The 55944-nt window shown below is 70.1% G+C and carries 53 protein-coding genes and 2 pseudogenes (2 of these 55 cut by a window edge); 23 read left to right on the top strand and 32 right to left on the bottom strand.

From position 1 onward, the window contains the following. Both I4J89_RS01290 and I4J89_RS01285 read right to left on the bottom strand, forming a co-directional pair. Positions 1-280, bottom strand: partial view of an FMN-binding protein gene (locus I4J89_RS01290; RefSeq protein WP_196411918.1) — the 5' portion only. Its footprint begins 230 nt before the window's first position; only the first 280 of its 510 coding nucleotides appear in the window; its start codon is at positions 278-280; the stop codon falls past the left edge of the window. Between the two features lie 43 nt (positions 281-323). After that, entirely contained in the window at positions 324-1916 is a 1593-nt protein-coding gene (locus I4J89_RS01285; RefSeq protein ID WP_196411917.1) for a ferredoxin reductase family protein, read from the bottom strand. Positions 1917-2081: 165 nt separating this feature from the next. Between I4J89_RS01285 and cbiE the strand changes: the two genes are divergently transcribed. The 6 genes from cbiE (at position 2082) to I4J89_RS01255 (ending at position 6969) form a co-directional block, all read left to right on the top strand. After that, a complete protein-coding gene (gene cbiE, locus I4J89_RS50745) occupies positions 2082-3290 on the top strand; it encodes a precorrin-6y C5,15-methyltransferase (decarboxylating) subunit CbiE (RefSeq protein ID WP_196411916.1) in 1209 nt (402 codons plus the stop codon). Then, positions 3287-4030 (top strand): precorrin-4 C(11)-methyltransferase, encoded by a 744-nt coding sequence (gene cobM / locus I4J89_RS01275; protein ID WP_196411915.1) that lies wholly within the window; start codon positions 3287-3289, stop codon positions 4028-4030. The genes cbiE and cobM overlap by 4 nt, the downstream gene beginning before the upstream one ends. 22 nt (positions 4031-4052) lie before the next feature. Then, the gene (locus I4J89_RS01270) at positions 4053-4799 is read left to right on the top strand and encodes a cobalt-precorrin-6A reductase (RefSeq protein WP_196411914.1); all 747 of its coding nucleotides are present in this window, start codon (positions 4053-4055) and stop codon (positions 4797-4799) included. 159 nt (positions 4800-4958) lie between these two features. Next, complete coding sequence (locus I4J89_RS01265) at positions 4959-5600, top strand: hypothetical protein (protein ID WP_196411913.1); 642 nt, start codon at positions 4959-4961, stop codon at positions 5598-5600. Next, entirely contained in the window at positions 5597-6160 is a 564-nt protein-coding gene (locus I4J89_RS01260; RefSeq protein ID WP_196411912.1) for a hypothetical protein, read from the top strand. Before I4J89_RS01265 ends, I4J89_RS01260 begins: the two co-directional genes overlap by 4 nt. Before the next feature lie 77 nt (positions 6161-6237). After that, a complete protein-coding gene (locus tag I4J89_RS01255) occupies positions 6238-6969 on the top strand; it encodes an SDR family oxidoreductase (RefSeq protein WP_196411911.1) in 732 nt (243 codons plus the stop codon). On the opposite strand, the gene I4J89_RS01250 is transcribed toward I4J89_RS01255, so the two are convergent. Next, positions 6966-7916, bottom strand: a complete 951-nt coding sequence (locus I4J89_RS01250; RefSeq protein WP_196411910.1) for a GlxA family transcriptional regulator — start codon at positions 7914-7916, stop codon at positions 6966-6968. The two genes, I4J89_RS01255 and I4J89_RS01250, sit on opposite strands and share 4 nt — an antisense overlap. Before the next feature lie 92 nt (positions 7917-8008). Here I4J89_RS01250 and I4J89_RS50740 point away from each other — a divergent pair, with 92 nt between their 5' ends. Then, positions 8009-8131, top strand: coding sequence for a hypothetical protein (locus tag I4J89_RS50740; protein ID WP_255521516.1), 123 nt, complete (start codon positions 8009-8011; stop codon positions 8129-8131). Between the two features lie 54 nt (positions 8132-8185). Here the strand turns inward: I4J89_RS50740 and I4J89_RS01245 are convergent, their stop codons facing one another. Then, on the bottom strand, positions 8186-9952 hold the full coding sequence (locus I4J89_RS01245) for an alpha/beta hydrolase (protein WP_196411909.1): 1767 nt from the start codon (positions 9950-9952) through the stop codon (positions 8186-8188). 98 nt (positions 9953-10050) lie between these two features. After that, the gene (locus I4J89_RS01240) at positions 10051-10704 is read right to left on the bottom strand and encodes a SemiSWEET transporter (RefSeq protein WP_196411908.1); all 654 of its coding nucleotides are present in this window, start codon (positions 10702-10704) and stop codon (positions 10051-10053) included. A gap of 148 nt (positions 10705-10852) precedes the next feature. On the opposite strand from I4J89_RS01240, the gene I4J89_RS01235 reads away from it, so the two are divergent. Next, positions 10853-12064 (top strand): hypothetical protein, encoded by a 1212-nt coding sequence (locus I4J89_RS01235; RefSeq protein ID WP_196411907.1) that lies wholly within the window; start codon positions 10853-10855, stop codon positions 12062-12064. 9 nt (positions 12065-12073) lie between these two features. Here I4J89_RS01235 and I4J89_RS01230 read toward each other — a convergent pair whose 3' ends face one another. From I4J89_RS01230 to I4J89_RS01185, 12 genes and pseudogenes are all read right to left on the bottom strand, one after another. Then, a complete protein-coding gene (locus tag I4J89_RS01230) occupies positions 12074-12523 on the bottom strand; it encodes a YdeI/OmpD-associated family protein (RefSeq protein WP_196411906.1) in 450 nt (149 codons plus the stop codon). Positions 12524-12533: 10 nt separating this feature from the next. Beyond that, the gene (locus I4J89_RS51905; RefSeq protein WP_373688087.1) at positions 12534-13085 is read right to left on the bottom strand and encodes a GNAT family N-acetyltransferase; all 552 of its coding nucleotides are present in this window, start codon (positions 13083-13085) and stop codon (positions 12534-12536) included. Between the two features lie 24 nt (positions 13086-13109). Next, a pseudogene (locus I4J89_RS01225) lies at positions 13110-14882 on the bottom strand (penicillin acylase family protein); the annotation flags it as partial. Beyond that, positions 14879-17077 carry a GNAT family N-acetyltransferase gene (locus tag I4J89_RS01220; RefSeq protein ID WP_196411904.1) on the bottom strand — a complete coding sequence of 733 codons (2199 nt, stop codon included), beginning with the start codon at positions 17075-17077 and terminating at the stop codon, positions 14879-14881. The pseudogene I4J89_RS01225 and the gene I4J89_RS01220, both read right to left, overlap by 4 nt. Beyond that, positions 17074-18357 carry a lysine N(6)-hydroxylase/L-ornithine N(5)-oxygenase family protein gene (locus tag I4J89_RS01215; protein WP_196411903.1) on the bottom strand — a complete coding sequence of 428 codons (1284 nt, stop codon included), beginning with the start codon at positions 18355-18357 and terminating at the stop codon, positions 17074-17076. Before I4J89_RS01215 ends, I4J89_RS01220 begins: the two co-directional genes overlap by 4 nt. Next, positions 18357-19841: a pyridoxal phosphate-dependent decarboxylase family protein gene (locus I4J89_RS01210; RefSeq protein ID WP_196411902.1), complete on the bottom strand. Its 1485-nt coding sequence runs from the start codon at positions 19839-19841 to the stop codon at positions 18357-18359. Before I4J89_RS01210 ends, I4J89_RS01215 begins: the two co-directional genes overlap by 1 nt. Before the next feature lie 227 nt (positions 19842-20068). Next, a complete protein-coding gene (locus I4J89_RS51355; RefSeq protein ID WP_309238161.1) occupies positions 20069-20179 on the bottom strand; it encodes a beta-1,3-glucanase family protein in 111 nt (36 codons plus the stop codon). A 74-nt stretch (positions 20180-20253) separates the two neighbouring features. Beyond that, positions 20254-21678, bottom strand: a pseudogene (locus I4J89_RS01205) (beta-1,3-glucanase family protein); the annotation flags it as partial. A 182-nt stretch (positions 21679-21860) separates the two neighbouring features. Continuing rightward, positions 21861-23375, bottom strand: a complete 1515-nt coding sequence (gene arfA / locus I4J89_RS01200; protein ID WP_196411901.1) for an arabinosylfuranosidase ArfA — start codon at positions 23373-23375, stop codon at positions 21861-21863. A gap of 16 nt (positions 23376-23391) precedes the next feature. Continuing rightward, entirely contained in the window at positions 23392-24285 is an 894-nt protein-coding gene (locus tag I4J89_RS01195; RefSeq protein WP_196411900.1) for a carbohydrate ABC transporter permease, read from the bottom strand. Continuing rightward, positions 24282-25214, bottom strand: a complete 933-nt coding sequence (locus I4J89_RS01190; protein ID WP_196411899.1) for a carbohydrate ABC transporter permease — start codon at positions 25212-25214, stop codon at positions 24282-24284. The genes I4J89_RS01195 and I4J89_RS01190 overlap by 4 nt, the downstream gene beginning before the upstream one ends. Continuing rightward, the gene (locus I4J89_RS01185; RefSeq protein WP_196411898.1) at positions 25214-26512 is read right to left on the bottom strand and encodes an ABC transporter substrate-binding protein; all 1299 of its coding nucleotides are present in this window, start codon (positions 26510-26512) and stop codon (positions 25214-25216) included. The genes I4J89_RS01190 and I4J89_RS01185 overlap by 1 nt, the downstream gene beginning before the upstream one ends. A 323-nt stretch (positions 26513-26835) precedes the next feature. Here I4J89_RS01185 and I4J89_RS01180 point away from each other — a divergent pair, with 323 nt between their 5' ends. The 3 genes from I4J89_RS01180 (at position 26836) to I4J89_RS49155 (ending at position 28744) form a co-directional block, all read left to right on the top strand. Next, the gene (locus I4J89_RS01180) at positions 26836-27876 is read left to right on the top strand and encodes a LacI family DNA-binding transcriptional regulator (RefSeq protein WP_196411897.1); all 1041 of its coding nucleotides are present in this window, start codon (positions 26836-26838) and stop codon (positions 27874-27876) included. 170 nt (positions 27877-28046) lie between these two features. Then, on the top strand, positions 28047-28361 hold the full coding sequence (locus tag I4J89_RS49160; RefSeq protein WP_230858157.1) for a macro domain-containing protein: 315 nt from the start codon (positions 28047-28049) through the stop codon (positions 28359-28361). Then, on the top strand, positions 28358-28744 hold the full coding sequence (locus tag I4J89_RS49155; RefSeq protein WP_230858156.1) for a hypothetical protein: 387 nt from the start codon (positions 28358-28360) through the stop codon (positions 28742-28744). Before I4J89_RS49160 ends, I4J89_RS49155 begins: the two co-directional genes overlap by 4 nt. Positions 28745-28773: 29 nt before the next feature. On the opposite strand, the gene I4J89_RS52210 is transcribed toward I4J89_RS49155, so the two are convergent. The 5 genes from I4J89_RS52210 to I4J89_RS01155 are packed head-to-tail and all read right to left on the bottom strand — an operon-like array spanning position 28774 to position 34809. Beyond that, entirely contained in the window at positions 28774-28866 is a 93-nt protein-coding gene (locus tag I4J89_RS52210) for an MFS transporter small subunit (protein WP_444876217.1), read from the bottom strand. Next, entirely contained in the window at positions 28863-30254 is a 1392-nt protein-coding gene (locus I4J89_RS01170) for an OFA family MFS transporter (RefSeq protein ID WP_444876218.1), read from the bottom strand. The genes I4J89_RS52210 and I4J89_RS01170 overlap by 4 nt, the downstream gene beginning before the upstream one ends. 41 nt (positions 30255-30295) lie before the next feature. Continuing rightward, entirely contained in the window at positions 30296-31243 is a 948-nt protein-coding gene (ligD, locus tag I4J89_RS01165) for a non-homologous end-joining DNA ligase (RefSeq protein ID WP_196411895.1), read from the bottom strand. A gap of 10 nt (positions 31244-31253) precedes the next feature. Next, the gene (locus tag I4J89_RS01160; protein ID WP_196411894.1) at positions 31254-32966 is read right to left on the bottom strand and encodes an acyl-CoA dehydrogenase; all 1713 of its coding nucleotides are present in this window, start codon (positions 32964-32966) and stop codon (positions 31254-31256) included. 52 nt (positions 32967-33018) lie between these two features. Beyond that, the gene (locus I4J89_RS01155) at positions 33019-34809 is read right to left on the bottom strand and encodes a diguanylate cyclase domain-containing protein (RefSeq protein WP_196411893.1); all 1791 of its coding nucleotides are present in this window, start codon (positions 34807-34809) and stop codon (positions 33019-33021) included. 258 nt (positions 34810-35067) lie between these two features. On the opposite strand from I4J89_RS01155, the gene I4J89_RS01150 reads away from it, so the two are divergent. The 3 genes from I4J89_RS01150 (at position 35068) to I4J89_RS01140 (ending at position 38064) form a co-directional block, all read left to right on the top strand. Beyond that, positions 35068-36810 (top strand): alpha/beta hydrolase, encoded by a 1743-nt coding sequence (locus tag I4J89_RS01150; protein ID WP_196411892.1) that lies wholly within the window; start codon positions 35068-35070, stop codon positions 36808-36810. Positions 36811-37175: 365 nt separating this feature from the next. After that, on the top strand, positions 37176-37346 hold the full coding sequence (locus tag I4J89_RS01145) for a hypothetical protein (protein ID WP_196411891.1): 171 nt from the start codon (positions 37176-37178) through the stop codon (positions 37344-37346). A 13-nt stretch (positions 37347-37359) separates the two neighbouring features. Further along, a complete protein-coding gene (locus I4J89_RS01140) occupies positions 37360-38064 on the top strand; it encodes a hypothetical protein (RefSeq protein ID WP_196411890.1) in 705 nt (234 codons plus the stop codon). 105 nt (positions 38065-38169) lie between these two features. On the opposite strand, the gene I4J89_RS01135 is transcribed toward I4J89_RS01140, so the two are convergent. Beyond that, positions 38170-38760: an antibiotic biosynthesis monooxygenase gene (locus tag I4J89_RS01135; protein ID WP_196411889.1), complete on the bottom strand. Its 591-nt coding sequence runs from the start codon at positions 38758-38760 to the stop codon at positions 38170-38172. A gap of 86 nt (positions 38761-38846) precedes the next feature. Here I4J89_RS01135 and I4J89_RS01130 point away from each other — a divergent pair, with 86 nt between their 5' ends. Beyond that, positions 38847-39884: a WD40/YVTN/BNR-like repeat-containing protein gene (locus I4J89_RS01130; RefSeq protein ID WP_196411888.1), complete on the top strand. Its 1038-nt coding sequence runs from the start codon at positions 38847-38849 to the stop codon at positions 39882-39884. Positions 39885-39901: 17 nt separating this feature from the next. Here I4J89_RS01130 and I4J89_RS01125 read toward each other — a convergent pair whose 3' ends face one another. Next, a complete protein-coding gene (locus I4J89_RS01125; RefSeq protein WP_196411887.1) occupies positions 39902-40540 on the bottom strand; it encodes a response regulator in 639 nt (212 codons plus the stop codon). Next, positions 40492-41778 (bottom strand): sensor histidine kinase, encoded by a 1287-nt coding sequence (locus I4J89_RS01120; RefSeq protein ID WP_196411886.1) that lies wholly within the window; start codon positions 41776-41778, stop codon positions 40492-40494. The genes I4J89_RS01125 and I4J89_RS01120 overlap by 49 nt, the downstream gene beginning before the upstream one ends. 131 nt (positions 41779-41909) lie before the next feature. Between I4J89_RS01120 and I4J89_RS01115 the strand changes: the two genes are divergently transcribed. The 7 genes from I4J89_RS01115 (at position 41910) to I4J89_RS01085 (ending at position 49460) form a co-directional block, all read left to right on the top strand. Further along, the gene (locus I4J89_RS01115; protein WP_196411885.1) at positions 41910-42911 is read left to right on the top strand and encodes a fatty acid desaturase family protein; all 1002 of its coding nucleotides are present in this window, start codon (positions 41910-41912) and stop codon (positions 42909-42911) included. 277 nt (positions 42912-43188) lie between these two features. Further along, the gene (locus tag I4J89_RS01110; protein ID WP_196411884.1) at positions 43189-44079 is read left to right on the top strand and encodes a CDP-alcohol phosphatidyltransferase family protein; all 891 of its coding nucleotides are present in this window, start codon (positions 43189-43191) and stop codon (positions 44077-44079) included. 101 nt (positions 44080-44180) lie between these two features. After that, positions 44181-44627, top strand: a complete 447-nt coding sequence (locus I4J89_RS01105) for a peptidase associated/transthyretin-like domain-containing protein (protein WP_196411883.1) — start codon at positions 44181-44183, stop codon at positions 44625-44627. A 25-nt stretch (positions 44628-44652) separates the two neighbouring features. Further along, the gene (locus tag I4J89_RS01100; protein WP_196411882.1) at positions 44653-46272 is read left to right on the top strand and encodes a phospholipid carrier-dependent glycosyltransferase; all 1620 of its coding nucleotides are present in this window, start codon (positions 44653-44655) and stop codon (positions 46270-46272) included. A gap of 38 nt (positions 46273-46310) precedes the next feature. Beyond that, complete coding sequence (locus I4J89_RS01095; RefSeq protein WP_196411881.1) at positions 46311-47942, top strand: GMC oxidoreductase; 1632 nt, start codon at positions 46311-46313, stop codon at positions 47940-47942. Beyond that, positions 47939-48730 (top strand): helix-turn-helix domain-containing protein, encoded by a 792-nt coding sequence (locus I4J89_RS01090; RefSeq protein ID WP_196411880.1) that lies wholly within the window; start codon positions 47939-47941, stop codon positions 48728-48730. Before I4J89_RS01095 ends, I4J89_RS01090 begins: the two co-directional genes overlap by 4 nt. 10 nt (positions 48731-48740) lie before the next feature. After that, positions 48741-49460: an SDR family NAD(P)-dependent oxidoreductase gene (locus I4J89_RS01085; RefSeq protein ID WP_196411879.1), complete on the top strand. Its 720-nt coding sequence runs from the start codon at positions 48741-48743 to the stop codon at positions 49458-49460. Between the two features lies 1 nt (position 49461). Here the strand turns inward: I4J89_RS01085 and I4J89_RS01080 are convergent, their stop codons facing one another. Continuing rightward, positions 49462-50928: a deoxyguanosinetriphosphate triphosphohydrolase family protein gene (locus tag I4J89_RS01080; protein WP_196411878.1), complete on the bottom strand. Its 1467-nt coding sequence runs from the start codon at positions 50926-50928 to the stop codon at positions 49462-49464. Between the two features lie 100 nt (positions 50929-51028). Between I4J89_RS01080 and I4J89_RS01075 the strand changes: the two genes are divergently transcribed. Beyond that, on the top strand, positions 51029-52132 hold the full coding sequence (locus I4J89_RS01075) for an MBL fold metallo-hydrolase (RefSeq protein WP_196411877.1): 1104 nt from the start codon (positions 51029-51031) through the stop codon (positions 52130-52132). Between the two features lie 57 nt (positions 52133-52189). Here I4J89_RS01075 and I4J89_RS01070 read toward each other — a convergent pair whose 3' ends face one another. The 6 genes from I4J89_RS01070 to I4J89_RS01045 form a co-directional block, all read right to left on the bottom strand. Next, positions 52190-52393, bottom strand: coding sequence for a hypothetical protein (locus I4J89_RS01070; protein WP_196411876.1), 204 nt, complete (start codon positions 52391-52393; stop codon positions 52190-52192). Between the two features lie 379 nt (positions 52394-52772). Further along, on the bottom strand, positions 52773-53240 hold the full coding sequence (locus I4J89_RS01065; RefSeq protein WP_196412219.1) for a DIP1984 family protein: 468 nt from the start codon (positions 53238-53240) through the stop codon (positions 52773-52775). A gap of 472 nt (positions 53241-53712) precedes the next feature. Next, entirely contained in the window at positions 53713-54642 is a 930-nt protein-coding gene (locus tag I4J89_RS01060; RefSeq protein WP_196411875.1) for a diacylglycerol/lipid kinase family protein, read from the bottom strand. Positions 54643-54676: 34 nt separating this feature from the next. Beyond that, complete coding sequence (locus tag I4J89_RS01055; RefSeq protein ID WP_230858155.1) at positions 54677-54850, bottom strand: hypothetical protein; 174 nt, start codon at positions 54848-54850, stop codon at positions 54677-54679. A gap of 51 nt (positions 54851-54901) precedes the next feature. Beyond that, positions 54902-55468, bottom strand: a complete 567-nt coding sequence (locus tag I4J89_RS01050) for a GAF domain-containing protein (protein ID WP_196411873.1) — start codon at positions 55466-55468, stop codon at positions 54902-54904. Positions 55469-55515: 47 nt separating this feature from the next. Then, a protein-coding gene (locus I4J89_RS01045; RefSeq protein ID WP_196411872.1) for a hemolysin family protein crosses the window boundary here: on the bottom strand, positions 55516-55944 show its end. Its footprint extends 840 nt past the window's final position; only the last 429 of its 1269 coding nucleotides appear in the window; its start codon lies beyond the right edge, outside the window; it ends in the stop codon at positions 55516-55518.

Raw genomic sequence — 55944 nt, 5'->3', positions numbered from 1 at the left:
TGCCGTACGGGTTCTGCACAGCCTTGCCCTTGAAGGTGCCGGACTTGAGTCCCGCCTCCTCCTTCTCAGCGGGAGCATCCTGCGCCGGAGCCTTGGACTTCTTCCCCGACGGCTTCTTGGTGGCCGAAGGGGCAGGCGCCGCCTCCGGCTCGTCCTGCTCCTGCGCGACCGGAGCAGGAGCAGCCACCGGCGCGTCCGGCGGCTGCACGCTCAGGCGGACCCCGAGGATCAGGGCCGCACCGGTGAGGGTGCCGACGGCTGCTGCGGTACTACGTCGCATGACGGAGACTCCCAGGTCGTAGAGGGGCTGTGCGGGCTAGAACTCAGAATTCGAACGGGTCGAGGTGGAGCTGGCTGTCCGGCACGTCGAGCTGGCGCAGGGTGTCCACCGCGGCGTTCACCAGTCCGGGCGGGCCGCACAGGTAGACGTCGCGCCGGTTCACGTCCGGCACCAGGCCGCGCAGCCCGTCGGGCGTGAAGAGCCGCTGCGGGCCGGGGTCGGTACGGGAGCCGACGATGTAGCGCACCCAGGCGTCCCGCTGCTCGGCCAGTTCCTCCAGCTCGGCGCGGAAGACCAGCTCGTCGGGCCGGCTGGCCCGGTAGATCACGATCGTGTCCGGCGGCATGTCCTCGAGCAGGGCCCGGATCGGCGCGATGCCGCTGCCGCCGGCGATGAGCAGGGCCCGCCGCCGGGTACGCCGCTGCGCCGTGAACGTGCCGAACGGTCCCTCAGCCCAGACCGGGGTGCCCGGGCGCATGGTGGACAGCTTGCGGGTGTGCCCGCCGGCGATGGTGACGGTGAGCCGCAGCCACTGCGAGTTCGGGGCGGCCGACAGCGAGAACGGGTGCGACTGCCACCAGCCGTTGGCGGTCAGGAAGCGCCAGCGCATGAACTGGCCGGCCTGCGCGGGCAGCCGGTCGAGCCGCTTGCCGTCGATGTAGATGGAGAACGTGTTGGCGCCCTCGCCGACCACCTCGGCGACGGTGAACCGGTGCCGGGCGTTGAGCCAGAGCGGCTCGACCACGCGGCCCCAGAAGAGCGCCGAGAGCGTCAGGCAGCCGAGGGCGGGCCAGAAGACCGAGGCGAACTTGCCGCTCATGTCGGCGCCGGCCGCCATCTGGTGGCCGTAGCCGAGGAGCAGCACGCCGTAGCTGGTCAGGTGGATCAGGTGCCAGAGCTCGTACGGCAGGCGGTTGCGCATGAACCGGATCGAGACGACCGCGATGAGGACCAGCATGCCGGTGGCCACCGTCGCGCTGATCATCTCCGGGAACGTGGTGATCACGGTCCAGGCCTGGTCGACGACGCCGGTGTCCGCGGTGAGCGCGTAGCCGTACACGATGAAGACGATGTGCGCGACCACCGCGGTGAGCAGCGTGGTGCCCAGCCAGCGGTGCCAGATCAGCAGGTCACGGGAGCCGACCCACTCCTCCAGCCAGGAGACGCGGCTCATCATCAGCAGCTGGATGAAGAGCAGGTAGCCGCCGACCAGGCCGGTGATCCGACCGGCGGCGAGCATCAGGCTGGTGGTGTCGCTGACCGCGCCGGCCTGCGTGTTGAAGAGCCAGAGCGCGATGCTGGTCGCCAGACCGGAGAAGAAGAGCAGCACGGTGAGGAGGCGGTTGCCGCTTGTCGCCTCGGCCGGCGGACGGTCGTCCGGGATCGGCACGCCGGTGCCGGCTTTCCAGCCGGTCGGGTCGGTGAGCGACTCGACCACGATGTCGCCGCGCCGGTAGGGGTCGGGGTCGGCCGGCTCGTACGGCTCCTCGTACTGCGGGTACTGCCCGGAGCCGGACTGCGGCCAGGCCGGCAGGGACGGGTTGTCCCAGCTCGGCCGCGCGTCGGTCCGAAGACTGGAGAAGTATCCGTCGTCGTCGGGCAGCTCGCGCTGATCCTGGAAGGCCGGTATGGCCATGTCCTCACCTGCTCAGCAGTCGTCTCACGGCGTCTGCCACCCCTGCGGCTGACGTGACGGCCCGGTCGGCGGAGAGGCCGTCAAAGACCTGTACGCGCACGACCGCCGGTTGGCTCAACATGATCCGGAAAATCTCGCCATCCGGCCGCGGGATAGGTTCACCGGGTGCGTACCGACGATGTGGTCACGGTGGTCGGCCTCGGTGCCGGCGGGTGGCCGGACCTTTCCGGTACGAGCCGGAGCGCGCTCGCCGCGGCCGAGGTGGTGTTCGGCAGCACCCGGCAGCTCGGCCTGCTCCCGGACGAGGTCGCCGCACGCCGTGTCCCATGGCCGTCCCCGCTGGTACCGGCGCTGCCCGGGCTGCTGGACGCGGAACGCGGCCGGACCGTGTGTGTGCTGGCCAGCGGGGATCCGATGTTCCACGGGATCGGTTCGACGCTGATCCGGCTGCTCGGGGCGGACCGGATCCGGGTCCTGCCGCACCCGTCGTCGGTGTCCCTCGCCGCGGCCCGGATGGGCTGGGACCTGGCCACGACGGACGTGGTGAGTTTGCTCACCGCGCCGGTCCCGGCCGTCGCGCGGTGGCTCAATCCCGGGCGGCGTCTCCTGATCCTCTCCCCGGGTGCGAAAACCCCCGCTGAGGTCGCGGAACTCCTCACCGGGCGCGGATATCCGGACGCCCGGGTGACCGTTCTGGAACAGTTGGGCGGCCCCGGCGAACGGATCGTCGACGGCCGGGCCGGCGAGTGGGCGTTTCCGGACGGCGACCCGCTCAACGTGATCGCGGTGGAGTGCGGTGAGGGGCCGCCGGCCTCGCACCTGGCCGGACTCGACGACGACGCGTATGCCGGCGACGGCCAGCTGACCAAACGAGAGGTACGCGCGGTCACGCTCGCCGCTCTCGCGCCCCTCCCCGGGCAACTGCTCTGGGACGTCGGCGCCGGTTCGGGCAGCATCGGCATCGAGTGGATGCGCGGTCACCCCGCGTGCCGGGCCATCGCGATCGAGTCCTCCGCCGACCGGGTCGCCACGATCTCCGCCAACGCCGCCAAGCTCGGCGTACCCGGTCTGCGCGTCGTACACGGCCGCGCGCCGGAGGCCCTGCACGACCTGCCCCAACCGGACACGATCTTCATCGGAGGCGGCTTGACCCGCGACGGAGTTCTGGACCGCTGCCTGGCCGCGCTGCGCCCGGGTGGCCGGCTGGTGGCCAACGCGGTCACCGTCGAGTCCGAGGCGGTGGTCGCGGCGGCGTACGCCAAGCTCGGCGGCGAGCTGACCCGGATCACCGTGCAGCGCGGGTCGCCGGTGGGCGGTTTCACCGGCTGGCGCTCGTTCATGCCGGTCACGATCTGGTCGGTGGTGCCGCGATGACGGTGCACTTCATCGGTGCCGGGCCGGGGGCAGCCGACCTGATCACGCTGCGCGGGCACCGGCTGATCGCCGCCTCCCCGGTCTGCCTGTACGCGGGCAGCCTGGTCCCGGCCGAGCTGCTGGAGGCCTGCCCGCCCGGTGCCCGGCTGGTGGACACCGCGAAACTCACCCTGGACGAGATCGTCGCCGAGATGGTCGCCGCCCATGCGGCCGGGCAGGACGTGGCCCGCCTGCACTCCGGAGACCCGTCGGTGTTCAGCGCGGTCGCCGAGCAGATGCGCCGGCTGGACGCGGCTCAGGTGCCCTACGACGTGACTCCGGGCGTACCGGCCTTCGCGGCGGCGGCCGCCTCGCTGGGCCGGGAGTTCACCGTGCCCGGGGTGGCACAGACGGTCATCCTGACGCGTACCTCGGAACGCGCCACCGCCATGCCGCCCGGCGAGGACCTGGCGACGCTCGGCGCCAGCCGGGCCACCCTGGTGCTGCATCTGGCGGTTCAGCGAATCGAGGCGGTGGTCGCCGAACTGGTCGGCAACTACGGCGTGGACTGCCCGGTCGCGGTGGTCGCCCGGGCCAGCCGGCCGGACGAGCTGATCGTCCGCGGCACCCTCGCGGACATCGCGGCCCGCGTCCAGGACGCCGGGATCAGACGCACCGCCGTGATCGTGGTCGGGGCCGCGCTGACCGCGGCGCACTTCCCGGACAGCCACCTCTACTCGGCGGACCGCTGCCGCTCGTAAGGGGTCGTAAGGGAGCCAGGTCGTGAAAGAGCTCAGGGTGCTGCTGCTCGGCGGGACCACCGAGGCCCGGCAACTGGCCGGGCTGCTGGTGGCGGACGGGCACACCGTGATCAGCTCGCTCGCCGGGCGGACCAGCGACCCGTTGCGCCCGGCCGGCGAGATGCGGGTCGGCGGGTTCGGCGGGGTGGACGGGCTGGCCGGCTATCTGCGGGACGAGCGGATCGACGTGCTCGTCGACGCGACCCATCCGTTCGCGGCGACGATCACCCGGCACGCGGTGGAGGCAAGCCGTGCTTCGGGCGTACCCCGCATGGTTGTGCGCCGGCCGGGCTGGACCGCCGCGCCGGGCGACGAGTGGCACCGCGTCGCGTCGCTCGCCGAGGCCGCCGCCCAGCTGCCCGCGCGGGGCCGCCGGGTGTTCCTGACCACCGGGCGGCAGGAGATCGCGGCCTTCGCCGCGGTGGACGAGTGCTGGTTCCTGGCCCGCTCGGTGGAACCGCCCACCGGTCCCGCGCCGCGGTGTCTCTCCGTGGTGCTGAACCGGGGCCCGTTCACCGTCGAAGGCGAACGGCAGCTGATGACCGGCCACCGGATCGACGTGCTGGTCACCAAGGACAGCGGCGGCCCGGACGCCAAGCTGGCGGCCGCCCGGTCGCTCCGGATTCCGGTGCTGATGGTCGACCGCCCCCCGGCGCCGCCCGGTACCATCCTGACCTCTCCCGGCGAAGCCTTGGCGGCTCTCCGCCGGCTTTCTCATCGGTACGCGTAACCGCCGGGTCCCCGCTCTCCCCCGCGACCTTCAGCCACGCGAGGCCGCAACGCGGCCGCCGGGCCCATGCAGCCACTCCCGCTACACCCGAGCGCAAGCGCAGAAATGCGACACCGCCGGGAGGAGCGCGACCGGCCGCATCGGTGCGAGGCTCGGGTCATGTCGGTCCGCGCGTTGCATGCCGAGCTGAACGCCGTGCGTGCGCTGGTGGGCGACGGGCTGGCCGAGGTGACCGGCGCGGCGGGTGATCCGGGCCAGTTCTGGATTCGTTCGGCGTGTGCCCGGCTGACCGCTCTCGACGGCGTCCTGGTGGAGGCCGCCGGCGGCCTTGCCACGCCGGTGATCGCGGCCGCGGCGACGGTCGTCTCGTTCGGTGCGGTGGCGCTCTCCGCGGCTCTCGCGCAGGCCGCCGGTCTCAGTGGAATCGCCGTCCTGGTCGTGGTCGGCCTGGTGCTGGTGACACTGCTCGGCGCGGCGTCCCGGATGAGCCGGCGACTGCGCGTCGCGCTCGGCCGGCGACGGCTGGACCGGGCCGGCACGCCGCCGCTCGGCGCGCGGCCACACGACGCCTCCGCCCACGTCGGACTGATCGTCGTGCCGGACGCGCTGCTACGCGCCCGGGTCCGGCTGGTCTCGGCCACGCTGCGCCAGGCCGGTTCCCGGCATTGGACGGTGCCGGAGTTGCGCACCGCCGCCCGTACCGATCCGCTGCGCCGCCTGGCACACGCCGACCTGCTGCTCTGCCAGGCGATCGACTGCCTGGAGCGCTATCTCGACGATCTCGCCAAGGAGTGGCCGTGACCCGGGACGACCCGTTCTCCGGCAGCGGCATCGCACGCCGGCTGTTCCGGATGGATCGGGAGCTGGAGTCGGTGGTTCGTGACGCGCAGTGCCGGGACTGGGTGGCGGACCGCCCGGACCGGGTGGGTTTCGCGCGGCTCGGGCAGGTCCGGCACGAGGTGTTCACCGCCGCCCGGCGCTACCGGGTGGCCGTTCCGCGCGTGGACGTGGCCGAGTTGCTGCTGATGACCGTGGTCGCGGTGGCGGTGCCGGTGGTTCTGGCGCGGTGGAGCGAGCATCCGTTGTTCCTGGCCGCGGCGTTCGTCGCGGGTGGCTGGGCGGCGCTGGCGGGCCGGGCCGGTTGGCGCCGGCTGCGCCGGTTCCGGGCGCGGACCGCACGAGTGGGTCCGGCGGCGATCGACGACCCGTACCTCTACGCCGGGCTGCGCCGTCGGATCGAGGCCTGCGCGGTGGCCGCCCGCGCCGACGGATCGCATCGCCGGCGGGTGGCCGCCACCGACCTGGAGTACGCGCTGGACTGGCTCGCCGCCGCCCAGGACGAGCTCCCGCGCGGGGCGTGACCAGCGCCACTGTCACGTCCCGCGGAGCCGCCTCGTCCCTGCCACGGAAGATCGGCGACAGGACGAAGGAGCACATCATGAAGGTCGTTGTGGCGGGCGGCACCGGGCAGACCGGCCGGCTGCTGATCGAGGCACTGCGCGCCCGGGGTCACGAGGCGGTCCCGGCCGCACGCTCGACCGGGGTGGACGCGTTCACCGGCGACGGGCTGGATGCCGCGCTCGCCGGCGCCGACGTCGTGGTCGACGTGACCAACCCGGTGTCCCGCGAGGAGCGGGCCACCACCGAGTTCTTCCGGGTCACCTCGGAGAACCTGACAGCGGCGGAGGGCAGGGCCGGGGTACGCCATCACGTCGTGCTCTCCATCGTGGGCCTGGAACGGGGCTCGGAGCTGCCGTACTACCGAGCGAAGCTGGCTCAGGAGGCGGCGGTCCGGACCGGTGGCGTGCCGTACACGATCGTCCGGGCCACCCAGTTCTTCGAGTTCATCCCGGACGTGCTGATCCCGGCCAACACCGACGGTGACGTGGTGCGACTGGCCCCGCTCCGGATGCAGCCGATCGCACTCTCCGACCTGGTCGGGATCCTCGTGGAGATCGCCGAGTCGGCGCCGGTGGACGGCACTGTCGAGGTGGCCGGACCGGAGGTGCTCCTGCTGGACGAGGCCGGCCGGCAGCTGGCCGCGCCGGGACAGCGGGTGACCAGCGACGGCCGGCCGTACTTCGGCGCCGACATCCCGGTGGACGCGCTGGTGGCCGACCCGTCCGCCCGGCTCGGAACGACCACTTTCGCGCAGTGGCGGGCGGCCTAGCCCTTCGTCTTGAAGGTGCTCCGGTACGCCTGCGGGGTGGTGCTGAGCCGCTGGGTGAAGTGGTGCCGCAGGGTCTGCGCGCTGCCGAACCCGGCCCGGCTCGCGATGGCGTCGACGCCCAGGTCGGTCTCCTCCAGCAGACGGCGGGCCAGCAGCACACGCTGGCCGGTCAGCCAGTCGTGCGGGGTGGCGCCGGTCTGGGCGCGGAACCGGCGAGCGAACGTACGCGGAGCCATGTGCACCGCCTCGGCCATGCTCTCCACGGTGTGCTCCCGGTCGAGGCTGCCCAGCAGGCGGTTGATCAGCGGTTGCAGCGTCTCGCAGCTGACCGAGGAGGAGATCGGCGTCTCGATGAACTGGGCCTGCCCGCCGTCCCGGTGCGGCGGCACCACCATCCGCCTGGCCAGGGTCGCGGCCACCTCGGAACCCTGCTCCTCCCGGATCAGGTGCAGTCCACAGTCGATCGCCGCCGCGGTGCCGGCGCTGGTCACGACGTTGTCGTCGACCACGTAGAGCACGCCGGGGTCGACCTTGGCGTTCGGGTAGCGCCGGGCCAGCTCGTCGGTGTGCCGCCAGTGCGTGGTGCAGCGCCGGTCGTCGAGCAGGCCCGCCTCGCCGAGGGCGAACGCTCCGGTGCAGACGCTCATCACCCACGCGCCGCGGGCGTGCGCCCGGCGCAGCACGTCGAGCACCTGGGCCGGCGGCTGGCGGATGTCGTTCGGCACGATCACGACCAGGTCGGCGCTCTCCGCCGCGGACAGGTCGTGGCTGGGCGTGATGGCGAACCCCGCGTGGGTGGGCACCGGACGACCGTCCACGCTGCACACGGCGAACTCGTAGCCCGGCAGACCGTCCGCGGTCCGGTCGTATCCGAAGAGCTCGCAGAGGACTCCGAGCTCGAAGACCGCCACCTCGGGCATCGCGATCACAGCGACACTTCGCAACATGCGGACAGCCTAGCCCGAGGTTGGCAGTTTTTTGAAGATGTATGGCATTCCTGCCACTGTCCGATGAGCTCGCGCAGCGCGACGCTAGAGCCATGGAAATCGCAGCGGTTGTCTTCTTCGTCCTACTATTGATCGCTTCCCTGGCGGGCCTGACCACGGACAGCCGGGACAGCGCCGACTGGAAGCCCACCCATGACGGCTTCCGGGTGACTTGATCGAGAAACCGCCGGACCGCCCACGAACACCGGCCCGGCGGTTGATCTCCCGTGCTAACCGACCAGTCCTCCGGTGAGGATGGAGGACGGCCGCGGAGCCACGACCGGCGGCAGCTGCTTACCGGTCGCCGACAGCACCTTCGCGTCGGTGTCGGCGGGCAGCTTCTCCCGGAACGGCTGGCGCGCGTCGCGGCAGACCGTGCCCTTGGCCGGCAGCTTCCCGGTCAGCAGGTAGCGGTCGATCGCGTTCGTCGCGCAGACACCCGTGCCGTACGCGGTGTGCCCCCAGTTGTTGCTGGCCAGCAGCCGCGAGTTCGGCAGCAGCCGGCTCGACGAGACCGACGCCCGGTAGTTGGTCGCGGGGTCCCAGTAGTTGCCGACCAGCAGCACCGGCTTGGCGGTCCGCCGGTTGAACGGACCCCGGTACGAGTCCTCGTCGCGGACGGTCCACGTGCTGCTCGCGCACTGAACGTCGATCCAGCCCCAGGCCCGGCCGAAGTACGGCGCCGCTTTGTCCCGGGCCGCGGTCTTCGCCGGCCAGCTGCTCGCCTTCTTCGGGTGGTTGCCGTCGGTGCAGATGACCGCGCTCTGCGCCTCGAAGCTGTTGTCGTACGGGAAGTCGTACCCGACCGACTTGGCGGCCTTGATCCGCTTGAGCACCGCGGCCTTCGCCGGTGCGGCCGCCGCGCCACCGTTCTGAAGCGCCGAGATGTCCGCGGCGAGCTGCATGACGTTCTCGCCGGCGTAGTCCGAGTACAGCATGCTCAGCGTCGCACCGACGAAGTCCGCGTACGTGACCTTGTAGGTGCCGAACTCGTCCCGGATGACCAGCGGCTTGGCCTTCAACTTCGCCGTGATCGCCGCGTAGTTCCGGGCCGGGTTGCCGGCCGAGAACGGGCAGAACTCCGCACCGGCCTGGTCACAGCGCTTGAAGATCTCCACCAGCGCCTTGTACGCCCCGTCCGAGGAGCGCATCCGGGCGTCCAGGATCTGGCCGGCGCCCTTGCCCGAGCCGACCCACTGGCGCGGGTCGATGTTGCCGTCCGCCACGATCGCCCGGAACCGGTCCGGGAACATGTTCGCGTAGTACTGCCCCAGCGCGGTGCCGTAGCTGAAGCCGAGGTAGGTCAGCTTCTTGTCGCCGACCGCGCGGCGCATCAGCTCCATGTCCCGCGCCACCTCGGCGGTCGACATGGCGCCGGAGATCGGCTTGCCGGTGGTCGAACAACCCTTGCCGAACGCCTGGGCGGACTTGATGTACTTCGCCTTCTCCGCCTTGGTGTACGGGAACGCCACGTTCATGCCGTTGAAGACGCGGGTCTGCTCCTTCACCGACTTGAAGCACTTCACGTTGGCGCTGGCACCGACGCCGCGCGGGTCCACGCCGACGACGTCGAAGCGCTCGAGCACGGACTCGCTCAGGAAGTACGGCGCGGCGAGGGCGAACGAGGTGGCCGATCCGCCCGGGCCACCCGGGTTCACGAACAGGCTGCCGATCTTGCGCTTCTGGTCCTTCGCCTTGATCCGCAGCAGCGCGATCTCGGTCTTCGCGCCGCCGGGGTTGTCGTAGTCGAGCGGCACCTTGACGGTGGCGCACTGGGCGACCTGGTAGCACTTGTACCAGTCCAGCTTCGGCGTCTTCAGCCGGTCGACGCGGCGCTTCTCGGCCGCGCTGGTGGTGGCCGCCTTCGCCGCGGCCGCCGTTGCGGCGGGTGTGATCGTCACCGGTGCCGCCGCGGCAGCCGGGACGGACGCGCTCGCGGCCAGGACGATGCCGGCGGCAGTGCCGGCGACCAGCAAGCGCGATGGTGGAAGTCGCATATAAGCCCCCCTCGTCTTCAGGCCCGCATCGTAGGAGGCCGATGCACGCGCCGGAAACGGCGAATCCCCCATTCGGGAAACCCGAACGGGGGAGACGATCACGCGTTCGCCGGCACCAGGCCGCGGGGCGCGAACTGCCGGGAGACGAGCACGCCGCACACGATGGAGGCGCTCGTCACACCGACGAGCGCGGACGCCCAGACGGCCGGCTGCCCGGTGCCCAGACCGTACAGCAGCCACGACGCGCAGGCCGAAACGGCCAGCCACCAGCGCAGCGGCGAGAGGCCGGAGAGGTCCTGGGTACGGTCCCGCAGCAGAGCCAGCGGCTGCGGCACCGCCGACACGAGCGACACCCCCGCCAGGATCATGCCCAGCATCGCCGCGGCACGGCCGCCGGTGACCTGGGGCAGGGCGGCCAGGGCGGCGGAGCCCGCGACGGCCAGCAGCACCGCGCCGGCCGTGCCCGCGCTCATCAGCAACGCCCGGCCGGAGCGCAGGTGCGGCTGGGTGATCAGCAGGGCCGCCAGGATGGCCAGCCCGGTCAGCGAACTGACGGTGTTGGTCACCACCTGCAGCGGGTCCCCGATCAGCAACCCGTACGTCACCCAGCCGATCGGCATCGCCACGCTCAGCATGCACGCCGTGGCCGACAGGCCGCCGGTGCGTCGCCGCACACACGAGCGGTAGACCTGGGGCCAGGCGATGGACATGGACAGGGCGGCTCCGAGGAGGCCGAAGACGTGGGTCAGCATGTTCCTTTTCCAAGTCGGGGTCAGGTGCCGGATGTCCGTTCGTCGCCGCTCTCCGGCGGCTGACCGGTTGCACCCGCACCGCACCCCGGTGCACCGCGAAGGCACCCGTGGGTGACGACGGCCCGGCGGCGTTTGGCAAAGTGGACGAATGCTGACCGACGTGGATCTGCCCGCGCCCGGACTGCTCTGGACCCGGTGGGCGACGTTGAGCGTCACGCTCACCGGCATCGGTCACGGCGACGTGTGGTCGATCGACGACCGCGGTGCCCATCACCACGACCGCGGCGGTCACTGGGCGCGATTCGCGCTGCTCGACGGGCGCCGGGCCGTGCTCTACGGCCACCACGCCGAGCAGAGCGCCACCACGCAGGCGGATCCCCCGCTGGACCTGCTCACCGGCGCGCCCGACTGGCTGCCCTGGGCGGATCTGGCGCCGCTCGCCGAGGCCGGCCGGCTCGGCTTCGTGATCTGGCACGAGAACGGCCGGTGGTCGCGGGTGCGCTACCACGACGCCGTCGAGGACGGCATGGCGATCCTGCTCACACCGCTGCTCAGCGCGGAGAACACCCGCACCGCCGTGACCGGCGTCATCACCGGCCCCGGCCGGCACGAGCTGTCCGGCCCGGTCCAGCGCGAAGAGGTGCGCGCCGCGAGCGAACGGCTGCTGCACGCCGCGGTGCGCGGCGAGGTCGGCGCCGCTCATCTGAAGGACCTGCTCGACCGGCTGACCGAGCCGGTGCTGGACATCGCCGCGGCGCTCGCGGTGGCCGGCCGGGCCGGCATCGCCCCCGGCACCCGGGTGCCGCGCATCGAGCCGGGGCGGCGCCCGCCGATGCGCCGGATCCGCCGGCTCAGCCAGGGCGAACACGACCGTCTGGTGTGGGCGGCCATGCACGACGCCGCCGAGCTGCGCCGGCCCGCGCCGCCGACCACCGCCGAGCTGGACGCGCTGATCGGCTGGCTCCAGGAGCGGGCACCGCACGGCGACGGCCGGTGCACCCTGCTGGCTTACGCGGACGCCACGAGTTTCAGCTCACAGCCGGGCGAGCACCCACCCGCCGACCGGCCCGGCGAGGAGCGGTTCGCCGGGTTCCGGCGACTCACCGAGCTGGTCCGGGCGCTGCGCCGGGCCGAGTCCGACCCGCGTTACGGGCGCTGGCTGTTCCTGCGGGTGGAGACCAGCGCGACCGGGGTCCGGGTGGAGCGCCGGTACGACTCCTGGCCGCCCTGGTGGCACGACGACGGGGTGTCCGGCCCGTGGCGGACGAACCTCCAGGAGGAGATGGACGGGCGCGGGCCGGCCTGGCGCCCGTCGTGGGTATCGCTGCTCGACCCGAAGATCGCCTTCCGGCCGCTGTGAGACCCGGGACTACCGGGCCTTGCCGGCGCGCAGCAGATCGAGTGACTTGGCCAGCCGGCGGCCCCGCGTCTCGGCGGTCTTGGCCGAGGTGAGCTGCTCGGCGTGCCAGCGCTGGTTGCTGAACGACATGCTGTCCCAGAACGCCTTGGCCGCCGGCTCGGCGGCGAGCGCCGCCGCGAGATCGTCCGGCACCTCGATCTCGCGGGGCGCGGTGTCCAGCTCGACCTCGAGGTCGTAGACCTCGCCGCCCTCGATGCCGGCCGCGGCCCGCCGGTCGGCGCTCACGCCGAGCCAGTACTCGCCGCCCATCCGCGCGATCGACGAGCGGAACTCGTAGCCGTTGACCCGCACGACGACCTTGGGTCTCCCGCCGCCGCCGAGCCCGTCGACGATCTCGTCCGCCACCTGGAAACCGGTCGTGTTCCCGCCGGTCCGCTGCAACTCCGCCCGGAACTCCATGCCCGCCACCCTAGGTCAGCGGCGCCTCGAAGCGGGAGCGGTCGAGGAAGGTCAACTGAGCTTGTTTGTGACCGAGATCGATCTGCTCGCCCAGTGTGTAGCCCTCGCGCTGGAGCCGGGTGATCATGCGCTCGTTACGGACGTCCGGCTCGGCGACGATCCGCTGGTTGGCCGGGTCGGCGAAGAGGTGCCGCATCAGGGCCGGGAAGACCGCGCTGGTCAGGTGCGGCAGCTCCCGGTCACCGGCGTCGAGCAGCAGGTGCATGCCGAAGTCGCCGGGGCGTACGTCGTAGCACTCGCCCACCGGGTCCTGCGCGGGTTCGTAGGTCTGGAAGACGCCGATCGGGCTGCCGTCGAGCAACAGCAGGTACGCGTGATGCGTCTCCAGCCCGTCGACGAAGGCGTAGATCTCCCGCACGTCCTCGACGGTGTGCTCACCCATCCCCCAGAACCGGTTGCGGGGCTTCACCACCCACTCGTGCACGATCGGGGCGTGCTCCACCGGGTCCAGCGGGATCATGGTCAGCTCGCCGAGTCCGGCGAGCTTCTCCGCGAAAACGATCATCGATAACTCCAGACGGTCCCAGTCGGTGACCAGCGGGACGAGCGCACCGGACGCCCAGAGCGGCAGCTGGTCCAGGAAGTGCGGTGAGTCCGGCGCGTCGGAGGCGCCGAACGGGACGACCCACCGGCTGCGCTGCCGGTCGGCGAGATCCCAGACGTACCGGGCCACCGGGCCACGCCAGCACAGGTCGCTGACGCCGGTGACGCTCGACGTGTTGAGCACGCAGCCGGCAGATCCGGACAGCGGAACCCGCGGCAGGTCGGCGTCCAGGCCGGGCAGCACGACCGGATGCAGGAGATGCCGTTCACCCCACGGCTCGTCCGGAACCGAGTCCGGCGAGGCCAGCGACGAAGCGTCGAGTCCGAGCCCGGTGAGCACGCCGTCGAGGGCGTGCCCGACGCGTCCGCGCGGATCGGTCCAGGGCGCGAAGATCGGGTCGTAGCCGGAATCGGCGAACAGCGGCCCGAGCGCCGGCAACTCGCACAGTGCGCGCGCCACGGCGGATCGCCAGGCCGCACGCCGGCCGGCCTCGACGGAGTCGGCCGGCATCGACGTGTCCATGTGAATCGATTCCGGCGGGGCGCCGGCGTCGAGCAGGGTACGGATCCGCCGTGCCCGGGCCGGCGGGGCGAAGTCGATGCCGTGCGGCTCGGTGTCGGCCCGGCGGTCGTTGGCGTTGACCGCGGAAGCCACGTCGAACCGCGCCATCGGAGACCAGCCCGGCTGCCAGGTGTAGCGCGGCTCCCAGGCCGGGACCGGCACCCAGCGGTTGCGGTCGTCGCGGACCGGGACCCGCCCGGCGGTCAGTTGCACGACCCGGCCGGTGCTGTCGGCGGCCAGGACGCTGTTCACCGGTTCGACCCAGTGCGACAGGGCGTCCGCGACGTCGTCCACGGTGGACGCCCGCAGCAGTGGCAACAGGGCGTCGAAGCCCAGATCAGAATCGGACCGGGCCGGGGTACGAAGACTCAGGTTCGCGTCGATGATCGGCCCGCGCGGCGTCTCCATGATGTCGACCGGGATCGGGTCGTCGTCGCGTACCAGAATGGTTTCCTGATGGGTGACCACCGGCTCCCAGCCGGCCGGGCCGCGTGCCTCGGCCCCGGACGGCGTCTGCCGCAGCTCTTCGAGGTAGAGGTCCTGGTAGTCGGCCATCGCGTTGGTGACCGCCCAGGCCACCGTGCCGGTGTGCCCGAAATGCTGCACGCCGGGTACGCCGGGGAAGGTCAGCCCGGCGACGTCGAACTCCGGGCAGGCCAGGCGGACCTGCTGGTAGACGCCGGGTAGTTCGAGAAGCCGGTGCGGATCCCCGGCGATCTGGCCGGGAACCGCCCAGGCGTTGCTCCCGGAGCCGCTGGGTCCCTCGACGGCGAACCACTCGACCGCGGCGGGCCCCAGGGTCCGCTCGACGTGCGCGCGCCACATCTTGTTGGGGAACGTCCCGAAAAGGATGTGCTGCACCAGGAACACGCCGAGCGATGACCAGGGCTGCCACTCGACGCCACCCGCGCGGACGCCGTCGGCGTACGACTCGAGGAAGCGCCGCGTCTCCGGCGAAGACGCGGCGAAGCAGCGCCGGGCCGTGTCGTCGAGCCGGCAGCGCCGGGCGAACCGGTCCCAGCCCACCTCGCCGGCACCGGCGAGGGAGGCTAGCCGGCCCTCCGAGCGCAACCGCTCGACGGTGATCTGGCGGCCCCGATCAGAAGCGGTCACCCGCCCCTGAAGGTAGGCCAGGTCGAGGACCGAGCCGGCCCGCAGGTGCGGGATACCGTAATCGTCGCGGTAGACCTTCATGCGGCGATCGGATTCTCCAGCTCGCCCGCGAAGATCAGTGAGCTGGCCTGGTCGGTGAGGTCCACCATCTGCAGGGTGTTGCGCAGTTGGAGCCGGTTCAGGCAGGAGTGCTTGAACGTGGGCCGCAGCAGGTCCAGCCGGCCGGCCAGCGACGGGTGATCCTTGGCGTGCTCGCGGACGCAGTCACCGGCCAGCGCCCAGAACTCGGCGGAGGACAGCACCCGGTCGGTGTCCAGGATCCCGGCGAGGTGCCGCAGGAACCCGTCGAAGACGTCGGTGAAGATCGCCAGTTCCTTGATCTCGTCGGTGACGTCGATCCGGATCCGCTCCACCTCGGGCGGCAGCGGCTGGTCGTTCATCACCGCCACCTCCTCACCGATGTCCTTCATGAAGACCCGGCTCGGCACATGGTCCTCCAGGACCAGGATCAGGTTCTCGCCGTGCGGCATGAACGCCAGGTCGTGCTTGAGCAGGCAGTGCACGATCGGACGCAGGTAGGCACGCAGATAGCTGGCCACCCACTCGGCGGGCGTACGACCGGACTCCCGGATCAGCGCGGAGACCAGGGCGTTCCCGTCCCGGTCGCGGTGCAGCAGGCTGGCCATGGTGGCCAGCCGCTCGGTGTCCGCGATGCGCGGGACCGGACTCTCCCGCCAGAGGGCGGCGAGCATCTTGGTGTACGCGCTAGGCGTACCCGTCCGGTGATAGGCATCCCCGACGTACCCCGCCGACGCCAGCTCCCGCAGCACACCGAAGCCGCACGCCCGCAGCTCCGGATCGTTCTCGACGACCTCGGCGACCCACTCGTTGATCGGCGGCGTGGCCTGCATGTACTTCGGCGACAGCCCGCGCAGGAAGCCCATGTTCTGCACCGCGATCGCGGTCTTGACGTAGTGCCGCTCCGGCCGGTCCACGTTGAAGAACGTCCGGATCGACTGCTGCGCCCGATAGCGATCAGGGCCGGCATCGAGCGGGACGATCGCCCGCCGGGCCACGTCGGGCGCGAACGTGACGGTCACCTTGTGCTCCCACTGCCACGGGTGCACCGGCAGGTAGCGGTAGTCGTCCGGGTTCAGTCCATGTCCTCGCAGCTGCTGCTCGAACCGTTGCAGCAGGTCTTCGCCGAACTCGGCCGCGTAGTGCGCGCGCTCGTCACCGGCGGAGACGAAGATGCTCTCGTCCCGGCGGATCGCCACCCAGCGCAGCCGGACCGGGCGACCGGCCTCCGGCGCGAAGGCCTCGTGGTCCTGGAGACCGAAACCGATCCGCCCGTTGTTGGCCACGAAGCCGGGATGGCCCTCGGTCATGGCGGCCTCGATGGTCTGGAAGTCGGCGTGCACGAGCTCGTCGGCGGTCTCCCGCCGGTGCGTGAACTTCCAGGCGGTGCCGGCCAGCGTCGCGGAGATCTCTTCGAGGTACGTACCGAGCAGCTTCTCCGGGATCCCGAGGGTCTCCCGGAGTTTGGCGATGAAGTCGAGCGCGTCCAGCGGTCCGTCGAGCGAGTCCGGGTCGACGACCCAGTGCTCCAGCTCGTGCCGTGTCGCCGTGAACGTGTTCTCGCCGAATCGGTAGCGGTCACCCTCCCGCACCGGTGAGATCAGCCGCTCGTGGCTGAACTCGGCGATCGCCTTCGCGATCAGCCGGCGGTGCGCGTACCCGATCGCTTCCGGCCGCAGGTGGGGGACGCTCATGGCGTACGCCGCACGCGTGCAGAAACTCAGCCGGGCCACCTTGTCGTGCAGCTGGACGTGACGTTCCTCGACGAAGCCGACCTCGGCGTTCTTCCGCTCGATCGCCTCGTTGCGCACGTCCGGCTCGACCACCACCCGGTCCACGTCCGAGTCGGCGAAGCAGAAGTCCATCACCGCGCGCATCACCGCCGAGGTGACCCCGGAGCGCTTCCGGGTCGGCGGCGAGACCAGCACGTGCATGCCGAGGTCGCCGGGCCGCACGTCGTAGTGCCGCGCCAGCTCGCTGTGCGCCGGGTCGTAGGTCTCGGCGAGGAAGAGCGGGGTGCCGTCGTCGTCCAGCCCGAGCCACGCGTGGTGGTGCGCGTTGTCCGCGATGGCCTGGTACTCCTCGCGCACCCGCTCCACCGAGGCGCGTTGCATTCCCCAGAAATGCGAGCGCGGGTGCGTCACCCACGCATGCAGCAGGTCCAGGTCGCGATCGAGATTCAGGGGTACGAGCTTCACGAGTTCACCAGCTGTCGGGGGATGTCAGCGGTCGGGGCACCGAACTGCTGGAAGGCGATCGACTCCTCGATCCGGTAGACCTCACGGCCGGTCAGGGCCTTGATGATCACGGAGTTGCGGTACGCGCCCATGCCCAGGTCGGGGTCGGTGACGCTGTGCGTGTGCTCGGCGGCGTTCTGCACGAAGACGTCGCCGGCCTTGCCGACGGCGTAGTCGACCGTGACGTCGAAGCGGCCGCGGGCGTCCCAGTTGATCCGGTCCCGGACCGGGTCCAGGAAGGACGGCACCCGCGGGGCGTACCCGGTGGCCAGGACCAGGCCCTGGGTGCCGGCGGTGAACGAGCGGCCCTGCTCGGCGTGGTTCAGCGCCAGCGTGTAGCGCTGTTCCACCTCGTCCCAGATGACACCCTCCAGCGCGGTGCCGGTGAGCAGCGTGGTCGGGATCGGCCCGTGCAGGCTCTTGGTGTAGAGCGTGTCGTAGATGGCGTCGACCAGGTCGCCGCTGATCCCCTTGTAGAGGTTGCGCTGCTCGCGGCCCAGCCGGTCGCGCACCTCCATCGGCAGAGCCTGGTGGTACCGGATGTACTCCGGCGAGGTCATCTCCAGGGTCAGCTTGGTGTACTCCATCGGGAAGTACCGCGGCGACCGGGTGATCCAGCTCAGGTGGTAGCCGTGTGTCTCGATCTCGGTGAGCAGGTCGAGGTAGATCTCGGCCGCGCTCTGCCCGCTGCCGATGATCGTGATCGACTCCAGCGACTGGAGACGCTCCTTGTTCGGCAGGTAGTCGGCGCTGTGCACGTACGGGCCCTGGTCGGCGACGGCCGGTACGCGCGGCGCGGTCCCGATGCCGAGCACCAGCTTGCGCGCCCGGTAGGTCTCGCCGTTGGTGCGCACGAGGTACGCCTCGCCGTCGTGCGTGACGGTTTCGACCCGGGTGTTCCAGCGGATCGACGGCAGTTGACCGGCGACCCACTTGCAGTACTCGTTGTACTCGGCGCGCAGCGGGTAGAAGCTCTCCCGGATGTAGAACGGGTAGAGCCGGCCCACCTGCTTGAGGTAGTTGAGGAACGAGAACCGGCTGGTCGGGTCGGCCATGGTGACCAGGTCGGCCATGAACGGGACCTGGATCGTCACCCCGTCGAGCATCAGACCGGGGTGCCAGTCGAACTCGGCCCGCTGCTCCAGGAAGACGCCGTCCAGGTCGGGCAGGTCGGCGGTGAGCGCGGCGAGGCCGAGGTTGAACGGTCCGACGCCGATCGCGACGAAGTCGTGCGTACGCATCAGGCCATCACCGCCGTGACCTCGTGCTCGCCCAGCAGGTCGCGGCCGATCTCCCGGATCAGGTCCAGTACGTCCTTCAGGTTGCCCATCGTGGTGTTGGGGTTGAGCAGGGTGAACTTCAGCCAGTAGTGGCCGCCGATCGTGGTGCCCGCGACGATCGCCTGACCGCCGTAGAAGAGCCGCTGCCGCAGCCGTGGCATCAGCGCGTCGCACTCGGCCACGCTCAGGCCCTCCGGCCGGAAGCGGAAGAGCACCGTGCTCAGCGTCGGCGGCGCCACCGCCTCGAAGTCGGCCTCGTCGAGGATGAACCGGTACGCCTCCTGCGCCCGGTCCACCACGGTGTCGAACATGTCGCCGATCCGCTCGGAGCCCATCGTGCGCAGGGTCATCCAGAGCTTCAGGGCGTCGAACCGGCGGGTGGTCTGCAGGCTCTTGTCGACCTGGTTCGGCACGGTCGCCGTACGCGGGTTCAGGTAGTCGGCGTGCACCGCGATCCGGCGCATCGTCTCGCCCCGGCGCACGACGATCGCGCTGGAGCTGACCGGTTGGAAGAAGCTCTTGTGGAAGTCGACGGTGACCGAGTCGGCCCGCTCGATGCCGTCGATCAGGTGCCGCCGGCGTTGCGAGACCAGCAGGCCGCAGCCGTACGCGGCGTCGACGTGCAGCCAGATGCCCTGGCTCTCGCAGACCGTGGCGATGCCGGCGACCGGGTCGATCCGGCCCAGGTCGGTGGTTCCGGCGGTGGCGACCACGGCCATCGGGATGCCGCCGTCGCGGCGTACGTCGTCGATCGCGGCGGCGAGCGCGGTCGAGTCCATCCGGCCGGTGCCGTCGGTGGCGACGCCGACCACGGCGTCCGCCGCCATGCCGAGGATGCCGGCCGACTTGCTGACGCTGAAGTGGCTCTCGGTGGTGGCGAAGATCCGCAGGAGCGGGATCGCTTCTTCCCGCTCTCGTCCTTCGAGGCCGGCGAGGGTCTCCTCGCGGGCCAGCAGCAGGCCCTGGAGGTTGGACTGGGTGCCGCCGCTGGTGAAGACGCCGTCCGCGTCGGGGCCGAACCCGATCCGGCCCGCGGTCCAGTCGATCAGCCGGCGCTCGATGAGCGTGCCGGCGGCGCTCTGGTCCCAGGTGTCGACCGAGGAGTTCACCGCGGAGATCAGGACCTCGGCGCTCAGCGCCGGGATGGCCACCGGGCAGTTCAGGTGCGCCACGTACGTCGGCTCGTGGAACCAGACCGCGTTGTCCAGGTAGAGCCGGGCCGCCTCGTGCAGCGCTGCACCGGTGTCACCGAGCGGGCGGTCCAGATCGACGGCGTCGACCTGCGCCTGAAGGTCGGCGACGGAAGCGCCGGAGTACGGCTGACGCACTGCCTTCACCCGGTCCGCGAGCAGCGCGGACGCGTGCCACACGGCGGACGTGTAACCGTCCAGCGTGGACCCGGAGAACAGGTGCGGGGACGCGAACCCCTCCAACGTGGCCTCCAACAATTAAGGTAACCCTTACCTAACTAAGGGGAGGCTAACGGTGTGCCCGCGAGATCGAAACCGCGGGTCCGGCACATCGGACGTGTCGGCTTCATCCCGGAACGACGCACACGGGCCGCCACCAGCGGATCAGTGCCGACGAGATTGTTCCGGGAGTGCGGCGTGATTCATCCCATAATGCGGACGAGGCCCACCGCCGGTATGGCGATGGGCCTCATCGATGTCCGTCAGAACGGGCTGAGCACGATCCCGGCCGCGCGCGGGTCACCGTCGTGCACCAGCGACTCCTGGTTCTGCACGTCGTCGAAGGCGAACGCGTAAGCCTTGCCGTCGACCATGTTCGCGTGGATCTCCGGGCGTACACGTTGGTCCGTTCTCCCTGGTAGAAGTCGCTCGCGAGCCCGCTCGGCTGGGTGTCGAGGCGGCCCAGCGTGGTGCGCTGGAGTGCGGCGCACAGAGTCCGCGCGATCGGGCCGACGACCTGATCGTTCGGTGCGGCGAGCGCGCCGTCGCAGCCCCACACGTTGGCCGTCGACGGCTTGGTGAACGACGCCACGGTCCGGCCCGACGGGTCGGTGAAGCCCAGGACGTCGCCACTGGTCCGGCCCGTATATTTCAGACCCGGCTGATCGGTGAACGGGACGACGGTAAGGGTCTTCGTCGCGTACGCGTTCCAGGCGCTGGAGATGTACGGGTCGAGGTAGGTGGGGCTCATCAGGCCGGCGTCGGCGGCCTTGCCCGGAGCCAGCACCCGCAGCACGGTGCCGTCGGCGGCGGTCACGACGCTCTTCGCAAAGTCCGGGTTCGCCTTGACCGCGTCGATCACCTTCTGCCGGCCACCGGCGACCGGCTCCCCGGTCTCGCGGGTCGCCCCGCTGCCGCCGGTGACGCTCACGATGTGCGGCACCGCGAACATGTCCACCTGCGAGCTGTTCAGCCACAGCCCGGACGCGTTGAGGGTGAACTCGCTCCAGTCGAAGAGGATGTCGTGGTTCGGGTCGGCGGACGCCCACGGAGCGGGCTGGACCAGGCCGTCGGTCGTGAGCCGGAAGTCCAGCTTGCGGCCGAAGGAGAAGTAGATCCGGCCGGAGATGTTCCGCGGCACCCGGATCGTGGTGCTGTCGCCGTTCCCGGGTCCGGGGATGGCCACGTCGGGTGCGGGCACCGGGACGGTCCCGCCGCCGGTCCAGGCGGTGAAGGTGCCGGAGGCGTCGACGTAGCCGAGCTTGCCGGTGTTCAGGTTGGTGCCGAGCACGTAGAGGTGGACGGCCTGGTTGCGGCCGGTCTTGTTCTCCACCTTGACGGGCAGCAGGTCGGTCGCCGGCGCCGTGGCCGGTTCTGTAGTCGGCTTTGTAGTCGGCTTTGTAGTCGGCGCCGTGGTCGGCGCCGTGGTCGGCTTCGCAGTCGCGGAAGTCGCGGGAGTCGCGGCCGGCGGCGTGGTGGACGAACCGTTACAGGGTGCGCCGTTCAGCTTGCAGTTGACCGGCTGCGCGCCCGCGCCGACGAAACCGAACGTCGCCTTCGCACCGACCGGAATCGCACCGTTCCAGGAACGGTTCGTGAATGTCCGGTGACTGCCCGAAGCCGTCATGTCGGCTTCCCAGAAACTGCCGACAGCGGCTCCGGCCGGAAGGTCGAATTCGACTTTCCAGGACGCGATGGCGGACGTTCCGGTGTTGCTGATGGTCACCTCGGCCTGCCAGCCGCTGCCCCAGTCGGAGACCGTACGCAGGGTGGCGGTGGGTGCCGCGGCCGAGGCGGGCAGGGCGATCCAGGCGGTGGCGAGAGCGGCGACGGTGGCCGCCGCGGCGAGAACAAGACTCCGTTTGCGGCGCATGGGGGTGCTGCCTCCGTAGGAGAACGGTCAGGGAACCCCGCCATTATTCGCAGCCGAATCCGCCCGCGGCCCCTTTCTTTAATGCCCCTTTAAGGTCGGATTTCGCCGACGTATTTCGCCCGTGCCGGATAACACTTTCTCCGTCAGCCGGACCGCGACCGGTCGCGGCCCGGCGTCGGAAATCAGCTCGCGCGGGTCAGGCGCACCACCGACCAGGAGATCCGGGGCAGCACCACGGTGGCGGCGTCGCCGTCTACCGACACCTCGGTGATCGGGCGCAGGGTGACCCGCTCCGGGTCGTCCATGGTGTTGGCCGCGCGTACGTCGTCGTCGGTGAGCGTCCAGGCCTCCGCGACGGTCAGCCCGGCGCCGAACCCACTCAGGTCCACGGCGAGCTCGACCGGCTGCTCCTGATCCCGGTTCACGGCGAAGAGCACGACGTCGCCGGTGGCCGGGTCGTGGGTGGCGACGGCGTCGACCACGTCCGCCACCCCGTACTTCGCGGTCTCGTAGGTCGGGGTCTCCACCGCGACCTCCAGCACGTCGCCCTTGGCCAGCGCCGCGGTCCGGGAGAACGGGTAGAAGATGGTCTGCCGCCAGGCCGGCCCGCCCGGCTCGGTCATGATCGGCGCGATGACGTTCACCAGCTGGGCCTGGCAGGCCGCGGTCACCCGGTCGCTGTGCCGCAGCAGCGAGATCAGCAGGTTGCCGACCACCACCGCGTCCGCAACGTTGTACTGGTCCTCGATGACCCGCGGGGCGACCTTCCACTCATCCGGCAGCGGCGCGTTCTGGAACCGGGACAGGTACCAGACGTTCCACTCGTCGAACGAAAGGTTGATCTTCTTCTTGCTCTTCAGCCGGGCGCCGACCGCGTCCGCGGTGGCCACGATGCTGTTCACGAAGTGGTCCATGTCCACCGCGCTGGCCAGGAACGAGCCGAGGTCGCCGTCGTGCTCCTCGTAGTACGCGTGGCAGGACACGTAGTCGACCACGTCGTACGCGTGCTCCAGCACCGTCGACTCCCAGGTACCGAAGGTCGGCATCACCGAGCTGGAACTACCGCAGGCGACCAGTTCCAGATCCGGTTCCGCCGAGCGCAGCGCCCGCGCCGTGGAGGCGGCCAGGAGCCCGTATTCCTCCGGGGTCTTGTGCCCGGTCTGCCACGGGCCGTCCAGTTCGTTGCCCAGGCACCAGATCTTGATCCCGTACGGCTTCTCCACACCGTTGGCCCGCCGCCGCTCGGAGAGCTCGGTGCCCTCCGGGTGGTTGACGTACTCGTGGACGTCGAGCGCCTCCTGCACGCCGCGGGTGCCGAGGTTCACCGCGTACATGATCTCGACGTCGGCCTTCTCCGCCCACTTGGCGAACTCGTCGATGCCGACCTGGTTGGTCTCGATGCTGCGCCAGGCCAGGTCACGGCGGCGGGGCCGGTTCTCGACCGGGCCGACACCGTCCTCCCAGCGGTAGCCGGAGACGAAGTTGCCGCCCGGATAACGGACCATCGTGACGCCGAGCTCGCGGGCCAGGGCCAGCACGTCGGTACGGAAGCCGTCCTCATCGGCGAGCGGGTGACCCGGCTCGTAGATCCCGGTGTAGACGCAGCGACCCATGTGCTCGACGAAGGAGCCGAAGGTCCGGCGGCTCACCGGAGCCACTACGCGGGCAGGGTTCAGTGCGACACGTGCACTAAGCATGTTGTTCCTTAGAAAGTCACTTGACGGCGCCGATGGTCAAGCCACCGCGCCAGTACCGCTGCAACATCAGGAAGGCCACGATCAGGGGGACGATTGCCACCAGAGCCCCGGTCACGATCACGTTGAACGTGGCTGCGCCGCCGTTGCCCATGATCGCGGACATGTACCAGGTCCGCAGACCGACGGTGAGCGGGTAGAGCTGGTCGTCGCTCAGCATCACCAGGGGCAGGAAGAAGTTGTTCCAGGACGCGACCATGCTGAACAGCAGGACGGTGATCAGGGCGGGCTTCATGGCGGGCAGTGCCACGCTGCGGAAGACCCGGAACTCGCCGGCTCCGTCCATCCGGGCCGCCTCGAGCATCTCGTCCGGGATCGAGTCGGCCACGTAGACCCGGAGCAGGTAGACGCCGAACGGGTTGAGCAGCGACGGCAGGATCACCGCCCAGATCGTGTCGACCAGGTTCGCCTGCGACATCAGCAGGTAGGTAGGCAGCACCAGCGCCGTCGCCGGCACCATGATCAGGCCGAGGAGCAGCGCGAACAGGGCGTTGCGGCCCGGGAAGCGCAGCTTGGCGAAGGCGTAGCCGGCCAGCGCCGAGATGGCCGTCGCGCCGACGCCGCTCACCACCGCGTAGAACGCCGAGTTACGCAGCCAGGTGAGGTAGACCCCGTTCTCCTGGTTGAACAGCAGCTTCAGGTTCTCGGTCAGATGGAAGCCGGAGAACCAGAGCGCGCCCGCGTCGAAGAGCCCCTCGTTGTTCTTGGTCGCGGCCACCAGCAACCACCAGAAGGGGAGCAGGAAGTAGACCGCCATCAGAGCCATCACCACGTGAGCCGCGGTGCTGCCGGCGGTGATGCGGCGGGCCGGCTTCGCTTCGGCCCGTTCCGGGGCCTGCGTCAGAGTGCTCATCGCAGCGCGCTCCGTTTCCGGGTGGCGAAGAGGAAGAGGTACGACCCGACGAAGACCACCGCGCCGAGCAGGAACGAGATCGCCGCCGAGTAGTTGTACTGCTGGAACGAGAACGCCTGGTTGTAGGCGTACACGTTGGGCGTGTAGTGCTGGGTGATCGCGCCCGGGTTGAGCGGCTGCAGGATCAGCGGCTCGGTGAAGAACTGCAGGGTGCCCATGATCGTGAAGAGCGTGGCCAGGACCAGCGCCGAGGAGATCATCGGTGTCTTGATCCGGAGAGCGATCTGCACCTGCCCGGCGCCGTCGATCTTGGCGGACTCGTAGACCTCCTTGGGGACGCCCTGCAGCGCCGCGTACAGGACGATCATGTTGTAGCCGGCCCACTGCCAGGTGACGATGTTGCCCAGCGACGCCAGCACCGTGTCACCGGAGACGAAATTGATGCCGGTCCAGGAGAGCGGGCCGATGTTCTTGCTGTAGAGGAAGCCCCACATCAGCGTGCCGATCACCACCGGCACGGCGTAGGGCACGAAGGCCGCGAGCCGGAAGAACCGGGAGAACCGCGAGGTCGCCGCGTCGATCAGCAGGGCTGCGAGCAGAGCGAGCCCGATCATCACCGGGGTCTGGATCAGGCCGAAGATCAGGACCCGGACCACGCCCTCACGGACCAGCGGGTCGTCGATCGCCTGCTTGTAGTTGTCCAGGAAGGCGAAGACCTCACCCTCGATCAGGGTGGAGCGATAGAGGCTGATCTTGAACGCGTACGCCAGCGGGGCGAGCAGAAAGGCGACCAGCAGAACCGCGAACGGCAGGACGAAGAGCCAGCCGGTGCCGGCCTGCCGCAGCTTCGTCGCCCGCCGGGTCCGCACCGGCTCCGAGGGGCCCGCGGCCGCCGGAGCGGCCGCGGACTTGATCTGAACCTCGGTCATTACTGAACCTTGAAGCCCTGCTGGGTGGCGTAGGTCTTGACGCTCTCCTGCGCCGCGTCCAGCGCCGCCGACCAGGACGTCTTCTTCTCGATCGCCTGGTTCAGGTTGGTGGTCAGCTGGCTGAAGTTGTAGCTGTTGAACGGGCTCCAGGAGAACGGGCCGATCGCGTTGTAGGCCGGGACGAAGACCTCGTTGACCTTCTGGCCGCCGAAGAAGTCGTACTCCTTGTTCTTGAAGGTGTCCGACTCGAGGACCGGCGTGGCGGTCGGGAAGAGGAACGCCTTGTCGATGCCGATCTTCCAGGCCTCGGTGTTCTTCGCGCCGAAGAGCTCCATCGCGACCTTGGCGGCGACGTCCGGGTACTTGGCCTGGTCGGTCACCGCGAACGAGGAGCCACCCCAGTCACCCTGCTTGTTCTCGCCGGCGACCCACTGCGGCAGCGGCGCGACCTTCCACTTGCCGGCCGACTTGGCGGCGTTGGCCTGGATGTAACCGGGGCCCCAGCCGGCCGCGATGTAGGTGGCGTACTTCTCCGAGTTGAGGCCGTTGTAGAAGTCCGTGGTGTGGAAGGCGGTGGTGTCGGCCAGACCCGCGCCGACCAGACCCTCCCAGTACTCGATGACCTTCTTGGCCTCGGGGCTGTTGACGTTGACACCGATGTTCGACGGGTTCGCGATGTCGTAGGTGTACGGCTGGGCGCCGGCCTGCCAGAACAGACCGGTCATGAAGCCGCCGTCGTTGGCGCCGAAGTCGGTGATGAAGGACTTGCCGGCCGAAGCGGTCTTCAGCTTCTCGGCCTGCGCCTTGTACTCGTCCCAGGTCTTCGGCACGGTCAAGCCGTATTTCTTGAAGATGTCGTCGCGGTACATCATGGCCATCGGGCCGGCGTCGACCGGGATGGCGTAGACCTGGTCACCGGTGCTGACCTGCTTCCACGCCCAGTCGACGTAGTCGCCCTTGACGTCGTTGGCCCCGTACTTGCCGAGGTCGACGAGGTGCTTGGTGAGCTGGAAGGTGGGGATCTCCTGGAGCTCGAGCATCGCCACGTCGGGCGCGCCCTTGCCGGCCTTGAGCGCGGTCTGGAGCTTGGTGTACTGGTCCTGACCGGTGCCCGCGTTCGTCCACTCGATCTTGATGTCGGTGTGGGTCTTGTTGAACAGGTCGACGACACCCTGGAACTCCGGGTACCAGGCCCAGACCTTGATGGTGACCGGGCCGTCGGGCTTCTCGGGCGTCTCAGCGGCATCGCTGCCGCAGGCGACCATCGTCATGGCGGTGAAGGCAGCGACGGCGGTCACGGCTGATCGCCGCAGACTTCGCCTTACACTAAAGTTCCTGACGTTCACTGGGTCCTCACAGGGTTGAGCAATCGAGTATCCGGTTGACGTGTCGGGTAAGAGCCGGCTCCCGGTGCTGGCACACCGAGGGCCGGCCACTGTCTTGGCCACGCTTGTCTTGGCCACGCCGCAAACCCATTCCCACCTGCGCCTATGTCGCTCGGCCGTGGGTGTTGCTACGATTTTGCAGCGCTGCAAAGACAGCATGCACAACCGTCCAATCGACGGCAAGGGGTAACCTGCCGGAAACTTGGCGCTCGCGGGAAGCCGCAAAGGGGGGCACATTGCGTCGGGAAGTCACTCTGCGTGACGTGGCGGAGCTGGCCGGAGTCTCCAGCCGGACCGTCTCCAACGTGGTGAACGGCTACGCGAACGTCACCGAACGGACCCGCGTCCGGGTCGAGCGGGCGGTCAAGGAACTGGGCTACCGCCCCAACGTGCTGGCCCGGAACCTGGCACAGGGACGGTCCGGCCAGATCGCGCTCGTGGTGCCGTACCTGGACACCCCGTACTTCTCCGAGCTGTTGCAGAGCGTGATCCGCGCGGCCAAGGTCAGCGGTTATAACGTTCTGATCGACCAGACCGACGGCGACCCGGAGCACGAGCGCGGCTTCATCGCCCACGGCTCGCGCCGGCTGCTCTTCGACGGCGTCATCTTCAGCCCGCTCGGCCTCGACCAGCAGGCCCTCGCCGACCGCGACCCGGCACTGCCGCTGGTGATACTCGGCGAGCGGACCAGCGACGGCACCTTCGACCACGTCGGCATCGACGACGTGGCCGCCTCCCGGCAGGCCACCGAGCACCTGCTGGACCTCGGCCGGAACCGGGTGGCCGCGATCGGCGACCAGCCGTACGCCACCGGCGAGGCGGCGCAACGGCGCACGCGCGGCTTCCGCGAGGCGCACCAGGCGCGCGGCCTGCCGGTGCGCGAAGACCTGATCATCGGTACGCCGCGGTTCAACCGCCCCGACGGCGCTCACGCGATGGCACATCTGCTGGAGCTGGAGGAGCCCCCGGACGCGGTCTTCTGCTACAGCGACCTGGTCGCGCTCGGTGCCATCCGGGCCATCGTCTCCCGCGGCCTGCGGGTGCCCGAGGACATCGCGGTGATCGGCTACGACGACATCGAGGACGGGCGGTTCTCCAACCCAACGGTCACGACGATCTCCCCCGACAAGGAGATGATCGCCGCGACCGCGGTCGAGCGCCTGCTGCTGCGAATCAGCAGCGCGACGCCACCACCCGGCCTGGAACTGCGCGCCCCGCACAAACTGATAGTGCGAGAAAGCACCGTCGGCCGAAGCGCGCGCCCGCCGTCAGCCTGAGCACTGCATTCCACAAAGGACTTAGGACGTTATAGTGACTTCTTCCGGTAAGTGCACGGGTGGGGGTCACTCCGAATGCCGCAAGCAATGGCCATGCCAGTGCGAAGACGCCGGATCGCCCACTTCACACATATCGACAATCTCGCCGAGAGGGACGAGGAAACCTGCTCATGGCCGATGTCGACGCCCTGGTCAACACGGTCAACACCGTAGGAGTCATGGGTAAGGGCATCGCGCTGCAGTTCAAGCGCGCATACCCGGACAACTTCGGCGTTTACCATGACGCGTGCTCGCGCGGCGAGATTGAGTTGGGCCGCGTCTTCGCGTTCGATCGCGGCATCATCGGCCCGCGGCGCTATATCGTCAATTTCCCCACCAAGAACCATTGGCGCAACGACTCGCGCCTCGAGGACATCCGCTCCGGGCTCGACGATCTGGTGAGAGCAGTCCGGACGTTCGACATCAAATCAGTGGCCACTACTTGACCGGGCTGGGAGACCGCTCATCGAGGGTTACCGAACTCGCCCCGATCACACCGACGTCCGGCACACGCGAAGCCATCGCCAAGCTGATCGAGCGACATTCTGACCATCAGGCACAACTTGAGGCCGTCCTCGACCTGATTGAAGGTTTTGAGACGCCGTACAGTCTGGAGCTTCTCGCGACGGTGCACTGGGCCTCCGTCCAGTCGCCGCCGACCGCCGATCTCACCGAGCTCACCGAGCGGGTCGCTCAGTGGAGCTTGCGTAAAGCCCGGTTGTTCACCGACCGGCACATTCAGCTCGCGGCACAACGATTGTCGGAATATCAGCTGCTCGCCACGGCGGAGTACAGACCGATCTCCGTTCCGCGGGCGACTCGAGCCTGACCGACAGCATGATCGGCGGCGCTCCTGCGCTACTGGAAGAGTTTCGCGGCAGTGATCGCGGTCTGGATGACTCCGTAACCCAGAAGCACCGTCACCAGCGCCCAGGAGAGGAACAGTCTCACGCTGCCACCTCCTCTTCTTTCTCTCTCGTCGCGGGCTCGTGGAAGCGCTCGGGCACCGGCCGCACCAGCAGGTTGGCGATGAAGCCGACGGCCAGCAGGGCGACCATGGTGAACAGCGCCGGCCGGTAGGCGTCTGCGGTCAGCGTGCCGGGCTTGCCCTGCGCGTCCAGAAACCGGTTGATGATCAGCGGGCCGGCCACTCCGGCGGCGGACCAGGCGGTCAGCAGGCGGCCGTGGATGGCGCCCACCTGGTATGTGCCGAACAGGTCACGCAGGTAGGCCGGTATCGTCGCGAACCCGCCGCCGTAGAAGGACAGGATCACGCCGGCCAGCAGCACGAACAGCGCGGTCGCGGCTGGGCCGATCAGGGCCAGCAGGACGTAGAGGACCATGCCGCCGCCGAGGTAGATCATGTAGATCGGTTTGCGGCCGATCAGGTCGGAGGTCGAGGACCAGATGAACCGGCCGGCCATGTTGAACAGCGAGAGCACGCCGACGAAGCCGGCCGCCGCGGAGACCGCGACCGACGACTCGCCGTTCTCCCGGAAGAAGTCCTGGATCATCGGGCTGGCCTGTTCCAGGATGCCGATACCGGCCGTGACGTTGCAGAACAGCACGATCCAGAGCAGCCAGAACGCGCGGGTCCGGATGGCGTTCGCCGCGGACACCTGGGCGGTGGTGACCAGCGGCTTCTGGCGTACCGAGGCCGGGTCCCAACCCTCCGGCTGCCAGCCCTCGCGCGGCACCCGGATGTTGAACACCCCGAACATCATGATCACGAAGTAGCCGATGCCGAGGGTGACGAAGAGCCAGGTCAGCGCGGTGCCGTCGGCGACCGAGGTGGCGACGTTCGGGTCGTAGTCGCTGTCGTAGAGCGACATGAGCTGCCGGGACAGCGGCCCGGCGATCAGCGCGCCGCCGCCGAACCCCATGATCGCCAGGCCGGTGGCCAGTCCCGGCCGGTCCGGGAACCACTTGATCAGGGTGGAGACCGGCGAGATGTAGCCGATGCCGAGCCCGATACCGCCGAGCACGCCGTAGCCGAGGTAGAGCAGCCAGAGCTGGCTCGTGGCGATGCCGAGCGCGCCGACCAGGAAGCCGGATGCCCAGAAGGAGGCCGACACGAACATCGCCTTGCGTGGCCCGCTCGCCTCCACCCAGGTGCCGCCGACCGCGGCGGAGAGGCCGAGCATGACGATCGCGATGCTGAAGACGATCCCGATCGCCGTCTGGCTGGTGTCGAAGTGCTGGACCAGGGAGTTCTTGTAGACGCTTGTGGCGTACGCCTGGCCGATGCACAGGTGCACGGAGAGCGCGGCGGGCGGAATGAGCCAGCGGCTGTACCCGGGCGGCGCGACGGAGTGAGCGCGATCCAAGGCGGAGAGCAGGGCCATTGCGCCGCACTACCCATCCACGGATCTCGATAAACTCACTCCTCCGGCGCGGCCAGTCCGGCCTTCTCGTCGCGGTCGGCCCATTCCAGCAGGGTGTCCAGGGAGAAGGCGCGATCATCGATCGCGGCATGCAGGTCGCCGAGCTCGGCGAAACGAGCCGGCACGGTACGGATAGTGAAGTCCAACGGGTCGACGTCCGGGATCTCGTCCCAGTTCACCGGGGTGGAGACGGTCGCGGTGGGCACTCCGCGTACCGAATAGGCGCTGGCGATGGTGTGGTCGCGCGCGTTCTGGTTGTAGTCGATGAACAGCGACCCCGGGTCCCGGTCCTTGCGCCACCAGGTGGTGGTGACGTCGTCCGGGGCGCGCCGCTCCACCTCACGGGCGAAGGCGAGCGCGGCCCGGCGCACGTCGGAGAAGCCCCATCGTGGCTCGATGCGCACGTAGACGTGCAGACCCTTGCCACCGGAGGTCTTCGGAAAACCGGTGATGCCCAGCTCGTCGAGGACCTCGTGTGCCACGCCGGCGACCTTGCGGACGGTGCCGAACGGGCAGTCCGGCATCGGGTCCAGGTCGATCCGCCACTCGTCCGGTTTCTCGGTGTCGGCCCGCCGCGAGTTCCACGGGTGGAACTCCACGGTGGACATCTGCACCGCCCAGATCACGTCGGCGAGCTTGGTGACGCACAGCTCGTCGGCGTGCCGGTTGTAGCGCGGGAACTTCACCCGGACCGTCTCCAGCCAGGGCGGCGCGCCGTTCGGCACCCGCTTCTGATGCACCTTCTCCCCGGCCAGGCCGTCCGGGAAGCGGTGCAGCATGCAGGGGCGCTCGCGCAGCGCCCGGACGATCCCGTCGCCCACCGCCAGGTAATACTCGACCAGGTCGAGCTTGGTGGCGCCGAGCTCCGGGAAGTAGATCCGGTCCGGGTTGGAGACCCGGACGTCGTAGTCGCCGACCTCGATGACAGTGGCTTTACCGGCCATGGTCGTAAAGCTATCCCAGCCAGGCGTCGTCCATGTCCCGAAGCAGGGTGTCACCGGAGTCCAGAAGGTCCAGCATCGGGCCGATCCGCGGCAGTTCGTGGGTGACGAAATAGCGCGCGGCGAGCCGTTTGCCGTCGTAGAAGTCGCCCTCCTTGTCACCGGCCGCGAGGTGCTGCTCCAGCCAGAGCCAGGCGATCACCAGGTGGCCGGCGGCGTCGAGGTAGGCCGTCGCGTTCACCAGGGCGGACGAGGGGTCGCCCTTCGCCCAGAGCTTCGCGGTGGTTGCGGCCAGCCGGTCGCAGGCGGCCAGCACCGGCTCGCCGAGGTCACCCTTGACCGACGAGGCGGTGGCCCGGATCCGGTCGAGCAGCAGCGCCAGGCCGGCGCCGCCCTTCATGGTGACCTTGCGGCCGAGCAGGTCGAGGGCCTGGATGCCGTCGGTGCCCTCGTGGATCGAGTTGAGCCGGTTGTCCCGGTAGAACTGCTCGACCGGGTACTCGCGGGTGTAGCCGTACCCGCCGTGTACCTGGATGGCGTGGTCGTCGGCGAGCCGGCACCACTGCGACGGCCAGGCCTTGACGATCGGGGTGAGCACGTCCAGGAGCAGGTCGTTCTCCTCGGACCGCTCGTCGAGCAGCTTCGCCGCGTAGAGGATCAGGGCGAGCCCGCCCTCGACGTAGGACTTGGAGGCGAGCAGCATCCGGCGTACGTCGGGGTGTTTCACGATGGCGACCGGCGGAGCCGTGGGGTTCTTGTCGTCGAGCGGGCGGCCCTGCTCGCGTTCCCGGGCATAGGCCAGGGCGTGCAGGTAACCGGTGTAGCCGAGGGCGACCGCGCCGGCACCGACGCCGATCCGGGCCTCGTTCATCATCAGGAACATGTACGCGAGACCGCGCCCCTCCTCCCCCACCAGGTAACCGGTGGCGTCGTCGAAGGCGAGAACCGTGTTCGTCGTACCCCGGTAGCCCATCTTGTGGTTGAGCCCGGCCAGCGTGACGCCGTTGCGCTCCCCGGTTTTCACGTCCTTCTTCGGAACGATGAACAGCGACAGGCCCTTGACCCCGGCCGGCGCTCCGGCGACCCGGGCCAGCACCAGGTGAATGATGTTCTCGCTCAGCTCGTGGTCGCCGCCGGAGATCCACATCTTGCTGCCGGTCACCCGGTAGGTGCCGTCGCCCGCGGGCGTCGCCTTGGTGAGCACGTCGCTCAGCGCGGACCCGGCCTGCGGCTCGGAGAGGCACATGGTTCCGGTGAAACGGCCCTCGAGCATCGGATACACGTACGTCTCGATCTGCTCCTTGGTGCCGTGCGCGAGCAGCAGGTGCGAATTGCCCGAGGTGAGCATCGCGTACGCCGAGGTGGCCGTATTGGCGGCCTGGAACCAGAGGAAGCACGCCCGCGCCACGACCGCCGGCAGCTGCATCCCGCCGTGCTCGGCGCTCAGCGGCGCGGCGATCAGGCCGGACTCGGCGAAGGCCTTCAGCGCCTTCGACACCTCCGGGATGATCGTCACCCGTTCGCCGTCGAAGGTCGGCTCGTTCAGGTCGTTCTTGCGGTTGTGCGGGGCGAAGTCCCGTTCGGCGATCTGCTGGGACACGTCCAGGAAGGCGTCGAACGTCTCCCGGGAGTGGTCGGCGAACCGTTCCCGCGTGGTCAGCGACTCGACATCGAGCCATTCGTAGAGCAGGAACTCGAGATCACGCCGGGAGAGCACCTTGGACACCGCGGTCACCACCGTTCTCAGACGAACTCATTGCACCCAGTGTGCACTAAGTTCAGGCTTCCGCGCGGTGCCGGCCTACCCAACTCGCTTCGTCGCGGGAACCACGGCCGCCGCCGGCGTGCTTGATCGTGTACATGGCGTGGTCGGCGGCGCGCAGCGCGGTGTCCGGATCCTCGGCGACCGGCGCCACGTGCACGCCGATGCTGGCGCCGATCCGGATCTCCTGGCCGGCTATCCGGAACGGCAGCTCGAGGACGTACCGCAGCCGCCCGCTCATGCTTTCCGCGTCGTCCCCGGTCACCCCCGGCATCAGCAGCACGAACTCGTCGCCACCGACCCGGGACAGCACGTCGCCGGAGCGGATACAGGCGCTGAGCCGGTCGGCCACCTGGCGCAGCAGCTCGTCGCCGACCTCGTGGCCGTGCGCGTCGTTCACCGGTTTGAACCCGTCCAGGTCCACGAAGAGCACCGCCACCGAGTCGCTGCACAGCGTCGAGCCGAGCGCGTCCTGCATCCGCCGCCGGTTCGGCAGGCCGGTGAGCGGGTCGTGCTGCGCCTCGTGCTCCAGCCGCTCCTGGAACGCCCGGTTCTCCGAGATGTCCCGGGCGTTGATCACGACGCCCTCCAGCGAGGGGTTGTGCATCTGGTTGGAGGCGGTGAAGTCGAACCAGCGGTAATCACCCTCGGCCGACCGGGCCCGGCACTGGAGCCGCAGCACCCCGTCCGGGTCGGAGAGCAGCGCGGTGAGGCGCTCCCGCATCTTCGGCTCGTCCTCGGGGTGCAGTAGCTCGAAGACGGTGTGCCCCTTCATCGTGCCGGTCGGGAAGCCCAGCACGGCGTGCGCACTCGGGCTGCTGAAGACGATCCGGCCCTTGCCGTCGAGCACCGAGACCAGGTCGGGGGCGTGCTGGAAGAGGGCCTGGAACCGCTCGTCGGCGCGGCGGCGCTGGACCTGGGTCCGGTAGCCGAGCACCGAGATGCCGGCCACTCCGATCAGCAGCATCGCACCGAGCGTCAGGTTGAGGGTCTGGCTGCGGCTGTGCACCGCGCCGTCGAACGAGGACTTGGTCTGTGTCCGCATGTACGACCAGCCGCTGGGCAGCCCGCCGTAGACGATCGCGATCATGCGCGTGTCGCCGGCGGTGTACTCGACGAAGCGCACTCCCGACCCGCCGAGGCTCGGCTTGAGCGCCGGGTCGATGTCCGTACCGATCAGGTTCTTGACGCTGGCCGCGCCGACCGTGCCGGTGCTGTCGACGACGAGGGTCTGGTGCGTGTCGGCGGCGAGCCGCGCGAAGTAGCTCTGCAACGACGTGGTGGCGACCTCGTTCAGGCCGATCAGGAACGCGGCCGGCGCGTCGCCGACCATCACCGGAACAGCCACCGCCGCCAACGTGGCACCGTCCACCGACATCACGCCCGAGAAGCCCATCCGGCCCGCCTTGAGCTGCGTGAACAGCGGCGCCCAGGCGGCGTCGCCGGCCGGTGGGAGACCGGTGTCCCGGCTCGCGGTGAGGACCTTGCCGTTCAGATCGGTGATCATCAGCCCGTACTGGAAGGTGCTGCTCTTCTGGGCGGCCGCGATCAGCGTCGCCCGGTCCGCGTCGGAGTCCGCGGCCAGGTGCAGCGCGTGCTCGCTGAGCACCTCGGCCAGCTCAGCGACGGAGTTCACCTGGAACTGCCCGGTGAGTGTGCCGTTGTTGCTGCCCAGGGCGCTGCTGTCGGCCCGATGGACCGTGTCGGCCGCACGCAGGGCGGACCGGTTGACCAGAAAACCGATGACCCCGGCAGCGGCCAGCAACAGCACGCTGACCACCACGGCGATCCAGTTGCGCAGCCGCATCGCGTTCCTCCTCACCGCTTGTCATCGGCAGCCGGAGGCCAGGCTGAAACAAAACGCCCACTAGGGGGCCGCACGGAGCAGATCCGGGGGGATGACGCCGCCCAAAACCCGGGGAAAAGGGGGCGGCGCTCGGCGCGATAGACCCCGATGATGGAGAAGGCACTTACCGGGTCGGAATCGTCTCGCCAGGTGCGAGACCGCGCGCTCTTTCGGCAAGCGATGTAACCGGACGACCGACGTCGATGAACGGAGCACCGCATGCGCAGACAGGTGGTGGCATCACCGCCGGGATGGCTCGCGCCGCTCCGCGCGCGGGTCCCGGTGCCGCGTCGCTCTCCCGAGCAGGTGACTGCGGCCGAGAGTCCCATCGAGCAGCGGCCCGCCGGGCGCCCGCGGATCATGCGAGCCGGCCTGAGCATCACCGGCGCCGCCTTCGCCGCCGTCTTCTACTGCCTCTCCTTCACCCCGTCGCTGCTGCCCCGAGCCTGGTTCCTCCAGGGCGTGGTGGCCGGCATCACCGCCGCGATGGGATACGCGCTCGGCACCACGATCGGCGCGCTGATCCGGCTGCGCCGCCCGTTCCGGGACCGGACCGTGATGATCGCCTGGCGGGTTCTGATCGCGCTCGTACCCCTGCTGGTCGTGGTCTTCCTCTGGCTCGGCACCCGCTGGCAGCGCGAGCTGCGCGGCCGGCTCGGCATGGAACCCGCCCAGGAGTACGACGTTGCCCGTACCGTCGGCGCCAGCCTGCTCACCTTCGGCCTGCTGCTGCTGATCGCCCGGGCCCTGCGGCTCACCACGCACGGCTTCGCCTGGATGTTCCGGCGGATCGTCCCGGACCGGGCGGCCTACTGCGCGGGCACCGTCGTGGTGGCCATGCTCAGTTACGGCGCCTTCGACGGGCTCCTGGTGGCTCAGCTCTTCACGATGGCCGACCGGTCCGCCGCCGTGATCAACAGCGGGACCGGGAACGGCGTGGTGGTGCCGGCCTCGCCGCTGCGCTCCGGCGGGCCGCAGTCCCTGGTCGCCTGGGACTCACTGGGCCGGCAGGGCCGCGCGTTCGTGGCCGGCGCGCCGACCCGGGAGCAGCTGGACGGGTTCGCCGGCCGGCCGGCCACCGAGCCGATCCGGCTGTACGCCGGGCTCACCTCCGCCCGGACGCTGGAGGACCGGGCCGCCCTGGTGGTGCGCGAGATGGACCGGACCGGGGCGTTCGACCGCGCGGTGGTGGCCGTCATCACGCCGACCGGCACCGGCTGGGTGGACAACAAGGTGACCCGGTCGCTGGAGTACATGTACGCCGGTGACACCGCGCTGGTCTCCATGCAGTACTCGTACCTGCCCAGCTGGGCCGCCTTCAACGGGGACCGGTCGGAAGTGGTCGACGCCGCCTCCGCGCTGATCACCGCGGTGCGCGAGCGGTGGGCCGCGATGCCCGAACAGACCCGGCCCAAGCTGCTGCTCTTCGGCGAGAGCCTGGGGACGTACGGGTTGGAGAAGACCTTCGGCACCGCGGAGAACCTGGTACAGGGCTCGGACGGGGCGCTATTGCTCGGGCCGACCTTCGCCAACCCGGTCCATCGCCAGCTCACCGACGCGCGGGCCGAGGGCAGCCCGGTCTGGGACCCGGTCTACCCGGACCTGCCGGTGGAGTTCGCCGAGAACGCGGCGACCCTGCGGGAGCTCACCGGCGACCCGCCGAAGGTCGTCTACCTGCAGAATGCGAGCGACCCGATCGTCTGGTGGAGCTGGGACCTGCTCTGGAAGAAGCCGCAGTGGCTGATCGGGGAGCGCGGGCCGGACGTGACACCGGACATGCATTGGTATCCGGGCATCACGTTCTGGCAGACCATGTGCGACCTGGTGTTCGCCAACAAGGTGCCGACCGGGCACGGGCACGTCTACAAGTCCGAGACGGTGGACGGCTGGGCCGCGATCGCACCACCACCGGGCTGGACCGTCGCTGACAGCCTGCGCCTGCGCGCCCTGCTCGACTCGTAACGGGCCGGCGGAAATAGCGGAAGGGATAACGGTCCTTCTCACCCTAAGCACCCATCGGCAGCGCCCGAGAAACCGTTAATAAGCGCATTCCCGCAGGTCACCCATGGTTGATTGGGGCAGCCAAAACGGTGAACAGCGGAGAGCGGCGAAGAGACCTCCAGCGATGCGACACTGGCTCGCGGAACACGAACGCGAGACACAATTCGAATCTTTCTCGCGTCTCGTGATCACGATCAATGATCATTGGCGACGCGGGGTCCCGCGCCGCCCTAGCCTATGAGAGAGCCATGTTTAGCACAGCAAAATGCTGCGCCCCTGATCCACAGGCGAAAAGACCCCGATCGGTTCGCGTCATTCTGATCGTCGTGCTCTACGTCGTCGGCTTGGCCTATGTGCCCGCCCTCCTGTGGATCGGGACCGCCCCCGGCGTCATCGCCGCCATCGCGCCACCGGCCCTCGCTCTGACCGCGGAGATGACCAGGCGTCTCGCCCGCCGACCGCGCCCGGCCGGCGGCAGCCGGCCGGCCCAGGCCTGACGGCGGGCCGGGCATGGTCTATCAGTGGAAACCTCTGCGCGGCGACCGGGAAGCACTGGAACTGGCGGAGTACATGCGATTCGTGATCAGGGGCACCGGGACGTCTCTTCAAAAGATCGCCGATGCGGCCTACATCTCTCGTAGCGCCCTGTCGCAGAACTGCGACAGACGGTGGCGGCAATGGCATGCGATCGAGCGCTGGTTCAAGGCCGTCTACGCGGCGGCCGAAGCCCTCGGCATCGAAATGAAGATTTCCCGGGAGAAGGCGATGGAACACGCCCATGAATGCTGGAAAGTCGCGGACGCACGTCACCGGGAGGGACGCCGGCATCGGCGCACCAGAAAGGCCGACAGCGCGGCCAACAGCGCCTCCCCCACCGCGGATCGCCGCATCCCCCGACAGCGGCCACATCGCATCATCGAGCTGGCGAAGAACGGCCCGCCCGCGCGTGGCGCCGCACCACCCGCCGGAGACCCGGCGCCGCCGAACCAGAGGCGCCGACCGGCCGGCAATCCGGTATCCGTGGACCGCCCCGGCCTGGCAACCCCCGCCCCCCTGTCCGACAAGCCGATCTGGGAGATGATCACAGGGCGGATCGCGCCGACCCCGGAACTGCTGCACCGAGCGGTGCACGGCACACCCACCAAGGACCTCGAGGCTCTGATGCGCCTGCTCGCGCGCGTGGTGGAGGCCCAGGACCGGCATGATCAGCGCTGACTCCGGCCCGGCACACCGTTGCGAGAAGCCCCGGTCGCACACCCCGTGGGCGACCGGGGCGATGCGACCCGTCCGACAGCTCATCGCATGACTATAGGCGTTGGGCTAGTTGTCGCGCGACCCCCGGCGGAGCCAGGGTTGGAGAGCCTTGGTGACGCGGGGCAGCACCAGATAGGTCATCACCGGCGTGAGACAGAGCGTGCTGATCAGGGTCTTCAGAACCGTGTTCAGACCCTCCAGATACGGGTTCAGCAGGAACGCGGCGACCAGGCTCACCGGGAAGAAGCCGAGCCAGATGGTCACCGCCTGCTTCCAGCGCGGCGGCGCGGCCGGGGCCGGCGGCGTGTCGGCGGGCTTGTCGAGCTGGCTCTCCCGCGGCGGGTCGAACCAGCCCTCGATGCCGGTACGCCGCTCGACCCGGGCGTGCTCGACGAAGCCCTCGGCGGAGGAGAGCCACCACTGCCGTTGTGACGACTCCTCCCAGTCGCGCAGCGACTCGGCGTCGGCGAAGCGGTAGAGCATGTGCCACTCGGCGGAACCGGGCTCCGGGCGTACCCAGCCGGTGCCGAGGAAACCGGGGAAGTCCTCGGCGAGCGACGCGCCGGCCCGGACCCACGCGGCCATCTCCGCGGCACGGTCGGGATCGACACGACGCGTGATGGCCACGGTCACCGGGAGCTGCGCCAACGTCTGCATGTCTCACATTGTGGTAACCGCTTGTTTCTCATCAAAGCCCGAGTGCCATACCCCACATCACAGCCCTGCCGGTAAGTTGCCTGAGCATGACGTTGCAACGAAAGTTGTCTATCTCAGCACTCGCTCTCGTCATGGTCGCCGGCACCGGCTTCACCCCGGGCCGCGGGCCGTCCTGGCAGCTCAGTGACACCGGGTCGACCGCCCGGTTCCGCGGGCTCGCCCCGGTCAGCGCGCGGGTCGCCTGGGCGGCCGGATCCGCCGGCACCGTGCTGCGCACGGTCGACGGCGGGCGCACCTGGGCGTCGGTCGGCCCGCCGGAGGCGGCGGCGCTCCAGTTCCGCGACATCGAGGCCGCCGACGCCTGGCACGCGGTGGCGCTCACCATCGGCAACGGCACCGACTCCCGGGTGTACGCGACCTCGGACGGCGGCCGCACCTGGACCGAGACGTTCCGCAACGACGACCCGGTGGCCTTCTACGACTGCCTGACCTTCCTCGACCGGCGCCACGGCCTGGCACTGTCCGACCCGGTCGGCGGGAAGTTCCGGATCCTCGCGACGAACGACGGCGGGCGGAGCTGGCAGGTCCGGCCGACCACCGGCATGCCGGACGCGCTGCCCGGTGAGTTCGCCTTCGCCGCCAGCGGGACCTGCCTGGTCTCGGCCGGCCGGCACGCCTGGTTCGCCACCGGCGGCGGCGCCACGGCCCGGGTCTTCGCCTCCCGCGACGGCGGCCGGACCTGGTCGGTGGCCGACTCGCCGATTCCCAGCGGGCCGAGCGCCGGCATCTACTCGCTGGCGTTCCGCGACTCGCGCACCGGGATCGCGGTCGGCGGTGACTACGCGGCTCCGGCGACCGCGCCGGACGGCTCGGCGGTCACCCGCGATGGCGGGCGGCACTGGACCGTCTCGCGGACCGTGCCCGGCGAGTACCGCTCCGGGGCGGCGTGGACCGGGCGGGGGCGTACCGCTCTGACCGTCGGGCCGACCGGCAGCGACGTCTCCTACGACGGCGGGGTGACCTGGCGCCGCTTCGACACCGGCAGCTTCGACGCGGTCGCCTGCACCGGCGGCTCCTGCTGGGCCTCCGGCGAGGCCGGACGGATCGCCCGCCTGCGCTGGTAGGCGATCAGGCGGCTGGCCTACCCGTTGAGGTAGGCCAGCACGGCCAGGACCCGGCGGTTGTCATCGTCGGAAGGCGGCAGGCCGAGCTTGGTGAAGATGCTGTTGATGTGTTTGCTGACCGCCTTCTCGCCGATGAAGAGCTTTCCGGCGATCGCGGCGTTGGAGCGGCCCTCCGCCATCAGGCCGATGACGTCCCGCTCCCGGGCGGTCAGTGCGGCAAGCGGTGGCTGGTTGCGCGCCAGCAGCTGCGAGACCACCTCCGGGTCCATCACCGTGCCGCCACCGGCCACCCGGCGAACCCCGTCGACGAACTGCGCCACATGCGACACCCGGTCCTTGAGCAGGTATCCGACGCCGCCGTTGCGGTCGCTCAGCAGCTCCCGGGCGTAGAGCGGCTCGACGTGCTGGGAGAGCACCAGCACCGGCAGGCCGGGCACCGCGGTCCGGGCCGCGATCGCCGCCTGCAACCCCTCGTCGGTGAAGGTGGGCGGCAGCCGGACGTCCACCACGGCGACGTCGGGGCGGTGCTCCACCAGGGCCGGCAACAGCGACGGTCCGTTGTCGACCGCCGCCACCACCTTGAAGTCGTACGCCTCCAGCAGCCTCGTCAGTCCGTCCCGGAGGAGGGCGAGATCCTCGGCGATGACAACACGCACGGCAGCTCCATGGTCACGACGGTCGGTCCACCCGGCGGGCTGGACAGAGCCATCGTGCCATCGAAGGCGGCGAGACGGCGTTCGATGCCCCACAGCCCGGTCCCGCCGGTCGGGTCGGCCCCGCCCAGGCCGTCGTCGCTGACCCGCATGACCAGGCCGTCGCCGGTGTGCCACAGCTCCACCTGCACGCTGTGGGCGAAACTGTGCCGGGTCGCGTTGGCGAGTACTTCGGCGACCGCGAAGTAGGCGGCCGACTCGACCGGTGTGTCCAGCCGGCCCGGCACCGCGGCCGTCACCACCGTCGGGATCGGCAGGGCCATGGCCAGTGCCCGGACCGCGCCTTCCAGTCCGCGCTCGGCGAGCACCGGCGGGTGGATGCCGCGGACCAGGTGCCGCAGCTCGACGAGGGCGGTGGAGCTGGTCTCCCGGGCCTCGGAGAGCAGCTTGCGGGCGGTGTCCGGGTCGGTGGCGATCATCTCCTCGGCCAGGCCGATGGTCATGCCCAGCGAGACGAGCCGGGCCTGTGCGCCGTCGTGCAGATCCCGCTCGATCCGGCGCAGCTCGGCGGCCTGCGCGTCGACCGTGTCGGCCCGGGTGACGGTGAGCTGGCTGACCCGCAGGCGCAGCTCGGCGTTGCGGGTCGGGCCCAGGAAGAACCGGTTGAACTGCGCGTCCGCCCACCGCAGGTACGGCGCCGCCGCGATACCGACGGCCAGGATCAGCGCACCCTGCGGCAGGGACAGGAAGCCCTCGCCGAGGGTCTCGATCGGCCAGATCATGCCGTAGCCGTAGTAGCCGGTCCCGAGCCAGATCCACAGCGGCAGCAGCAGGATGCCCTCGATCCCGTAGAGCGGTACGGCCAGCGACAGCACGCCCAGCACCAGACCGGCCACCGCGCCGGGCAGCAGCCAGCCCAGGTCACGCCAGGTCGCCGGGTCGGTCATCACCCACTTGTAGCGGCGCAGGCCCCCGATCGGCGCCCGCTCCGGAAGGGGCCGGTACGGCCGGGCCACCGGCACTCCGAAGCCGGCACCGAGCCGCCGGGCCAGGTCCGCCCGCGCCCGGATCAGCATGGTCACCAGCGGCAGCAGGACCAGGCCGATGCCCAGCACCGGGGTCAGCACGAGCGACACCACGAAGAGCACGAACAGAGGGATGTTGAGGACTGCCAGGGGGATGGCGAGCACCCCGCCGGCCACTGCTCGGATGCCGTCGCGGATCCAGTCACGGGACTCCATGACCTCATCCTGGCCGCAGCGCACCACCGTGTCGGTAGTGCCAGCCCTACCACAGGCCCGGGTGCCAGCCGCCCGGGCCACGGGGACCTGGCACTCCTGACCGGAATTGACCATGCCGGTTCAATGTACGCATGACGACGACAGCCGAGAGAAGAACGGCCGGCAGCGACTTCTCGGAACTCAACCGCCGGATCAACGCCGCAGGCCTGCTGCGGCGGCGCCCGGCCTACTACGCCGCACGCCTCAGCCTGGTCGGCCTGGCCCTGGTCGGCGGCTGGACCGCCTTCTTCCTCATCGGCAGTTCCTGGTGGACCCTCGCGGTGGCCGTGTTCCTGGCCGTGGTCTTCGCGCAGGTCGCGCTGGTGGCACACGACCTGGCGCACCGGCAGGTGTTCCGCACCAACAAGCCGAGCGCCCGGGCCGGGCTGATCGCCGGCAACCTGGCGATCGGAATGTCGTACGGATACTGGATGGACAAGCACACCAAGCACCACGCCAACCCGAACCACGACGATCTGGACCCGGACGTCGGCCCCGGTGTGCTGGTCTGGAGCCCGGAGGCGGCCCGCGGCAAGGGCTTCCTGGTGAAGCACCAGGCGTGGTTCTTCTTCCCGCTGCTCACGCTGCTGGGCCTCTCGCTGAAGCGGGACAGCGTCCGGGCGCTGCGCGACGGCACCGTGAAGCGGCGCGGCCTGGAGGGCGCACTGCTGGCGACGCACTTCATCGGGTACGCCGCGGCGCTGCTCCTGGTGCTCACCCCGCTCCAGGCGCTCGCCTTCCTCGTGGTGCACCAGGCGTTGTTCGGGGTGTACCTGGGTCTCACGTTCGCGCCGAACCACAAGGGCATGCCGCACCCGGACGGCACCGAGGACTTCCTGCGCAAGCAGGTGCTCACGTCACGCAACGTCCGCGGTGGCCGGCTGGTGGACGCCGCGCTGGGCGGTCTGAACTACCAGATCGAGCATCACCTGTTCCCGGCCATGCCGACCCCGAACCTGCGCAAGGCCCAGCCGGTGGTGCAGCGGTACTGCGCGGAGCTCGGTGTCGCGTACGAGGTGACAAGCCTGACCGATTCGTACCGGCAGGCGTTGCGCCACCTGCACGACGTGGGCGCGGAGCTGCGGCAGGGCTAGCCGGGCGCCGTGCCGGCGGCCCGGGTCCCCGAACGGGTGGCCCGGGTCGCCCTTACCGGCCGCTGATGAAGTCGCGGGCGCACCGGGAGACTAGAGTCGGAAGACGACGACAGTGAGACGCTCGTGACGAGCGTGGGCGTGCTTCGGGCGAAGCGGCGTCCTTCCGGTGAGCCTCATCACAACTGAGATGAGGCAGCTCCGGACGACATGGCCGGGTCCTGGCGACACCGGCGGGGTACTTGGTGTTTGCTAACAATTAAGGTCTAGAGTGCCGCGCGTGAAGGTGACCTTGCAGGAGATCCGGGAGCGGACCTACAAGCCGGTCGACGCGTGGTGGACCGTGCTTCTGGTCGACCCGCTGGCGGCCCGTCTGGTACGTCAGGTAGCGCCCTACCGGTGGATCACGCCCAACGTTCTAACCCTTGTCGCGACCGTGTTCGGAACCGGTGCGGCAGTCTGTTTCGCCGTCGGCGACCGCTGGTTCCTGGTCGCCGGGGCCCTGCTCTTCCACCTGAGCTTCGTGGTCGACTGCATGGACGGCAAGATCGCCCGGCTGAACGGGACCGGCACGATGTTCGGCCAGTGGCTCGACTTCGTGCTCGACCGGGTCCGGGTCTTCTTCATCGCCCTGGCGCTCTTCGGCGGGCAGTACGTGCAGACCGGCGAGGTCGCGTACCTCTGGCTGATGGCCGTCGCCATCTTCCTGGACCTGTTCCGCTACCTGAACAGCAGCCAGATGCAGAAGGTCCGGCGCAGCATGAGCGACCAGCTGGCGGAGTTGCAGCCGCCGCAGCCGGTGCACCCGGAGGCGCCCGCCGGGATGGCGGAGCCGACCGACGAGATGCCCGAGCAGGTGTCCGCACCGCCGGCCGGCAACCTCTCGCTCAAGCGCCGGGTCGGCGACTTCCTGCGGCAACGCCGGATCCGCACCCACCTGATCAGCGGCATCGAGTACGAGATGTTCGTCTTCATCATCGGCCCGCTGACCGGCCTGATCTTCCCGGTCACCATCGCGGCCGGTGCCGGCCTGCTCGCCTTCGAGGCCTTCCTGATCTACAAGCTGCTGCGGACCTGCCAGGTCTTCCCGGCCAAGCTGAAGACGGCGCAGGCGGAGTACGCGGCCTACCAGAACGACGGCCCGGCCCGGCCGCTGACGACCTCGATCTGAACCACGCGCACGTGGAGCACCCCGGCGGATCCGCCGGGGTGCTCCTGTTTTGAAACCGGGAATCGGCGCGGACCCGGCAGGCCGGTGCCGAACAGACGATCATGACTGCCACGCTCTCCCTTGACCGGCCCGCCGAGCGGGCCCACGGCGTGCCGCTCACCGTTCGCCTGCGCCTGCTGAGCACCGGGTCCGGGCGGCCGATGCCGGGGTACGCGGTGAGCCTGTGGCACTGCGAGCAGCCGGAGGTGGCGTGGCAGACCGCCGACCCGACCGGCTGGGTGTCATTCCCCAGCTCCTTCCCGGACGCCGGGGCGGGCCGCTGGCCGCACGTGCACTTCGAGGTCTTCTCCGCCGCCGGAGACCGGCTGCACACGGCTCAGCTCGCCCTTCCGGGTGACGCCTGCGCGACGGCCTTCGGGCGGCGGCACGTGAGCGGGCACACCCTGGCCACCGACAGCTGCTTCACCGGCGGCTGGGCTCTGGAGATCGCCTCGGTCACCGGGGACGCCGCCCGGGGGCTGGTGGCCACCCGTACCGTCGGAGTCTGATCTACGCACCGGCTAGATTTGCCCGATGCCGCGACGCCGCCTGTTGTACCTGCTTGCCGTCGTGGCCCTGCTGGGACAGATGGCGTTCGCCATGGTGACCACGGCCGTGCAGCAGTCGCCGACCATCGACGAGCCGGTCTACGTGGCCACCGCCGAGGTCTACCGGCAGCAGCACAGCCTGCGCTACAACCCGGAGCACCCGCCGCTCGGCAAGCTGATCATCGCGGCCGGCACCGCGTTCGCCGGTGCGAGCCTGGATCCGGGCTACCCCGGCAACCAGACCCGGCTGGGCCGTCACCTGCTCTACGAGAGCGGCAACAACCCGTTCCGGCTGATGCTGCTGGCCCGGCTGCCGGTCATCCTCCTCACGCTGCTGTTCGGGCTGGTCGTGCTCGCCTTCGCCCGGGACCTGGCCGGACCGGTGGGCGGGCTGATCGCGCTCGCCCTGTACGCCTTCTCCCCCGACGTGATCGCACACGGCTCGCTGGCGACCCTGGACGTACCGGCCGCGGGGATGCTGCTCACCGCCGCCTGGCTCACCTGGCGGGCCCGGAACCGGCCGCTGCGGTATCTGCCTCTTGCCGGGGCGGCACTCGGAGCGGCTCTGGCGACCAGGATGAGCGTGCTTCCGGCCGTACCCCTGCTGGTTCTTCTTGCGGCGTTCTCCGCCTGGCACGCGCAACGTGCCGCACCGGAGCGACCACCCGCGGCGCTCAAGCGTCGCCTGCTGCTCACCGCGGCGGCTGGGATCGGCGTCGGTCTGATCGCCGTGGCTGTCGTCTGGCTCACCTACCTGGCGGTGGATCCGCGGCTGCGCTGGACCACCCCGCCCGGCCTGCCCGATCCGGACGGGCTGAAGGGGCTGGCGGTGGACCTCATGCCGTTCCCGCAGGTCTACCGGGACGGGATGCTGGTCCAGTTCCGGTTCGAGGCGCGGCAGTTCAACGGGTTCCTGCTCGGCGAGGCCTACCGCGGATCGCCGTGGTACTACATGCCGGTCGCGGTGCTGATCAAGACGCCGCTCGGCATGCTGGCGCTGTGGCTGGCCGGGACGATCACCATGCTGGTCGTTCCCCGGCTGCGGGCGGCGGCGCTCTACCTGCTGCCCGTCTCGGCGGTGCTGATGGCCGCCACGATGACCGGCAGCCGCAACTTCGGCACCCGGTACGTGATCTTCCTGCCGCTCTTCCTCGCGGTCGCCGCCGGCACCGTGGCGTTGATCCGTCTCCGCTGGTCGAAGACCGTCACCGGGCTCCTGTTGGTCTCGGTGGCGGCCGGCTCGCTGCTGACGTTCCCCTACTACCTGCCCTACTCGAACGTGGCGTTCGGCGGGACCGCGCACACCCGGGAGAACCTGCACGACGCCAACGTCGACTGGGGGCAGGACCTGGCCCGGCTCGGTCAGCACCTGAGGGCGCGGTACCCGGGCGAGCGGGTCTGGCTGGTCTACAAGGGTGCCGGTGTGCCCGCCTACTACGGGATCACCGCGTCTGACCCGTATGCCGTACCGGAGGAGCAGGTGCGCGGCCTGCTGGTGATCTCCGATTCCCGGGTGGCGCTGGCCGGACCGCGACTGCGGCGGCTGATCGCGAGCAGCACCCGGATCGACCAGGTCGGCCACTCGATCAGCATCTATCGACGCTGACCCTTCCGGTTACCGGCGAGTAATGCTTAGGTGATGCGATGACGCATTACGACATCGTGATCGTGGGCAGCGGCTTCGGTGGCAGCGTCAGCGCTCTGCGGCTGGCGGAGAAGGGCTATCGCGTCGGCGTGCTCGAGGCCGGCCGCCGGTTCACCCCGGAGACCCTGCCGAAGACCTCGTGGGACCTGCGCAACTTCCTCTGGGCACCCAAGCTCGGCCTGCGCGGCATGCAGCGGATCACCCTGCTCAAGGACATCATGGTGCTCTCCGCCGCCGGGGTCGGCGGCGGCTCGCTGGTGTACGCGAACACGCTGTACGTACCGCCCGCCCCGTTCTTCGACGACCCGCACTGGTCCGGGATCACCGACTGGGCGGCGGAGCTCAAGCCGTTCTACGACCAGGCGTCCCGGATGCTCGGCGTCACCCAGCAGCCCACGATGACCTCGTCCGACGTGGTGTTCAAGCAGGTCGCCGAGGACATGGGAGTGGGACACACGTTCCGGCTCACCCCGGTGGGGGTGTTCTTCGGCGAGCCCGGCAAGACCGTGCCGGACCCGTACTTCGGCGGCGCCGGCCCCGATCGGACCGGCTGCCTGGAGTGCGGCAACTGCATGATCGGCTGCCGGGTCGGCGCCAAGAACCGCCTCGACGTCAACTACCTCTACCTCGCCGAACGGGCCGGCGCGGTGGTGCACCCGGACACCGAGGTGACCGCGCTGCGTGTTGCGCCCTCCGGCTGGCGGATCGAGACCCGCAACGGCGTCTTCACCGCTGACCAGGTGATCCTGGCGGCCGGCGCGCTCGGCACCCAGCGGCTCCTGCACGCCATGAAGGACACCGGCGTCCTGCCCGGCATCTCCGACCGGCTCGGCCGGCTGACCCGGACCAACTCCGAGGCGCTGCTCGGCGCGGAGACCAAGGAGGTGCCGGAGCAACCGTTCTCCCAGGGCATCGCGATCACCTCGTCGTTCCATCCCGACCCGGACACCCACATCGAGCCGGTCCGCTACGGCCCGGGCAGCAACGCGATGGGTCTGCTGTCGACGATCCTGGTGGACGGCGGGCGGATACCGCGGCCGCTGCGGTTCCTCTGGGAGGTGATCCGGCACCCCATGGTGTTCGCCCGCTCCCTGTCGGTACGCCGGTGGAGCGAGCGGACCATCATCGCCCTGGTCATGCAGTCGGTCGACAACTCGCTGACGGTACGGCGCACCAGGCGGGGCCGGCTCACCACCTCGCTCGGGCACGGCAACCCCAACCCGAGCTGGATCCCGGTGGGCCACGAAGCGGTACGCCGGATCGCCGACCGGATCGGCGGCTACCCCGGCGGTACGGTCAGCGACATCGTCGACATCCCGCTGACCGCGCACATTCTGGGCGGCGCCACGATCGGCTCATCGCCCTCCGAGGGGGTCGTGGACGCGTACCACCGGGTCTACGGCTACCCGGGGCTGCACGTCGTGGACGGGTCCGCGGTCCCGGCGAACCTGGGCGTCAACCCGTCGCTGACCATCACCGCGATGGCCGAGCGGGCGATCGCGCTCTGGCCGAACAAGGGCGACGAGGACCAGCGGCCGCCGGTCGGTTCCGCCTATCGCCGGCTGGAGCCGATCGCACCGCGCTCGCCCGCGGTACCGGCGCACGCCCCGGCCGCACTCCGCCTGAAATGATCCACTCGCTGCCGGCGGCACCGGCTCCGGGACCGTGCGAGACGCTGGTCCGCCGGCCGCATCCCCGGCTGCGCGGGTACGTGTTCTCCTACAGCGGGTTCCGCACCAGGGAGCCGATCGGGCACCGGATCCTGCCGATCAACATCCCGGCGCTGATCGTCGACATCACCGGTGCCGGGCGGGTGGTGACCGGTGCGAGCAGCACTCCGGTGGTCGAGCGGGCGGTTCGCTGGGGGCACGGCGTCACGGTCGGACTCACTCCGGCGGGGGTTTCGGCGCTGCTCGGCGTACCGATGCGGGAGCTCACGGACCGTTCCGTAGGGCTCGGCGACCTGTTAGGCGGCCGGGACGCGGAGCTGGCCGAGCGCGTCGCAGCGCATCCGGACTGGACCGGCCGCTTCGCCGTCCTCGACGACTGGCTGACCGCCCGGCTGCGCCCGGCGCATGAGGATCCGCTGGTCGCGGCCGCCTGGACGCGGTTGCAGCGGGAGCCCCGGGTGGCGGCCGTGGCGGCCGGGCTGGGCGTGGGCCGGCGCCGGCTGGAGATCGGCTTCCAGCGCCGGATCGGCCTGTCACCGGGCACGGTCGCACGGATCGCGCGCTTCCAGCGCGCGGTCGACATGGTCGCCGCCGGCACGGCGTTGCACCAGGTCGCAACCGATGCGGGGTACGCCGACCAGCCGCACTTCACCCGTGACGTACGCGCGATGTCCGGGCTGACACCGACCGGGTTGCGGCGCACCCTCGCCGACGCATTGCTTCAAGACGCGGCGGCCGTTTCCTCGTAACGTCCGGGGCATGACGCTCACCGGAAAGACCGCCATCGTCACCGGAGGTTCCCGGGGCATCGGCCGGGCAGTGGTCCAGCGGTTCGCCGCCGACGGGGCGCGGGTGGTGTTCACCTACCGCGACAACAAGGCGGCCGCCGAGGACCTCGCCGCCGAGCTCGGCAACGCCGTCGCGGTCCAGTGTGACCAGTCGGACCCCGGCAATCTGCCCGCCCTGTTCGACACCGTCCGGGACGGTTTCGACATCCTGGTCAACAACGCGGCGATCAGCGGCTCGAAACCGATCGCCGAGCTGACCGCCGAGGACTTCGACCGGGTGATGACGATCAACGCGAAGTTCCCGCTGCTGGCCATCCGCGCGGCGATCCCGCTGCTCCGTGACGGTGGCCGGATCATCAACCTGTCCACACTGAACACCGTCGTACCCGGGCCCGGCCTCGCCCTCTACTGCGCGAGCAAGGCCGCCGTCGAGCAGTTCACCGCGGTCGCGGCCCGCGAGCTGGGCGGCCGCGGCATCACGGTCAACACCGTCTCGCCCGGCGCCACCGACACCGACATGCTGCGCGGTGAGAACCCGCCGGAGGCCCTGGCCCGGGCTGCCTCTTTCACCGCCCTCCAACGGCTCGGAGAGCCGGCCGACGTGGCCGCGGTGATCGCCTTCCTGGCCGGCCCGGACGCCGCCTGGGTGACCGGCCAGAACATCCGCGCCTCCGGCGGCCTGCTCGTCTGAGCTACAGCACGAACGCGTCCGTCCAGAGTTGGCGTGAGCGGCCGGAGAGTGCCTCCATGAGACCCACGGCCTGGCTGTCGGTCAGGCCGGCCACGAAGTCGATCACCGCCCGGCCACGGCCCCGGCTGATCCGGTCCGGGGTGTCGGCGGGCAGCTCCTCCTCGGCGAGCTCGACCAGGTCGCGCAGGCGGCGCGGCAGCCGTTGCGCCTCGTCCGGGTCGGTCAGCCAGGCCAGCAGCGCCTCCACCAGCGAGGCCAGAAGCCGGGCCTGCCCGCGCTGGTGCAGCGCCAGATCGGGGCGTTCCAGCACGAACCGGTTCTGCACGAACTTGAGGATCTGCACCTCGTGCCACTGCGCCCGGGCCAGCTGGACGTGGCCGCTGCGCACCGCGGGCTGGTCGATCATCTCGATCGACCAGACCAGGCGCCGGGTCCAGTTCGCCGAGAACGCGGCCACCCGGGCCTCGGCCTCCAGCGAACCGTCGAACGGCCGGGCCAGCAGCCCGTCCACCAGCTCGGCCCGGACCAGTTCGACCGCGTCGGCGAAGGCCTCGTCGTCGGCGATCCAGCCGTCCTTGCGGTGCAGTTGCCGGCGCAGCGACTCGATCGCGCCGCCGGCCCGGTTCACGTCGGTCTCGGACCGCCAGCGCTGCCAGGCCATCAGCTCGGCGGCGACCGCGCCCTGCTGAAGGACGCCGACCCGGTGCACGTCCTCCAGGTCGTGGATGGCGTACGCGATGTCGTCGGCGGTGTCCATCACCGACGCCTCGACGGTCTGCTGCCAGTCGGCGACCCGCCCGGCGAACGGCGCCCGCGCCGCCCGCATGTCCCCGACCTCCGTCGAGTACGCACCGAACTTGAGCGAACCGCCATCCGGGTCGTCCGGGACGGCGGCGGCACCACGCGGCGCCGGATCCATGAACCGCGGGTGCGGGTCCGGGTGGTTACGCCTGGTCCACGGGTACTTCAGGATCGCCGCCCGGGTGGCGCTGGTCAGGTTGAGCCCGATCGTCGCCTGCCCACGGATCTCGGTGCTGGTGACGATCCGGTACGACTGGGCGTTCCCCTCGAACCCGTCGCGCAGCCGGAGCCGGGCACGGGCCAGCCGGTCCAGCACCCGCTCGCCGAGATGCCCGAACGGCGGGTGCCCCAGGTCGTGCGCGAGCGCGGCCGCTTCCACCACGTCCGGGTCGCAACCGCCCAGCTTCTCCGCCAGATCCGGCTGGTCCCGCTGGAGCCGCTCGGCGATCGCCCGGCCGACCTGGGCGACCTTGAGGCTGTGGGTGAGCCGGTTGTGCACCAGCAGACCGGCCCCGCCCGGGCTGATCACCTGGGTGACCCCGGCCAGCCGGGCCAGGAAGGGCGAGCTGACGATCCGGTCCCGGTCCACGCGGAACGGGCTCGACGCTAGGTCACCGGGCGCGACCAGACTGTCGCCGAAGAGCCGCTGGGCACGTGGATCATCCATCCCCGGAGGTTATCGCGGCCGGTGTCATACCCGTCACTTGCTGAGGGGAGGCTGAGGCGGGAGCTGGCAGGGGACGGGTTCTCCCGGTCAGACTGGGCGCATGGCGAAGCGTGCACGTACCCGTACAGTCATGGCTCTGGCCCTGGGCGCCGCGGCGGTCTGGGCCGTCCGCGACCTACCCGCGCAGCTCGGCGCGCGGGCGCGCGGCAGCCGCCGCGCCCGGATCGAGGCCTCGCCGCAGTTCTCCGAGGGCAAGTTCCGCAACACCGTCCCGGCCAGCCAGGTCACCGTGGCCTCGGTGCCACGCCTGGCCGCCGCCGCGGCCACCGGCCGCGATGCCCGGCGCCCGCACCAGCCGGTCCCCGTGGTCAGCCCGGCCGCCGGCGCCGACCCGCAGGGCCTGCACGTCACCTGGTACGGGCACTCCTCCGCGCTGGTCGAGATCGAGGGCCGGCGGATCCTGCTCGACCCGGTCTGGAGCGATCGCTGCTCCCCGTCCCGGCTGACCGGCCCGCGCCGGCTGCACGAGCCGCCGATTCCGCTGCGCGAGCTGCCCTCGCTGGACGCCGTGGTGATCTCCCACGACCACTACGACCACCTGGACATGGTCACCATCCAGAACCTGGTGGACCTGCAGGCCGCGCCGTTCCTGGTGCCGCTCGGGGTGGGTGCGCACCTGGAGCGCTGGGGTGTCCCGGCGACCCGCATCATCGAGCTGGACTGGCACGAGAAGGCCAAGGTGGCCGGCGTGGAGTTCGTCGCCACCCCGGCCCGGCACTTCTCCGGACGCGGGTTCAGCCGGGACGAGACGCTCTGGGCCAGCTGGGTGATCAACGGGCCGACCCGGAAGGCCTTCTACTCGGGTGACACCGGCTACTTCCCGGGCTTCGCCGAGATCGGCGCGGAGTACGGGCCGTTCGACGTCACGCTGGTGCAGGTGGGTGCGTACGGCGACCAGTGGCCGGACATCCACATGTTCCCGGAGGACGGCGTCGCGGTGCACGTGGACGTACACGGTGGGCTGATGATCCCGGTGCACTGGGCGACGTTCAACCTGGCCCTGCACGACTGGGCCGAGCCGGCCGACCGCACCTGGCGGGAGGCGAAGGCACGGGACGTGCGGCTGGCCATCCCGCGTCCCGGTGAGCGGGTGGACGTGGACAACCCGCCCGCGGTCGACGGCTGGTGGCAGCAGATCGCCTAGCGGATCGCAACCGGCGGCCCGCGGTGGATCGCACCACGGGCCGCGCGGCGAGCCGGGTCAGCCGGCCAGTTCGAAGCCGGCGATCAACAGGCCGACGATCACGGCCGTCACGCCGGCGGCTAATCGGACGGTGTGCGACCAGGCCAGCTTCCGGCCGGTACGCATTGAATAGCGCGCCGATCGCGCCTCCCGCCACGCCGCGTTGGGCCGGTAGGCGACGACGATCAGCCCGCCCGTGGCGAGCAGAGCACCTAGATACATGTGAACCCCCTGGAGTCGAACGGTGACAGCCAGTTTGGGTGCGCATCCCGCCACAATCCAGAGGATTCATGGGCGAATAGGGTGCTCCGCGGCATGGACGGCGACGAACCTTACTGTCGCCTTTCAGTCACTCGAATCGTTCGACCGATCGCGGGACGCGGGTGCCCCTGCCCCGCCCTCGCCGTCGTGGATCCACACCCGGTGGTGAGTTGTTCCCTGTGCGCCGTCACCTGTGCGGTGTGCTGGGCATGCGATGTGATCGGGGAATCGAACCCCCGCGCCGCCCGCAGCGCGCCAAAGAAATGAACCGTGTTGACCCGCGGCTCCCGGGTTGGTGCACGCCTCCACGCCGGCTACCCACTCCGCATCCCGCGACCGGTCAGTCCAGAAGGTCCGCCTCCCAGTTGGTCCGCTGAATCAGCGTGTCCACCTCACGAAGCTCCCGCGCCAGCTCATCAGCCTGCGCCCGCAACTCGGCCACCGGCAACGCGGCGATCATCCGCAGCTCGGAGCGCAACTGCCGATACCCGTGCTGGCCCTCCCCCGCCGCAGCGCTCGCGGCCGCCGTGACCAGCCCGTGCCGCAGCCGGAGCACGTCGCGGCGCGCCAGCGCGTCGGTCAGCGTGCCACCGCCGTCCACCGTCACCGTGGCATTGGTCCGGTTGATCCGGCGAATCAGCGACTCCAGCTCGCCAAGCACGTCACCCGCCTCATCGAGCAGGTCACCCGCCTCCTCAGCCGGCGTCTCACCCTCCTGGTAGCGCGCGTTCGCGGTGATGCGCGCCCGCAGCTGATCGGCGCGCCGCGCCTTCTCAGCGCGCAGCGCGAGAGCCTCAGCAAGCTTCATCCCGCAAGTATCCGGCGATTCGATCATCACGCCCACCGATATTCGGTACGCGATATCGACGGTCCCCGCTCGTCCCGCGCGAGCTATACAGACTTCGTGGTCGAGGTCTGCTCGCCGGTCACTCTCCTTCATCGGTACGGGTGACCGGTGTCTCGCCGAAGCCGTCCCGTGCCGCCCTGCCCGCGCGAGCCCGGCTTTCCGTCCCGGCCGCAGCGCGACCGCCGGGAAACACCAGTCCGTCGCGCTGCGGGGGCAGGGCGGCGCGGGGCGGCCACAGGAGGCGGTGACAGCCATCAGCCGTGGACGGCCGTAACCGGCAGGTGATGCTGTTTCCCGGCGGTCGCGGTGGGGCGGTGAGTGAAAGGCGGGCTCGCGCCGGGAGAGCGGGGACGGGTCGGCTTCGGCGGGACGCCGGTTACGCGTACCCCGAAGAAGCTGGACCAAAGCCTGGAGTGGGAGGTTGTCGCTTCGGCTATTCGGTGGGGGGCGTGTCGCTCGTGCCGTTCGATGCCGGCACGCAGATCTGGACCGCGGCCGGGACCACCGACGCGGTGAATTTCTTGGTCTTGGCGCGGGCTCCGCCGTCGAGTTCGTAGACGAGCTTGGACTCGAGCTTGACGTCGACGCGGCGGGCTCGGGTGGTGCGGACGAAGGGCGAACGATCGGACCGGCCGACCGCCATCGTGCCGAGGGCGCGGGCCCACTGGAGGGCGCCCTGCGCGGTGGCCACGCCGACGTCGAGCCAGCCGTCGTCGGGCTCGGCGTCGTCGAAGGCCCGGATGCCGCCGGTGATCGTGCCGACGTTGCCGATCAGTACGCAGCTGGCCTCGTCGTCGAACCAGCGGGTGCCGTCCACGTCGATCGTCGCACGCGGTGCCTCGCCGTTGACGTGGCGGATGCCGGCCCAGACGTACGCGAGCTTGCCGAGCCGGTCCTTGAGGTCGCCGTCCGCGTCCTTGATCATCGCACCGTCGAAGCCGACGCCGGCCATCACCGCGAAGTGCTCGCCGGCGAGCCGGCCGAGGTCGTAGCGGCGGCGTTCGCCGTGGAACGCGATGTCGACGGCCCGTTCCAGGTCGGTCGGGATGCCGAGGTTGCCGGCGAGCAGGTTGCCGGTGCCGGCCGGGATGATCGCGACCGGGATCTTGCTGCCGCCCTTCTCCCGGGCGAGTACGTCGAGGCTGCGCTGGACCAGACCGTCGCCGCCCCACACGACCAGCAGGTCGACGCCGGCCTCGATGGCCTCGCGGACCTTCTTCGGTGCTTTGCGGCTCTTCGGCACCTCGAACCAGAGCAGTTCCTTGACGTCCTGGCCGGTGATGCGGCGGCGCAGTTCATCGAGTCCGCCACCGAGCGTCTTCCGCTGGTGGGCAACGACGGCGATCGTGCGGGGGGTACGCATATCGCCGCCGTTACCCCATCCGGAAAATTTTGAATCAGCGGAATCCGAAGCGGCTGCGCTTCTTGCGGCCGAACAGGGTCTGAGCGGTGTCGGCGCCCTGACGCAGCAGCCGGCTGAACCGGTTCGCGCCACGGCGGCGTTCGATGCGCTCGCTGAGAGCGCGCGCACCGGCGGCGCCGAGCGGGACAAGGACGGCGGTAAGGATCATCTTGCGAGCCAAGTTCCAAATCATGAGTACCTGAGTACCCAGGATTCAAGATCAGCTCACCGTGTCCCGCATACGTTGTTCGGCGGCGGCGCTGCGAATCACCATGAGCCGCAGTTCCAGCTCGTCGGCGACGATCGAGGCGAGGTGCTCGAGTGCCTTGAGCTGGCGCGCGTTGGCCTCCCGGGGCCGGCTGTCGATCACGTTGACGGTGCCGAGGCGGTATCCGTCGTGGGTGCGGATCGGCGCGGCGGCGTAGAAGCGCAACCCCAGCTCGCCGCGGACCAGCGGATGTTCGAGCGTGCGCGGGTCGACGGCGGCGTTGTTGATCACGTACACGTCGTCCTGGGCGATCACCGAGGCGCACAGGCCGGGCTCCTTGCCGACCTCGCGCACGCCGGACAGGCCCTGGCAGGCGGCCAGCCAGACCCGGTCCTGCTCGACCAGGGACACCGTCGCGATCGGAGTGTCGAAAATCGCGCCGGCCACGAAGGCGATCCGGTCGTATGCGTCCTCGACCGGCTGGTCCACCAACCGGTAGCGGCGTACCGCGGCGAGCCGGGCCTGCTCCTGCGGACCGACGTTGTCCAGGTATTCGTATGCGTTCGACGACACAGTCATGGACGCCAGCCTATTTGCTGGAAGACGAAAATGAGTCGCACACCGAGTCAGTCGTCGCGGGCGCGTACCCGCACCTTGGTGATGGCTCGGCCGGTCACCTCGACCACCTCGGCGGTGAACTCGGGCAGCAGCACCGACTCGCCCGGCTCGGTGGGAATGTGCCCGAGCGCGGCGAGCACCATCCCGGCGACCGTGGTGTAGTCGCCGTCCTCCGCCAGGTCACCGTGGAAGCCGACGTCCGGCAGGTCGTGGATCGGGAACGAGCCGGGCATCAGCAGGGCGCCGTCGGCTTCGCGTACGGTCGCCGCGACGTCCCGGTCCGTCTCGTCGTAGATCTCCCCCACGATCTCCTCGACGAGGTCCTCGATCGTGACGATGCCGTCGATGGCACCGCGCTCGTCGACGATCAGGGCGAGCGGCTGGCGCTCGCCCCGCAGCTGCTTGAGCGCGTCCGAGACCCGGAGCGTCTCCGGCAG

Origin of the sequence: Actinoplanes aureus (assembly GCF_015704865.1) — a bacterium.
Lineage (GTDB): Bacteria > Actinomycetota > Actinomycetes > Mycobacteriales > Micromonosporaceae > Actinoplanes > Actinoplanes aureus.
Note: the sequence above shows the minus strand (reverse complement) of the source record. Positions and strands in the feature narration are given on the sequence as shown.

Bases quoted from the DNA above. Each gene is read 5' to 3' on its own strand.
- I4J89_RS01285 (WP_196411917.1), bottom strand. From the start codon at position 1,916: ATGGCCATACCGGCCTTCCAGGATCAGCGCGAGCTGCCCGACGACGAC.
- cobM (WP_196411915.1), top strand. From the start codon at position 3,287: ATGACGGTGCACTTCATCGGTGCCGGGCCGGGGGCAGCCGACCTGATC.
- I4J89_RS01265 (WP_196411913.1), top strand. From the start codon at position 4,959: ATGTCGGTCCGCGCGTTGCATGCCGAGCTGAACGCCGTGCGTGCGCTG.
- I4J89_RS01255 (WP_196411911.1), top strand. From the start codon at position 6,238: ATGAAGGTCGTTGTGGCGGGCGGCACCGGGCAGACCGGCCGGCTGCTG.
- I4J89_RS01250 (WP_196411910.1), bottom strand. From the start codon at position 7,916: ATGTTGCGAAGTGTCGCTGTGATCGCGATGCCCGAGGTGGCGGTCTTC.
- I4J89_RS50740 (WP_255521516.1), top strand. From the start codon at position 8,009: ATGGAAATCGCAGCGGTTGTCTTCTTCGTCCTACTATTGATCGCTTCC.
- I4J89_RS01245 (WP_196411909.1), bottom strand. From the start codon at position 9,952: ATGCGACTTCCACCATCGCGCTTGCTGGTCGCCGGCACTGCCGCCGGC.
- I4J89_RS01240 (WP_196411908.1), bottom strand. From the start codon at position 10,704: ATGCTGACCCACGTCTTCGGCCTCCTCGGAGCCGCCCTGTCCATGTCC.
- I4J89_RS01235 (WP_196411907.1), top strand. From the start codon at position 10,853: ATGCTGACCGACGTGGATCTGCCCGCGCCCGGACTGCTCTGGACCCGG.
- I4J89_RS01230 (WP_196411906.1), bottom strand. From the start codon at position 12,523: ATGGAGTTCCGGGCGGAGTTGCAGCGGACCGGCGGGAACACGACCGGT.
- I4J89_RS01215 (WP_196411903.1), bottom strand. From the start codon at position 18,357: ATGCGTACGCACGACTTCGTCGCGATCGGCGTCGGACCGTTCAACCTC.
- I4J89_RS51355 (WP_309238161.1), bottom strand. From the start codon at position 20,179: ATGGTCGACGGCAAGGCTTACGCGTTCGCCTTCGACGACGTGCAGAAC.
- arfA (WP_196411901.1), bottom strand. From the start codon at position 23,375: ATGCTTAGTGCACGTGTCGCACTGAACCCTGCCCGCGTAGTGGCTCCG.
- I4J89_RS01195 (WP_196411900.1), bottom strand. From the start codon at position 24,285: ATGAGCACTCTGACGCAGGCCCCGGAACGGGCCGAAGCGAAGCCGGCC.
- I4J89_RS01190 (WP_196411899.1), bottom strand. From the start codon at position 25,214: ATGACCGAGGTTCAGATCAAGTCCGCGGCCGCTCCGGCGGCCGCGGGC.
- I4J89_RS49160 (WP_230858157.1), top strand. From the start codon at position 28,047: ATGGCCGATGTCGACGCCCTGGTCAACACGGTCAACACCGTAGGAGTC.
- ligD (WP_196411895.1), bottom strand. From the start codon at position 31,243: ATGGCCGGTAAAGCCACTGTCATCGAGGTCGGCGACTACGACGTCCGG.
- I4J89_RS01155 (WP_196411893.1), bottom strand. From the start codon at position 34,809: ATGCGGCTGCGCAACTGGATCGCCGTGGTGGTCAGCGTGCTGTTGCTG.
- I4J89_RS01150 (WP_196411892.1), top strand. From the start codon at position 35,068: ATGCGCAGACAGGTGGTGGCATCACCGCCGGGATGGCTCGCGCCGCTC.
- I4J89_RS01140 (WP_196411890.1), top strand. From the start codon at position 37,360: ATGGTCTATCAGTGGAAACCTCTGCGCGGCGACCGGGAAGCACTGGAA.
- I4J89_RS01135 (WP_196411889.1), bottom strand. From the start codon at position 38,760: ATGCAGACGTTGGCGCAGCTCCCGGTGACCGTGGCCATCACGCGTCGT.
- I4J89_RS01130 (WP_196411888.1), top strand. From the start codon at position 38,847: ATGACGTTGCAACGAAAGTTGTCTATCTCAGCACTCGCTCTCGTCATG.
- I4J89_RS01120 (WP_196411886.1), bottom strand. From the start codon at position 41,778: ATGGAGTCCCGTGACTGGATCCGCGACGGCATCCGAGCAGTGGCCGGC.
- I4J89_RS01115 (WP_196411885.1), top strand. From the start codon at position 41,910: ATGACGACGACAGCCGAGAGAAGAACGGCCGGCAGCGACTTCTCGGAA.
- I4J89_RS01105 (WP_196411883.1), top strand. From the start codon at position 44,181: ATGACTGCCACGCTCTCCCTTGACCGGCCCGCCGAGCGGGCCCACGGC.
- I4J89_RS01100 (WP_196411882.1), top strand. From the start codon at position 44,653: ATGCCGCGACGCCGCCTGTTGTACCTGCTTGCCGTCGTGGCCCTGCTG.
- I4J89_RS01095 (WP_196411881.1), top strand. From the start codon at position 46,311: ATGACGCATTACGACATCGTGATCGTGGGCAGCGGCTTCGGTGGCAGC.
- I4J89_RS01090 (WP_196411880.1), top strand. From the start codon at position 47,939: ATGATCCACTCGCTGCCGGCGGCACCGGCTCCGGGACCGTGCGAGACG.
- I4J89_RS01085 (WP_196411879.1), top strand. From the start codon at position 48,741: ATGACGCTCACCGGAAAGACCGCCATCGTCACCGGAGGTTCCCGGGGC.
- I4J89_RS01080 (WP_196411878.1), bottom strand. From the start codon at position 50,928: ATGGATGATCCACGTGCCCAGCGGCTCTTCGGCGACAGTCTGGTCGCG.
- I4J89_RS01075 (WP_196411877.1), top strand. From the start codon at position 51,029: ATGGCGAAGCGTGCACGTACCCGTACAGTCATGGCTCTGGCCCTGGGC.
- I4J89_RS01070 (WP_196411876.1), bottom strand. From the start codon at position 52,393: ATGTATCTAGGTGCTCTGCTCGCCACGGGCGGGCTGATCGTCGTCGCC.
- I4J89_RS01065 (WP_196412219.1), bottom strand. From the start codon at position 53,240: ATGAAGCTTGCTGAGGCTCTCGCGCTGCGCGCTGAGAAGGCGCGGCGC.
- I4J89_RS01060 (WP_196411875.1), bottom strand. From the start codon at position 54,642: ATGCGTACCCCCCGCACGATCGCCGTCGTTGCCCACCAGCGGAAGACG.
- I4J89_RS01055 (WP_230858155.1), bottom strand. From the start codon at position 54,850: ATGATCCTTACCGCCGTCCTTGTCCCGCTCGGCGCCGCCGGTGCGCGC.
- I4J89_RS01050 (WP_196411873.1), bottom strand. From the start codon at position 55,468: ATGACTGTGTCGTCGAACGCATACGAATACCTGGACAACGTCGGTCCG.